We start from the raw sequence: 44,733 nt of genomic DNA, 5'->3' as shown, positions 1-44,733 counted from the left end.
TGGGGGTTTTGGGGGGGGGGGGGGGGCGCCCCCCCCCCCCGAGGATGGGACGGGTAGGGGCGGCGGGGGCGAGACAAAACCGGACGGGCTCGCAACTACTCTGCGTGCATGACCCCATTGCCGGACTGTTACTGCCCCACGGACGGCACCCGCGTCCCCGCAGGCACCCTCACCTGGCGCTGCCCCCTCTGCCAAGGCCCCCTGGACCTCGACTTCGCACCAACCCCCGCCCCCCTCAAGTCCCTCACCGGCAGAGTGAACTCCCTCTGGCGCTACGCGGAAACCCTCCCCCTCCCCACCCCCACCACAACCCTCGGTGAGGGCCGCACCCCTCTCGTCGAACTCCGCCCCGGCATCTCCGCAAAGCTCGACTTCCTGATGCCGACCCTCTCCTTCAAGGACCGCGGCGCCGTACTCCTCGCCGAACTCGCCCTTCGGCTGAACCCGCATCAGGTCATCGCCGACAGCAGCGGCAACGCGGGCACCGCGATCGCCGCGTACTGCGCCCGCGCCCGCCTCCCCTGCACGGTGTACGTCCCCGACGGCACCTCCGCGAAGAAGCTGGAGCAGATCGAGGCACACGGGGCCAGGGTCCACGTCGTCGACGGGAACCGGGACGCCGCCGCGGCAGCGGCCCGCACGGCAGCCGACGCCCCGGGCACCTTCTATGCCTCCCACGTCTACAACCCGTACTTCCTGCACGGCACGAAGACGTACGTCCACGAGCTGTGGGAGGACATGGGCGGCCGGCTCCCCGAGGTGCTCGTCGTCCCGGTCGGCAACGGCACCCTGCTGCTGGGCGCGGCCCTCGCCGTCGCCGAGCTGCACGGGGCAGGCCTCATCGACCGACGCCCCGCCCTGTACGCCGTCCAGGCCGCCGCGGTCGCCCCGCTGGCGCACGCCTGGGCCGAGGGCGCCACCGATCTGACCGGCAGCGCCCCGCCCCCGCCCTCCCCCACGCTCGCGGAGGGCATCGCGATCCCCAACCCGCCCCGCGCCCGCCAGATCCTGCGCGCGGTACGCGACTCGGGCGGCACGTTCCTCACGGTGACGGAGGATCAGATCCGGCACGCGCAAAGGGACTTGGCGTCACAGGGCCTGTACGTGGAGTCGACCGGCGTGGCCTGCTGGGCGGCGGTACGGGAGGGGGCGCTCGGGGCGCGGACGGCGGTGGTGCCGTTGTGCGGGGCGGGACTCAAGACGGGCCTGGCGCCCGCCTGATATCCGCAGATCCACCGCTCCCAGCCTCAGGCATCCCCGAACGCCGTCGCCCGCGTCCGCTTCTCCCAGCCGGCGACATCACCCCGTACGCCTTCCAGATGGTCGAGTACGGCGGTGACCGCGTCGTCGCCGAGGGGCAGGCGCAGCGGGGCGTGTTCGGCGTCGACGGCGGCGAGGATCAGGGCCGCCGCCTTCGCCGGGTCGCCCTGCTGGGCGCCGTCGTTCTCCGCGACCATGCGGCGGACCGCGCCGACCGTGGCGGTGTAGGCGCCGAGGTCCCGGCTGGTGCCCGCCCGGGCGCTGTCGAACAACTCGGTCCTGAAGACGCCCGGTTCGACGATCAGCACCTTGATCCCGAACCCGCGGACCTCCGCCGCGAGCGCCTCGGACATGCCCTCCAGCGCGAACTTCGTCCCGCTGTACGCCGCGAAGCCCGGCGTGGACACCTGCCCGCCCGCGCTGCTCATCTGCACGATCGTGCCCGAGCCCCGTTGCCGCATGTGCGGCAGCACGGCCCGTACCAGCGCTGCGGGTCCGAACACATGCAGGTCGAACAGGGCACGGAGTTCGGCGTCGGTGGTCTCCTCGAAGGCACCGACGTGTGTACGCCCCGCGTTGTTGACGAGCACGTCGATCCGTCCGTGCCAGGCGACCGTGTCCTCCACGGCGGTCCTGATCGCGGCCAGGTCGGTGACGTCCAGGCGCAGTGCCTGGACCTGTTTGGGATGGGCGGCCACAAAGCCGTCCAAGGCGCCCGTACGCCGTGCGGCACCGACGACCACATCGCCCGCGGCGACCGCCGCCTCGGCGACGGCCCGCCCGAGGCCACTGCTCGCACCGGTGATGAACCAGACCCTGCTCATGAGGTCAGCCCTCCCGTAGACCGCTGTCCGCTCACTGCCCCGACTGTTCAGAAGCTCGGGGAGCAGCCTAGAGGGAGCGCGGCTTCCGCAGGGTGGCGTACGCCTTCACAGGGCCGAATAAAGTCCCTGGTCGGCGAGGCGCCGACCAGGGTTCAGCCGCTCACCGCCCGCAGCGCGCCCGGCCTGCGGCCGTTGAGGCGGTCGAGGGCGGTCGCCGTGGCCTCGTCGGCCGGGATGTGCACCACCAGTCGCTGGCCCTCGTCGCGGAGAACGAGCGTCTCGTACGACAGACGCAGTCGACCCACCTCGGGGTGGTCCACCAGCTCGGTCCCGAACCGGGCGGGCGTGACCGGAACGGCGGTGAGCCGGTCCCTGAACGGCGCCCCTGCCGCCGCGAGTTCCTCGGCCAGGGCGGTCACATGGGGGTCGTTCAGCGAGGTCTCGTCGCGCATGTGGGCGATCTGTTCGTCGGCCTGCCGCTCCCATCCGGGGTAGACCGCGCGGGCCCGGTCGTCGGTGAACAGGTACCGCAGGACGTTGGGCGGATCCCCGTCGAGCAGGCCCAGCGGGCGGGCGTACCGCTCGTAGCCCTCGGTGTACGCCACGATGTCGCCCATCCAGTTGAGCAGGACGGCCGGCGCGGGCTCCAGCCCGTCGAGGAGCGCCCGGAGGGTGGGGCGGACCGTGCGCACCAGCGGTGCGGTGACCGACTGGCACACCGACTGGCCCTCTCCGTGTTCCTTGGCCAGGCGGTGCAGCAGCAGACGGTCCGCCGTCGGCAGCCGCAGCACCTCGCCGATCGAGGCGAGGACCTGGGGCGACGGGTTGCGGTCGCGGCCCTGTTCGAGCCGGGTGAGGTACTCGACGCTGATACCGGCGAGGGTGGCCAGCTCGGCCCGGCGCAGCCCTGGCGTACGGCGGCGGGCGCCCGGGGGCAGCCCCACCTCGGCGGGGGTGACGGCTTCGCGGCGGGTGCGCAGGAAGGTGCCCAACTCGTTGGCGCTCACGTGTCGAACGTACAGCGGGCGCCGCCACGGAGGATGGCCCTGCCACTACCACCCTTGGCCAGGCCTCCCTCTCCCGCCGCGGGGGCCACACGCTGAGGCCATGAGCAACGACAACGCCACGAACGCCACCGCCGCCACTTCCGTCAGCGATCTGCCCCTCTCCCCCGGCGACTGGGAACTCGACACCCTCCACTCGGCCGCCAACTTCACCATCCGCCATCTCGGGATCACCAAGGTGCGCGGCCGGTTCACCGGCCTGAAGGCGGCCCTGTACGTCGGCGAGACGGCCGCCGACGTGCGGGTGAGCGCCGAGATCGCCCTCGCCTCCATCGACACCGGCAACCCCGACCGCGACGCGCACACCCGCTCGGCCGACCTGCTCGACGTGGAGAAGCGCCCGACGATGACGTTCCGCTCGACCCGTGTGTCCGGGGCGGACGAGGACTGGACGATGGAGGGAGACCTGACCGTCGGGGACGTCACCCGCCCGATCACGTTCGCCGTCGAACTGGGCGGCGTGGCGGTCTTCCCCCTGGACCGGCGCAACCACGCCGGCTTCGAGGCGACGGGCGAGATCCGCCGCAGCGACTACGGCCTGGACTTCGGCACCGGGCTCCTCAGCGACGTGGTCAAGATCCACCTGGACATGCAGTTCATCGGACCGGAGAGCACGGAGGGCGCGGAGGGCGCAGACGACTGACGGTCACTGGTGCGCGGGCACTCGGAGGCGTGGCATAGCATCAACTTCCCTTTTGCACCTGGCCACTTACCCCCAAGGCTGCTCGCATGCCAGACAGAACCACGGCGGACGCCAACCCCACGGATGCCGCCGCGCCCTCATCGTTCGTGGACGAGGTGATCGAGAGTGTCCTCCCCGACGCGGCGGACACGGACCGGCGCAGACGGAACCGGAAGGTCCGCATCAGCGTGGGCTGGGTGGTCGTCAGCTCGCTCGTGCTGTTCCTGCTGACGAAGGGCGTCGACTGGCTGACCTCGGAGCACGACGCGAAGGTGGCGAGCGAGGCCGACGACAAGGTCGACCGGGAGGGGCCCGCGTTCTCCGCCAGTGTCCGGCAGGACACCGAGAACGGCGAGGCCTCGCTCTACAACGCCCCGTTCTCCGGTCAGGAGAAGCAGCAGATCCTCGGCTGGTCCCCCGACCTGCGCCCGATCAGCGAGGGCCATCACGGACGTGGCGTCTTCTACTCCGACGTCTGGAAACTCTCGACAGACTCGCAGTGGTGGGGCTACTCCGAGGCATGGCTGGCGGACCTCATCAGCGACCGGCAGGCCGCCCTCGTCGTCAACGGTATGCGGATGAAGGACGTCCGGTGCACCCCGGCCAAGGCCAACACCGTGATCATCACGCACGGTGAGGGCGAGGGCAGCTACGCCGGAATGCTCTTCGACGTGACGCGCTCCACCAGCGTCCCCGTGCTGACCGGGGAGGACGAAGAGCACTACGGCGAGCCGTACTTCGCGCACAAGAAGATCGACCTCGGCAACGGCGCCACCCCTGGAGGCCTGCGCATCCAGGTCACGTCAGGGACGAAGGACTGCACCTGGAAGGCCTTCGAGGTCACCTACGTGGACTCGGACGGAACCCACACGCAGGACATCACGAACAACGGCAAGGGCTTCACGGTGCACGGCATCGCGGCACACCCCGAGCAGGTGTACGAGTTCAACGTCACCGGCATGCTGGAGTGCACCCCGCTGGAGCTGGGGCGCTACGACTGCCCGGGATGGTGACGGGGATGCGCACGTGGCAGCGGAGCCTGACCGCGGCCGGGGTCCGGACACCGGAGCTGCGGAACGACTACGGCGACGCGCGCAGGCTGGTGGCACGGTTCCGCCGCAGCTCGTACCTGGCGGCCCGTCTGCTGCTGCCGCCGTCGGTGCTGCCGCACGTGGTGGCAGCGACGGCCGTGATGCACCACGGGGACAACCTGCTGGACACCGGCCCGAAGCCGCAGCGGATCGCGGCGTGGGCGTCCTGGGAGCAGCGGGTGCACAAGGCACTGGAGACGGGGGTGGCCGACGATCCGCTGATCCGCACGTTGCTGCACACCGTCGCCGCGTATCCACGGCTTCGGGGTGCGGTCGAGGAGTATCTGGCCACCGCCGGCGCCGAGCTGGAGTTCACCGGCTTCGACTCCGAGGCCGACTACCAGGCCTACGTGGACGCCTACTCGCTGCCCGCCTTCATGCTGGTGGCCGTGCTGCTGGGTCCCGAGGACGACGACGGCCCGTACCGGGCGATGTGCCGGACACTCATCGACGGCAGCCAACGGCTGGACTTCGTCAACGATCTCGCCGAGGACATCGCGGAAGGGCGGCCGGGCATTCCGGCCCGGACACTGGCGCGTTTCTCGGTCACACCGACGGACCTCGCGGCGGGCCATGAGCCGCCGGGGCTGCGCGAGTTGGTGGAACACGAGATCAGTGCGGCCCTGGCCGCCCTGGAGGCGGCCCGTGAACTGCCCGCCCAGGTCCCGGCCCCCGGCCGGGCACTCCTGAACGCGTTCGTCGAGATCGAACTCCTGACCGCCGACGCGGCACTGGCACGCGGAGCGGCGCTGCTCCACGGTTCAGCGAGCCCTCCGCTGCTGGGCACGCTGCGGGTCCTACGGGATGCCCGCCGCACCGCGAGAAGCGCCGGACGCATCACGGGAAACAGGAAGGGGTCGGCTCCCGGAGGAGTCGACCCCATTTGACCTGCATATTCGTCAAGAACCCGGGGGGCGGTTCAACATCAGCACGCGAACCCGCCGACGACCACGTCCGCTCCGTCCTCGCGCCGCGAATGGCGCCCGCGGCGTCAGGAGGGACCGGCGCCGGAGTGCGGGAGGAAGCACCAGGCCGTGTGACGCGGCTCACGTGAGCCGTTCGGATCTGCGCTCCGTTTAGAGCGTGACGCAGCTCAACGCGCGCCGTAACGCGGAGCATTCGGTTCACGGAAGAGTGGAGTGAGCGCATCGTCGTGTCGCACTTATCCCATTGCGTGGTGTGTTCCGCCGGAATACCGGCGGCGAGTGAATCACGGCGAACGCGGCTCTACTGCTCGAACGCCTGTCGGCAGCGGGCGTACCGGCACCGCTCAGGGACGGCGGGCGGTGACCGAACGGAGTCGGGAGGCGCGGGTGCCGGGCCCCGGGCGGGGCTGGACAGCTTCGTCGGGCGGCAGCAGGAGTCGGCGGCGCTCGCCCGGCTGGCCAGGCACCACCGGCTGATCACTCTGTTCGGTCCCGGCGGGGTCGGCAAGACCAGGATGGCGACGCAGTACGCGGCGTCCGTGGCCGTGCGCCAGGCGTTCTCCGACGGGGTGCACATGGTCGAGCTGGGCGGGATCAGCCGCTCCGACCTCGTCGCGCAGGCCGTGGCCGAGGCCGTGGGTGCGACGCAGCAGCCCGGCGGGGCTCTGGAGGACTCGCTGGCCGAGGCACTGGGCGGCAAGAACGCACTGCTGGTCCTGGACAACTGCGAACACCTCGTCGAGGCGTGCAGCGCGCTGATCGCCTCGCTCCTGCCGCGCTGTCCGAAAGTGCGCGTCATCGCCACGAGCCGGGAGACACTGCGGCTGCCCGGCGAGAAGGTGTTTCCGGTGGCCGAGCTGGCCGTGGACGACGCGATGCAGCTGTTCGCGGACCGAGCGACTGGTGTGGCGGCGGCCTTCGCCGTCACTCCCGACAACCGCGACGCCGTGCGGTCGATCTGCGAGCGGCTGGACAATCTGCCGCTCGCCGTCGAGCTGGCGGCGCGGCTGGTACGGCTGCTGCCGCTGCACGAGATCCTCAACCGGCTGCAGGACCGTTTCTCCCTGCTGACCTCCGACACGAGAAACGCCGACAGCAGACATCGCAGTCTGTACGCCGCGATCGACTGGAGCTACGGACTGCTCAGCCCCGCCGAACAGGCGCTGCTGCGGCGGTTGTCGGTGCTGCCGGGCGGATTCGGCTTCGATCTGGCGGGCGCGGTCTCGGCGGACCTCGGGGAGCCGGTCATCAAGCTGATCGCCGGACTGGAGTCCAAGTCGCTGTTGACGCCGGTGACGGCAGGGGCCGGGGCGGGCACAGAGGGCCGCGCGCGGTTCCGGCAGCTGGAGTCCGTACGGGCCTATGCCCGGGAACAGCTCCTCGCCCACGGTGAGTGGGATCTCGCCGCCGAGCAGTTGGTGGCCGCGCTCACCACCCTGGCGTCCGCGCAGGCCGAGCAGTTCACCATGGACCGCCCGACCGCCGACCGTCTCTTCGCGGAGCAGGCCAATCTGCTCTTCGCCATCGAGTACGTACGCGGCCGGGCCGACCCTCGTGAGGTGCTGCTGGCCGCCACGCTGATCCGGTGCCGCACCGCGCGGGGCATCATCTCCGACAGCCGTGAACAGCTGACCGGGGCTCTGCGGGTCGAGGGCGTGCCCGTGACGTACCGGGCTCTGGCCCTGGAGGAGTCGGCGTGGCAGGCCGCCTGGCTCGGTGACCACGAAGCCGCCCTGGTGTCCGCGCGGCAGGCTGTCGAACTGGCTCGGGACGCGCACCGGCCGTTGCGCTGCCGGGCCCTCACCGCATTGGCCTTTGCCCATCAGGTGTGCGAGAACTACGCGGAAGCGACCGCGAACTTCGCGGAGTGTCTGGAACTCCTGCGGGATTTCGGCGACCCGGCGAGCATCGCGATCTGCCGGCACAATCTGGCCTGGGCGACGATGCTGAGCGGCGACCTGGACAGGGCGGCGGCGCTGCTCGATGAAATCCTGCCGATCTACCGCGGTCGCGGCAGTGGCGAACCGACCCGGCTGGCGAACGTCCTGCACACGGCGGGCACCCTGGAGCTGCGCAGGGGCGACCTGGTCACGGCGGCCACGCACTTCGCAGCCGGGCTCCAGGCCCTGGGCGATCAACATGCGCGGCCCACCCCCTACTTGCTGGAAGGGCTGGCGATCGTCGCGCTGCGCAGCGGTCGCGCGGAGCGCGGACTGCGGCTGGCCGGCGGGGCCGAGAGTCTGCGGCAGGCCCTGGGTTCGCAGGATGACGAACCGTGGTGGCAGCAGTTGTTGACCGACGCGGTGGAGGCCGTACGCGCCCGGCAGCGCGGTGGCGACGCGGACCGCGCTCTCGCCCAGGGGCGGCGGCTGTCGCCGACCGGCGTCGTCGGCTACGCGTTGCGCCAGGGAGCCGTGCGGCCGGCCCCGGAGCCCGCGCCGTCGCCCACGGTCAGCGCCCGGGAACGAGAAGTGGCCGCGCTCGTCGCGCAAGGAAGCAGCAATGTCGAGATCGCGACCCGGTTACGGATCTCGGAACGCACCGTCGAATCCCATCTGTCCAGCGTGAGAACGAAGTTGGACCTGCGGTCGCGGGCTCATCTGGCGGCCTGGGCCGCGCGCAACCTGCCACAGACCGGTTGAGCCACTCCCTCCTGCCCACAGACCGGTCGCTGATCTTCATGGCCTTCCAGGCTCGATGTCCCGATGTGTCGATGTGTCGATGCCTCATGTCTCACTCGCACTCCGCGCCCTCGCTCGCGCCCCAGCGGTCACACCCGTCTCACGGGGCGCTGAACTGCGCAGACAGGCGGATCGCCCCGACGTTACGTAACGCCTGAGGGCAGCCCCGATGGCACGCACCCCGTCAACTGCGAATCTCTGGTCATCAGCCGATCGCGAAAGCGGTCAGGCGCCGGGAAAACCGAGTACCGGCAAAACCGAGAAAGAGGAGTACGCCATGGTCCAGCTCAAGAAGAACGCCAAGGCCGCCAAGCCCGCCGACAAGCCGAACGCCGACACGCGGATCGCCACCCGCGAACTGAGCGACGCGGACCTCAAGCGCATCGCCGGCGGCCATCGCGGCGGCGCCCTCCAGTAACCAGCAGCCCCGCCGACACGCGGGTCGCCACCCGCGAACCGAGCGACCCGGCCGGGCACCGCATCGTGCGGTGTCCGGCCCCCCTCGGGGCCACACCACCCAGGAAGGACAGGAGGAGAGTCCCGTGCAGTTCCGCCGTACCGCGCTGGCCAGATTGGACGCCCCGGAGGCCCTGGACATCCCCGTACGCCTGACTCGGCCCGGCGGGTGGCTCGTGCTGGCCGGGCTCGCTGCCGTCGTGGCGTCCGGCTGTCTCTGGGCCTTCGCCGGAACCGTGCCGCGTGATGTCACCGCCACGGGGGTCCTGGCCATCGCCCAGCCGGCCTTTCCGCTGCAGAGCACCGCGGCCGGTCAGCTCACCGAGCTGCTCGTCCAACCGGGTACGGGCTTCGCCGCCGGGGCTCCGGTGGCCACCGTCACCACCGGCGACGGCATACGGACGACCGTGCGCGCCGCCGTCGCCGGCCGGGCGACCACCGTACTGGCGAAGCCGGGGCAGTTCGTCACCAACGGGACGACGCTCGCCAACGCCTTCACCGTCGAGACGACGGACGACCCGCTGATGGCCGTGGCCTATGTGCCGGCCGAGCGCAGCACCGCGGTCGGTGTCGGAACCGAGGTGAACCTGACCGTGCGCTCCGTACCGGCCTCGGCCTTCGGCGTACTGCGCGGAACGGTTCTGTTCGTGCAGCACACCCCCGACACGAGCACGCAGATCGCCCCGCTCCTCGGCAAGGAGCTGGCAGCGGAGGTCACCCGCGACGGACCGGTGGCGAAGGTGGCGGTGGCCCTGCGCGCGTCGGACCGGACGGTCAGCGGGTACGCCTGGTCGACCTGGGCCGGTCCGCCCGACCGGCTGGTCTCCGGAAGTCTCGTCACCGCGACGATCTCCCTGCCGCCTGCCCGCCCGATCGAAATGATGTCGCCTTGAGTGCCCGTCGCCCCGACCCGCCCGCAGCGCCTCCCCGCCCCCTCGCTCCTGCCCGCACCCCCTTCCCCCTCGGCATCGGCGCAGCCACCGGCCGCCACCGGAAACGGACCGCGTGGACGCCGCCCGCGCTTCCGGCACGTCCGTGGCCACACCCGGTACGGACCAGACCCGTCCTCCAGATGGAGGCCACCGAGTGTGGAGCGGCGGCACTCGCGATCGTCCTGGCGCACCACCGTCGCCATGTCCCGCTGGCGGAACTCCGGCTGGTGTGCGGAGTGTCGCGGGACGGGTCCAACGCCGCGAACATCCTCAAAGCCGCCCGCCACTACGGCCTGGACGCCAAGGGCATACAGACCGAGGCCGACGCCCTCACCCACGCGGAGGCGCCGGCCGTCCTCTTCTGGAAGTTCGACCACTTCGTCGTCTGGGAGGGCACCGGACGCCGCTTCGGCCGCCCGGTGGCCTTCATCAACGACCCGGCCTGCGGACGGTACGTGGTGTCGCCGGAGGAGTTCGACGCCGACTTCACCGGCGTGGCGCTCACCTTCGCCCCGGGGCCGGGCTTCCGCCCGGGAGGCCGGCCGCCGAGGCTCCTCGCCGACGTGCGCACCCGCCTGCACGGCACCTCCGGGGCCCTGCTGATCGGTCTGGTCGCGAGCCTGCTCCTGGTCCTCATCGGCATCGCCACCCCGACGTTCACCATCGCCGTCGTCAACGCGATTCTGCTCGGCGCCGACACCTCGTCGCTGCGGCCGTTCTTCGGGTGGATGGCGGTCGTGGTCGTCGTCACGCTCGGCCTGACCCTGCTCCAGCAGGGCTACCTGCTGCGCATACAACTGGCCTCGTCGGCCCTCGGCCACGCCCGGTTCCTGCGCCATCTCCTGCGCCTCCCGGTCTCCTTCTTCGGCCAGCGCAGCCCGGCGGAGGTCACCAAACGGCTGGAGACCAACGGCGAGGTCGCCCAGACCGTGGCCAAGGACCTGGTCAGCGTGCTGGTCAACGGTGTGGTCATCGTGGTGTACGCCGCGCTGATGTGGGCCTACGACGTACGGCTCGCGCTGATCGGAGTGGGCCTGGCGCTGCTCAACGCCGTGGCCCTGGGGGCCGTGGTGCGCAGCCGGGAGAGCGCGGTGGCGAAACTCGTCGCGGACCAGGGGAAGTTCTACGAGGTGTCGTTCGACGGACTGCACCTGATCGAGACCATGAAGGCCACCGGTGGCGAGAGCGCGTACTTCCAGCGGTGGGCAGGCCATCAGGCGGCCACGGTGAACGCCCGGCAACGGCTGTTCACGCCGAGCGCGGTGTTCGCCACCGCGGCACCCACGCTCGCCGTCGTCGCGAGTGCGCTGGTACTGCTCGTCGGTGGCCTGCGCGCGGTGGAGGGGGCGGTCTCCATCGGCGTACTGGTCGCCTTCCAGACCCTGATCACCAGCTTTGCCCGGCCGGTCGACGAACTGACCGCGGTGGCCGCCCGGGTGCAGGACATGAACGCCGCCGTCGCGCGGCTCAAGGACGTGGAGGACTTCCCGGCCGACGAGGTCTTCGCCCGGCCGGAACCCGAACGGATCCGCCGGCTGGGCGGCCGGCTGGAGTTCGACGCGGTCACCTTCGGCTACGCGCCCCTGGCCGAGCCGCTGCTCCGCGACCTCTCCTTCACCGTCGGCCCGGGACAGCAGGTGGCGCTCGTCGGCGGCTCCGGCAGCGGCAAGTCGACGACGATCCGTCTGATCTCCGGTCTCCACACCCCCTGGTCGGGCGAGATCCGGCTGGACGGGCAGCCCCACACGACCGTCTCACGCGGCACGCTCGCCGCCTCGGTCGCCTTCGTGGACCAGGAGATCTGTCTCTTCGAGGGAACGGTGCGCGACAACGTCACGCTGTGGGATCCGTCGATCCCCGACGACGCGGTCGTCGCCGCCCTCAGGGACGCCGCCGTGTGGGACGTGGTGGCCGGCCGGCCCGGCGGCATCCACTCCCCGGTCGATGAGCACGGCCGCAATTTCTCGGGCGGCCAGCGCCAGCGCCTGGAGATCGCGCGTGCGCTGGTGCGTTCGCCCAGCGTGCTCGTCCTCGACGAGGCGACCAGCGCCCTGGACGCCGAGACCGAGCAGGTGATCGAGGGCAATCTGCGCCGACGCGGCTGCGCGTGCGTGGTCATCGCGCACCGGCTGAGCACCGTACGGAACAGCGACGAGATCATCGTCCTCGACCGGGGCCGGGTGGTCGAGCGCGGACGCCACGAGGAGCTGATACGCGCCGCCGGTCCCTACGCAGACCTGGTGAAGGGCCATTGACATGACCGAGTTGCTCTCCGGCCCCGATCCCGACACCGGACACGGATACGGACACCCCGGCGGCACCGGCACCGACGCGGTTGTCCAGGGTCCCGACCCGCTGGTTTCCGTGCAACTCGCTTACTACGGCCAGATGTTGGAACTCGCGTCGACGGACCCGTCGACGCTGTCCGGTGACGACACCCTCTGGCTGGTGACCGGCGGAGCGCTGGACCTGTTCGCGGCGGACGCCGGCGGACGGGGCCACTGGCGCTTCCTCGGCCGCGCCGAGCCGGGCGCGCTGCTGCCCTCCCTGCCGCACGGCGACCGGCATGTGCTGACGGGCAGGGCGGCGCCGGGATGCGCGCTGTACCGGGTCCGCACCGCCGAACTGATTCCGGCGCCGAACGAACGGCACGACCAACGGCACGACGAGCCGCACAGCACTTCGCAGTCCGACGCGTTCATCACGTCCACCGCGTCCTCCAGGTCTGCCCTTGCCGCCGCCCTGGACGCCGGTCTGAGCGCCCTGCTCGACGCCGTACGACAGCCACCGCCACCGCTCCCACCCGAGCGGACCGTCCGGATCACGCCCGACGCGCACACCGAACTCGGCGCCCACCAGTCCGGAGCGGCCGCTCCGTCCGCCGGAGCGGTCACCTGGATCCGGGTGGTGAGCGGACAGGCGGGCACCGACGACGGCGCGCTGCCGCCGCCCGAGGCAGGCCGGTTCACGCCCATGGGCGCACACGACCGGGTGCGCGGCGAGCCCACCGCCGTGGTGGCCGCTTGTACGACCTCGCGCCTGCTGTCGGACGGCTCGCTCTGGCGGCACCTGGACGACTTCCGGCCACACCTGATGTCCGCGCTCAGCCGACGCGTCATCGAAGAGGACCGGCAGGACGAGGCCCGGCTGACCGCCGGCCGGCGGGCGAGGGAGGCCGCTCTCGACCAGGCGGTGCACGCGCTCCGTGAGCACGTCCGGCCCTCGTCCGCCCCCGGACCGGACACGAGAAGGAACCCCGGCCCCCGCACGACAACCGCCGCCTCCGCCTCCGCTCCTGCTTCCTCCGCCCGCTCCCCCACCGCCGCGCAGGCCGAACACGCGGCGGCGGTCGTCGTCGAGATGGTCGCCGAGGCGGCCGGAATCACCGCCTCACCGACCCACCGCGCCGTGGACCACGCCCCGCACCCCGACCCCGTACACCGAATCGTCCGGATCGCACAGACCGCCCGTCTGCCCAGCCGCCCCGTGGACCTCACCGGCACCTGGTGGCACACGGACATCGGGCCCCTCGTCGGCTTCCTCCGCGAAGGCGACACGCCGGTCGCGCTCCTCCGCCGGCGCGGGCACTACGAAATGGCCGACCCGTCCGGCGGACCCCGCGTCCGCGTCACCGCGCGGACCGCCGGCCAACTGCGTACCCGTGCCGTCACGTTCTACCGGCCGCTCCCCGACGGCACGGGGAACGTCACCCGCCTGCTGTTCTCGTACGGCCTGCACGGCTGCCGTGCCGACCTGCTGCGGCTGACCGCGGCCGGCCTCGCGGCCGTCGCGCTCGGACTCCTGGTACCCATCGCGACCGGCCAGGTCCTCGGCCGGTTCGTGCCCGACGGACAGCGCCCGCTCATCATCCAGACGTGCCTCGCCGTGATCGTCGCGGGCCTCGTGGCCATGGGGTTCGGCATCGTGCGGAACCTGGCCGTGCTGCGCGTCGAAGGACGCTTCGAAACCACTGTGCAGGCCGGTGTGTGGGACCGGCTGCTGCGCCTGCCGGCCTCCTTCTTCGGCCGGTACTCCACCGGTGAACTCGCAGGCGCGGCGCTCGGCGTCAGCCGGATCGGCGAGGTCGTCTCCGGCGTGGCCATGACCGTCGTACAGGCTGTCCTGCTCGTCGCGGTCAACTTCGCGCTTCAGCTCTGGTACAGCCCACCGCTGGCCCTGCTCTCCGCCACCATGGTCGCCCTCAGCGCCGCCGTCCTCTCCGTCATCGGCGCCCGGGAACTGACCTGGCACCGCAGACTCGCGAAGCTCGACAACGCGCTTACCAACAAGGTCTTCCAGACCCTGCGCGGACTGCCCAGACTGCGCGTCGCGGCGGCGGAGAACTACGCGTACGCCCACTGGGCCAGGGACTTCATCGAAAGCCAGCGCATACGCCGACGAGTGCGGCGGCTCCAGAACGCCGTCACCGCCTTCGGCGCCGCCTATGTCCCCTTCTGTACCTTCATCCTGCTCGCGCTGCTCGCCGGACCCGCCAGAGACGCGATGCCGGTCGACGGAATCCTCACCTTCACGGTGTCCTTCACCACTCAGCTGACCGCGACCGCACAGCTCGTCACCGCCCTGACCTCCGCAGGCGCCGTCATCCCGCTGTTCGGCCGGCTCGAACCCATCCTCACCCAGCCCCCAGAGATCTCCGAGAACAGCCGCCACCCCGGAGAACTGACCGGTGCCATCGACGTACGCGGCGCCACCTTCCGCTACTCCCCCGACGGACCACCCGTCCTCGACGACGTCACCTTGCGGGTCCGCCCCGGCGAATTCGTGGCCGTCGTCGGCCCGAGCGGCTGCGGAAAGTCGACCCTGCTGCGCCTCCTCCTCGGCTTCGCCGCACCCGAGACCGGCTCGGTCCACTACGACGGCCAGGATCTGGCCGCGCTCGACCTCACCGCCGTACGCCGCCAGTGCGGCGTCGTCCTCCAGCACGCGCAGCCGTTCACCGGCACCGTCCTGTCCAACATCCGCGGCGCGGAGGCGTACTCCCTGGACGAGGTGCGGGAAGCGGCCCGGATGGCCGGCCTCGCCGACGACATCGACCGACTGCCCATGGGACTGCACACAGTCCTGTCGGACAACGGGAGCACGTTCTCGGCCGGGCAGCGACAGCGCCTGATGATCGCGCAGGCCCTGATCCGGCGGCCGCGGATCCTCTTCCTGGACGAGGCGACCAGCGCCCTGGACAACCACACGCAGCGGATCGTGACCGAGAGCACCCGCGCCCTGCGGGCGACCCGCGTGGTCATCGCCCACCGGCTGTCCACGATCATGGAGGCCGACCGGGTGATCGTCCTGTCGGAAGGCCGCATCGTCCAGTCCGGGCCGCCGGACGAACTCCTCGCCGACGCCACAGGGTTGTTCCACCACTTCGTACGCCGACAGGTGCGGTGAGCGTCGTCCTGCACGACGTCCACGCCGCGCAAGGCCGCGTTCAGCGGAAGAGCTGACCGCGGACCGCCCCGTCGGGGAACTCCGCGGTGTGGACGTTGGCGTAGAAGGCTGTGGGGTTCTTCTTCAGCTGCTGGACCGTCGCGGCGTCCGGCACCGGGACCGCGCCGGAGAGGGCGAAGATGTTCTCCGGGGCGGGGGTGGTGAAGAGCGGGACCTTCACCTCACCGTTCTTGCCCAGGACGCCCTCGTGGATGTGGCCGGCGACCGGGGCCGCGATGTTGACCCAGGCCACGGAGTAACCGACCATGCCCTGGCCCGGGTAGACGAAGGCCACGGCGTGGCCGTCCGGGTCACCCGCGGCAGCCGGGTCGTCGGCCGGGATCTCCTGGCCGCCGTCGGCGAGAGCGCGGAGTTTGCCGCCTCGGATGATGCTGAGCGGGTTGATCGCCTTGCCGAACGGCTTGAGTTGGCCGCGGACCGCTCCGCCGGGGAACTCCGCGCTGTGCAGGTTGACGTAGAAGCCGCTCGGGTCGGTGCGCAGCCGCTCGGCGAGGGCTGCGTCGGTGATCGCGGTCTGGCCGGCGGCGGAGTGGACACCGGCGGGCATGACGGTGGTGAACAGACCGGCCTTGACATCGCCGTTGGCCCCTGCCTTGCCCTCATGGATGTGGCCGAGGGTGGGGGTGTCGATGCCGTTCCAGGTCAGGGCGAAGGTGATGCGGTCGCCCTTGACCTTGATCAGGGCGACGGCCTTGCCATCCTGGTCGCCGACCGCCGGACCATTGGGCGCGGGCACTTCCTGGGCGCCGTCGAGCTGGGCGATGAGTGACATCGCCGGGGCGCCCGCCGACACGGACGTCAGCCGGGTGGGAGCCGAGGAGGAGACCGTGGCGGCGCCACTGTGGCCGGCATGGTCGTCGGCCACGGCCGGCGCGCCGGCGGCACCGACGAGCAGAACGCCGGCGACTACGGCCGCCATCGGGAAACCGCGCATTTTCTTTCCCCTTCCGAGGACACGTCGAGAACGGATTCGATTCACGACCGGTCCACGAGCGTGAGCCCGGGAAGGTTCAACGGAGATCCGGAGAAGTGCGGATCGTGGCCCAACTGAACCACTCCTGCCGCGCGCACGTGTGGGAATCCGCAACGCGATTTCGCGAGTTCCCATCCGGATTCCTGACTGAACAAGGACGGTCGACAATCATGCGCGCACGAATCACTCTGGTCGCGATTCCCCTCGCCCTGCTGAGCCTGTCCGCCTGCGGCGGAGCCGACAGTGAGAAGGAGACGGGCGGCGCCTCCTCTTCGGGGAAGGGTTCCGCCAGTACGTCGGTCGAGGTGGCCGGCTCCGGCCTCGGCGACATCCTGGTCGACCAGGACGGCCGCACGCTGTACGCCTTCACCAAGGACAAGGCGGGCGCCGGCAACTGCGACGCCGACTGCATCGCCGTATGGCCCGCGCTGACCAGCACCGCCGCGGCCACGGCAGGGCCCGGTACGGACAAGGCGCTGCTGGGCGAGGCCAAGAACGCCGGAGGCGCGGTCCAGGCGACGTACGGGGACTGGCCGCTCTACTACTACGTGGGCGACGCGGCTCCCGGCGACGTCAACGGGCAGGGGCTGGACGGGGAGTGGTTCGTGGTGAAGGCGGACGGAAAAATGGTCAAGGAGTAACGCGGTATCGAGAAATGAGAAGGGGATGGGGCGGCGCGGCACCACAGGGTGCGGGCCGCCCCTTCGGCATAACCGTCCAGAAAAGGGCCGGTCCAGAAAAGGGCGGTCCGACCGCGTGGTTTCGCTTACGCGGTCGGACCGGCCTCGCCACATTCTCAGATGCGTGCGGTCACATATTCTGTGCCCTTGTCGTTCTCCACCCGGATTTCGGCGATCTCGTCGATCGGCACGGCCGCCGATCCGTCGAGATTGGCGCCCTTCGCCTCGTCGGCGGTGAGCCAACTGCCGGCCACCTCGCGACTGCCGTCCTTGGTCACCACGATCAGCCGGCACAGTTCGCCGGCCGGGATGCCCTTGACCGCGGCGTTGATCCGGACCCAGTCGGCGGCCGGGGTGACCCGTACCGCCATGGTGCTGCCCGTCTCGGCGCTCGTGCCCGAGGCCACCTTGGTACCGGCCACGGGAGTCGACGTCGGTGAGGGCAGTGCGTCGACCTTCTCGTCACCGGAGCTCTGCCCGATCAGTACGCCGCCGCCCAGCACCGCCGCCGCCACGACCGCCGCGACCGCCGCCATGGCGCTCCATCGTCGCCGCTCCGCGCCGTCGCGCTCGCCGCGGGCCTGTCGCAGCGTGCGCTGGAGCATCAGGTCGCCGTCCTCGGGCGGACCGTCGAGGAACGCCTCCGGCGGCACCTCGCCCAGCGCGGACTCCAACTCCCGCAGCCCGTCCAGTTCGTCGCGGCACTTCTGGCACGACGCCACATGTTCGTCGACGGCCAGCACCTCCTGCTCGACGAGCGCGCCCAGGACGTAGGCGCCGAGCAGTTCGCTGTCGTGCTGCTGAATGCTCATGCCGCCACCTCCTTCAGTGCGACGAGCTTCGCCGTTCTCGGTTTGTTGTCCGCATACATCTCACGCAATGCCTTCAAGGCATAGTGTGACCGGGATTTGACCGTTCCCGGCGGTATTCCCAGGGCCTTCGCCGCCTCGGCGACGCTCCGCCCCTGGAAGTAGATCTCTCTCAGCACGTCCCGGTGGTCCGGGGAGAGCCGGTCGAGCGCTTCCATGACGAGCATCGAGTCCACCACGGCGTCCGCGTGGTCCTTCTCCACCGGCGGTCTGCCCGGAGACTCGGCGACCTCGGTGGGGCGGGCGGCCTTCGCCCGGTACCGGTCGGTGATGATGTTGCGGGCCACGGTGAGCAGCCAACCGCGCACCGAGCCCTTGCCGTTCACCAGCGAATCGGGGTTCTTCCAGGCCCGGACGAGCGTCTCCTGGACCACGTCCTCCGCGGCGCCGCGGTCGCCGGTGAGCCGCTGCGCGTAGGCGAGCAGGGCTCTGCCGTGTTCCTCGTAGAGAGCCCGGATCAGTGCCTCGTCGCTCGTTCTCTGCCGAGCACGGGACCATAAAGCCGCCATCCACTCACTCCGTCCTCTCCTGCTCTCCTGCTCTCCTGAGCTGATGCGCTGGGAACACGAGCGGCGGACGGAGACGGTTCAATTCCGGTTCACCCCCAGCCCGATATGACGCGCCTCGGCGGCGGCGAGGCTTTCGTCGGTGCACAGCGCGTTGGTCGTATCGGCATTGAACCGTGCCGGATTCCCAGCCGTTCCTGGGACGACGCGAAGCTCGAACCGAATGACGTGGAACAAAGGGAGCCGGGAGGGACCATGGCCGAAATCGACATGCCGGGAGACGAGGTGGCGCGCGTACGCGACCTCCTGGGACGGGTGATGGAACTCGTCGAGACCAAGGCCTCGGGCTTCGACGCCGCCGACGTCGGTCCGCCGCTGGAGCGCTCGGGCGACAACTTCGACAAGAAGTGGAACGACGGCCGGTTCCAGCTGAAACGGAACGGCAAGGTCCTCAGGGACGCCTGCGAGGCCATCGTGAAGGCCTTCGAGGACGCCGACCAGGACATGGGCCAACAGCTCAAAGAAGGCAACGGCCAGTAGCGGCGGCAACGAACCGGTGATGCAACCCCAAGCGGACGAAAGCGAGTTGGCCATGAGCAGTGACGCGGTGACCTTCGGGATCGCCATCCCGGACACCTGGACCGAGTACGACCTCTCCGGCGACAGCCTCGCCCCGATGCGGGCGGAACTCCTGCGCGAGACCCCCGACAAGGGCGGCCGGGACCGGATCAACGCGACCTTCCGCCAGCTGCGGCGCATCCTGGACGGCGCCCGGCGGCACGGTGCCGTCTACGCGGCCGGCACCACCCAGATGTTCGAGGACGGGCTGCTCATGGCCGGGGTCATGGTCTTCAGCCTGACCCCGCCGCCCGGCGAGAACTTCTCGGCGTACGCCCTCGCCCAGCAGTTCTCGGCGGCCGGCAAGCAGCGGAAGAAGGGCACGACACGCACCTTCACGACGGAACAGCTGCCCGCGGTGGGCCCGGTCGGGCGCCTTGTGGGCGTGGAGGAGGGCGCGCTGACCGACGGGGTCAGCTACAAGATCCTGGTCATGCACACGGTGGTGCCCGTACCGGACGAGCGGCGGGCGCTCATCATCACCTGCTTCAGCCCGAACCTGCCGCTGGCGGACCAGCTGTACGACGTCTTCGACGCGATCACGGCCACGTTCGCCTTCGGCGAGGAGGAACCGCCGGCCATGGCGGGCTGACCGCCCGCGTCCGCCGTACCGCCGTCGAGAAGGGCCCGGGTTCAAGAACCCGGGCCCTTCTCCGTGCGTCGGTTGCTGCGGGCGGGTGCCCGAAGTCCCGTTCTACAAGGCCGACTTGGTGTCCGGGACGCGGACCGTGACGAAGCGTCCGTCGCCCAGGTGGAGATGGGCCCGGCCCGGTTCCGTGTCCGCGCCGATCAGACCGTACGGGACCCGCTGGCCGACGGCCTCCCCGTCGCCGATGGAGCGCGGGGCCAGCAGCGCGCCGCACCGGTTGCGCCGTACGATCGCCTGCCAGCCCGCGACACCGCTGAGCATCGCCTCGTTGTTGCCCGCCACCACCAGGCCCCAGCCGTCACCCGCGTTACCGCGCGCGAGGGCCGCCAGGTCGCCGTCGATCTCCGAGTTGATCAGCATCTCGGCGTCGTCCACCAGGATGCCGCCCGCCTGCGAGTCGACCCGGCCGAGCGCGGCCCGGAAGTCCGCGACCGCCAGATCGGAGTCCTCGAAGACCTCGACCACCCCCGGCACCCCGGCCAGCGCGCGCATCGGGGAGTTGCGGGGCGCGATCACCACGATCTTCGTGCCGTGCGAGAGCAGCGAGCGGGCCATCGTGAGCAGCACCGTGCTCCGGCCGCTGCGCGGCGGCCCGGTCACGATGAAGGACGGGATCGCGGTCATGTCCGTACCCTTCGCGACCAGTTCGTCGCCTCCGACGCCCACCATCGCCCACAGCGGGGAGAGTTCGGCGGGGCGCTGCCTGCGCTGCCAGGCCTCGTCGAAAGTGAGCCGGTCCGGCAGCACCTCCACCCGGAACGGGTGCCGCTCCTCCGGGACTTCGGCGTCCCGTTCGCGGGTCCGCTCGGCGAGCCGGCCGAGCGCCTCCGCCTGGGCCGCGCCACCGGCGTCCGGCTCGATCAGCGCGATCTGGGCGACGCTGGCGTCCTTGACCTGGATCGTGCGGCCCGCCGGAAGATCCTCGGGCACCGAGCGGGACCTGATGCCCACCGTCGAGTAGTCGTTGCGGTCGTTGAGGCGCAGCACCAGCTTGTCCTCGGTCGAGGAGGAGTACCGGCCCTGGCCGAGCACCCGGTCGCCCGACACCACCACATGGATCCCGACCCCGGCGCCCTCGCGCAGCAGCAGCGTCATCTTGTCCATCACACTGCCCTGGTCGTACAGGCTGAAGTCGCGGTCGAACGCCTCGAACCGGTCGACCAGCAGCACCAGATGGGGCGGTCGCTCCTCCTCGGGCAGGGTCCGGCGCAGCTCGGTGAGGTCCGCCACCCCGCGCTTGCCGAGCAGCCCCCGCCGACGGCCGACCTCGGCGGTGAGCCGGGTCAGCAGCCGTACCACCCGCTCGGTCTGGCCGCGGTCCACCACCGCCCCGCAGTGCGGGAGTCGGGCGAGTGCTTGCAGGGCCCCGTTGCCGCAGTCGAGGCCGTACAGATGAACGTCCGCGCACGAGTGCGTCCCGGCGATGGCGGCGGCCAGTGTGCGCAGGGTCTGCGAACGGCCGCTGCGGGGTGAGCCGATGATGTGCAGATGGCCCGACTCGTCGAGATCGAAGGCGAGTTCGCGCTGTGTCTGCTCGTCGGGCAGGTCCACCAGACCGTACGCGACCGGGGCGAGGCGCCCTTCCACGGCGGCCGGTGCCGGGAGGTCGGCGAGGACCAGGGCGTCGGGCAGCGGCGGCAGCCAGGGGCGGCGGGCCTCGGGCACCGCGAGCTGTTCGGCGGCGCCGCGCACCGCCTCGACCAGCACGGCCAGGTCGGTCACCGCCTGGACGGCGCGCTCCTGCCGGGCGGCGCGGGGCAGCGGTTCGCCCAGCAGTTCCCAGTGCAGTTCGGTGAGGACGGGCGCCGGACGGTCCTCCTCGGCGACCGAGGTGTCGGGGCGGCGACCGCCGATCCGGCCGGTCTGGAAGGGCAGCAGGGCCGCGTGGCCGAGCCGCGCGTAGGCCCGGCCGGGGGTACGCGGGGACAGCTGGCCGGAGTCCGGTGCGTCGATGATGTCGCGGCTCTCGGAGGTGTCGGTGGTGCGCAGCGCGATCCGCAGGTTGGTGTTGGCGCGGATGTCGCCGGTGACGGCACCCGAGGGGCGCTGGGTGGCCAGCATCAGGTGGATGCCGAGGGAGCGGCCCCGCTGGGCGATGTTGACCAGACCGGAGACGAAGTCCGGTAGCTCCCGGACCATGGACGCGAACTCGTCGATGACGATGACGAGCCGTGGCAGGGCGCCGAGTTCCGGGCGGCGGTCGCGCTTGTCGGTGTAGTCGTCGATGTCCTTGGCGGCGGCGTCGGCGAGAATCCGCTCGCGCCTCCTGAGCTCGGCGCCCAGCGACACCAGGGCCCGCTCCACCAGATGCGTGTCGAGGTCGGTGACCATGCCGACGGTGTGCGGCAGGTCCTCGCACTCGGCGAAGGCGCTGCCGCCCTTGTAGTCGATGAGCACGAAGTTCAGCTCGTCCGGGCGGTTGGCGACGGCCAGCGAGGCCACCAGGGTCTGCAGCAGCTCGGACTTGCCGGAGCCGGTGGTGCCCGCGATCAGCCCGTGCGGGCCGTCGGCGGCCAGATCGACGGCGAACGGCCCGTCCACGCCCTCGCCCAGGACCGCCCGGGTGGTGCGGCCTGTGATGACCCAGCCCGCGGCGACCGTGTCCGGCTTGGGGGGTTCGAGACCGAGCACGTCCAACAGCCGCGCGGAGGTGGGCAGCAGACTCTCCTCGGCGTCGTCGCCCACGTCCCGGATCGGGGCGAGGGCCCGTGCGACGCCCACCGACCAGGACCGGCCGGGGGCGTCCATCAGTACCCCGTCGACCGGGTCGGCGCCCTCCTGCTCGACCCGCAGCAGACCGCCGGCCTCGGCCACCGCGACGGCCTGGCACTCCTCGGGCAGCAGCCGTGCCTCGTCGTCCACGCAGAGCGCGTACACGCCGACGGCCGGGCCCTCGCGCAGGATCTGGATGACGCCGGGGAGCGAGCGCAGCCGCCGGGCCCCGTCCAGCACGACCAGCATGTCCGGCTCACCCACCGCCCCGCCGCGTGCGGCCCGGTCGCCCGCGGCCCGCCTCGCGGCGATCACCGCGTTCAGCTCGGCGATCCGCCGGCCCACGGACTCGGCGCCGGTGCCGATCAGGCTGACCGTGTCCTCGCCGAGGGGCGCGCACTGCGGCAGCCAGTGCACCCAGGACCAGCGGTCGGCGCCGCCGGACCCGGACAGTACACAGATCCGCAGGTCGGAGGGGCTGTGCAGGGCGGCGGCCTGGGCGATCAGCCAGCGTACGAGAGGTTCGGCTGCGGCGCCTCCGGCGATGCCCATGACACCGGCCCGGCGCAACGGGACCGCCACCGGCACGGCATGGGTGGTCCGGGTGATCCGGCGGCGGTGCTCGGCCTCGGCGGGGTCCTCCAGCTCCAGGTACGCGGGCCGGTCGGCGACCCCCACCCGCATCAGCAGGAAGTCCTCGTCCCGCCAGCGGCGTTCCCACAGCCGCTGGCGCGGGCCGGCGGCGATGAGCAGCGTGGCCGCCGGGTCGGGGCTCGCCGCGCGGCGGGCCCGCTGCTCGGCCAGGACGGCGTCGTCCACGTCCCGTTCCAGCTCGGCTTTCTTCCTCTCGTACTCCGCCAGCTGCTCGGCGTACGTCTCCTTGCCGCGGCGCTTGTTGGCCAGCTGGCCGACGATCGCGATGATCGGGGACAGCAGACCGAAGACCAGGAACCTGAGGTTGTTGAAGATCAGGACGGAGACCGCCGCCATGAGCAGCGGGGCGAATATCAGGGTGAGTTGAAGCTTGAAGTTGGCCGGTTTGGACGGCGGGGCGGGCAGCCGGAACCGGTTCTGCACCGGCGGCGGAAGGAGCCGGGGCGGACGGTTGTAGTCGAGGCCGACGCCGTCCGGCGAGGGCTGCAGCGCGGCATCGGGGACCGAGGGCGCGGCCAGCTCCAGCAGGACCGGGCCGAGGGAGATCACCGCGCCGGCCGGGCAGCGGGTCCAGGCCGGCGCCGGGGTGTCGTCGACCTTCAGGGTCTGCTGTCTCACGGGGGTGACCGTCACGGTGCCGTCGGCGGTCACCTTGAGCCGGGCGGCCCTCTTCGCGAGGGAGTCGGCGGCGAGCCGGATCCGGCAGCCGTCCGCGGAGCCGATCTCGTAGTCGCCCGGCGGCAGCCGGAACACGGCGCCGGCGTCGGGGCCGCCGATCGCCCGCAGCTCCGCGACTCCGTCCGGCTCGCGGCCGGGCACGAGGACGGGCGCGTCCAGTGCCAGCAGGCTGCCGGAGCGCAACTCGGCGGTGCCCACCGGGAGTTCGGGCGGCAGCGGGGTGGTTCCCAGGAAGAGGGCCGGCGGCTCCTCGGGGGTGCCGCCGCGCAGCCGCTGATGCAGCTCCTCGGCGAGTTCACCGACCGGAACCGCCGGATCGGCTTCGATCATGATGTCCGCGGTCTGTCCCTGCTGCGGGTCGACTGCGGTGACGGTCAGACGCATGGTCGGCGCTCCTAAGGCACACGTGAGGCACACATGGGATGGGGACGGTGGGACCCGACGGGGCCGGGCCGGACCACTGGGGTCCGGCCCGGCCGGGTCAGGGGGGAGCGGGGACTAGCCGCGGAGGCTGGCGCCCATGTCGGTGTCGAGCTTTTGGAAGCCGTCACCGACGGACTTCACGAAGGCGGAGATACCGGTCAGGCCCTCGGTGACCTGCTTGTAGCTGGCCATGAAGTCCTCGACGAAGGGCTTGAAGTCCTTCTGGGCCGCAGGCGTGTTGTAGCCGTCTTCCGTCAGGGTGTCGAGATCGGTCTTGATCTTCTGCAGCTGGGCGATCGCGATGTCGTACTCGTTCATCGTGGTGGCGGCGGTGGCGGCGGTCTTCTCGTCGTTGACGATGTAGTCGGCCATGGGGATTCTCCCGTTTCTGTTCGGACTGCTGCTTGGATTCCTGCTCGGATTTCTTTACGTTGTCGGTCAGGCACCATGAACACGAGGCAGGTGCCGGACGGGTTCACTGGTTCGTGGGGAATTTCGTGGGGGCCGGATTGAGGTCCGTGTGCTCGTTGTTGTTGATGCCGGCGATGAACTTCGTCGGGAGAATGGCAAGAGCCACCTCGGGGGCCTTCGTCTTGAAGATGTAGTCGTTCTCCAGCTTCTTGTTGGCCAGTGAATTGCCCACACCGAGACCGGTCTTGATGCCGGCGTTCTCCAGCGCGGTCTGCTGGTCGGTGCCGCCCGCGATCTGGAAGCCCGCGGTGGCGAGGTTGCCGATGGCGCCCTTGATGGCGCTGGTGACCGCCTCGTAGCCGTAGACGTTGAGATCGGTCACCGAGTCGGGGCCGCCGGTGTTGGCGTAGTAGTCGTGGACGGGCGAGTGGTTCTGCTGGAAACCGCCGGAGGCGTCCAGCTCGGTGGTCTGGCCGCCACCGTCCTTCACCTTGATGGCGCCGCTCTCGCCCGCGTCGACGTTGAACGTGCTCTGGTTCCCCCCGCCGTCGGTGGTGGTGACGGTGCCTGAGACGCCGTCGTTGGCGATGTCGAGGTTGGTCGTCTGGTTGCCGCCGCCCTGAGCGGGCACGTTGGACTGGAAGTTGGCGGTGCCGTCGGGGTTCTGCGTGATGACCGTGCCGGCCCCGTTGGTGGTGGTGGCCGTGCCGTTGTTGAAGGCGGCCGTCGGTCCTTCCGTGCCCTGCGGGCTGGTCACGAAGGGGTTCGCGCCGCCGGTGACGGTGGTGCCGTTGCTCAGGGGCGCCGACGGCAACTGCACCGGGCCGTTGCCGACCGGTGGCGGCGGAGTGGTGACATTCGGTCCGGTCAGGGTGCCGTCAGGGCCGATGGTGACCGTGTCGGCCGGGTCGGTGCTGCCGGGCACCGACACCTCGAAGGTGCCGTCCCCGGTGGACTTCACGTCGAACGAGTCGCCGCCGCCGTGCACGGTGGAGCCGCCGCCCTGGACCGGGATCTCGACGCTCGGGCCGTTGCCCCCGTTGCCGCCCACGGTGAAGGTCTCCGGGCCGTTGGCCGGGGCCGGGTCGATCGGGTTGAGCGGGCCGTCGACCACACCGGACTTCTGGCCGGCGGTGAGGGGGTTCTCCTGCGTACCGGGGGACTTGGAGATGGTGACCGTGCCCGTGTCCACGGTGGACTTGCCGTTGAACCCGCCCTCGTGCTTGATCGAGCCGCCGCCGTCGAAGGCCGGTACGTCGATGGAGCCCTGCCCGTTGCCCGTCGCGGTGCCGATCTGGGTGTCGCCCGGGTTGGTGCCGACCGGATTGCCTGCCGTGTCGGTGGTCGCGCCGGGTGCGGGGCCGAGGCCCGTGACACCGCCCGGGGCGAACTTGCCCTGGGCGGGCCCGTAGGTGACGGAGAACTCGCCGTCCGGGCCGTTCGCGTTGGGGCCGTGGACGACGGTGGTGCCCGGCTCGGCGACCGGGGTGGCGCCGTGGGTGGTGATGGTCGGGCCGTTCGGCCCGTTGGACAGGGTGTTCTCGCCACCGGTGAACTTCGGGCCGCCGAGGAAGCCCGTGTTCGCCGGCGTGTTCACCGTCACCTGGGTGTTGTCGGCGGCGATGTCGGCCTTGCTGGGCGAGTTCAGTACGGTCGTCTGGCCCGCCGGGTCGACCTGGTGACCGACGCCGGACTTGTCGCTGACGGTGGTGACCGTGCCGTTGTTCCCGTCGAACTTCGTGGTGAAGCCGTTCTGGGACAGGGTGATGTCGGTGCCGTCAGTGGCGATGGTGGAGCCGTTGCCGTTGGTGATGGTGTTGGCGGCGGGCGGGACTGCTCCCGGGGCGCCCTGCGGCGGGCCCGCCGGCCGGTTCGGCACCTGGACGGTGGTGTTGTCGGGGCCGTTGGTCGTGAGTGACCCGTCGGGCGACGAGGTGGTCGTCGTGATCGGTGCGCCGGGCGCGGGCTGGTTGGTGAAGGTGACGTTGCCGCCGGCGTCGATGGTGGTGGTGATGCCCTGGGAGTCGATCCCGCCGTTGGTGAGCGTGGCCTGCGTACCGGTGCCGGTGTTGGTGATGTCGGCGGTCGGGGTGTTGCCGGCGCCGGTGGTGCCAGGGGCGATGGTGACCGGGCCGTCGGTCACCGTCTTGTTGTTGCCGACACCGAAGTTGTTGGTGTTGTTGGTGTTGTCGGTGGCGACGGTGGTGCCGTCCGGGTTGCTGACGACTGTCGTACTGCCGCCCGCGGGGGCCTGGGTGGTGGGGGCACCGGCGTTGTCCGTGGCCGCGGAGGCGACGGGGGTGGTGCCCACGTCGGTCTGGGCGCCGTTCCCGGTCAGGGTGGAGGTGGAGCCGTCGGTGGTGGTGACCGTCGTCGGGTTGCCGTCGCCGGCCGGGGTCACGGTGACACCGGGCTGGGTGCCGGGGCCGGTGACGGTGGTGGGGAGTCCGGTTCCGTTGTTGGTGCCGGTGCTGACGGTGGTGTTGCCGTGGCCGGCGGTGAAGGTGGTGCCGCCGTTGGTGACGGTGGAGCTGAACTGGACCGGGGTGAAGCCGGTGGTGTTCGTCGCCGTGATGCCGTTCGGGGTGGTGGTCACCTGGAACGAGCCCGACTTGACGGTGGTGTTGCCGTTGTTCACCGACACCGTGGTGTCGTTGTCGCCCTTGAAGGTGATGGTGGACCCGCCGGTGCCGTCGACACCGATGGTCGCGTCGCCCAGGGTCACCGGACTGCCGACCGCGGGCTGCGGGAGCGGGGGCGGAGGCGTCGGCGGGCGATCGGCCCCACCCGCCGTGCTGGTGCCGGGGTCGCCCGCGGTGCTGGTGCCGGGGTCGCCCGCCGTGCTGGTGCCGGGGGTGCCTGTCGTACCGGCACCGGTGTCGATCGGGGCGATCGTGCCGTCCTTGCCGATGGTGAACTGCTGGCCGTCGGTGGTCAGTACGGCGGATCCGTCGGGGTTCACCACGGTCGTGCTGGTGGGCGTGGTGATCGTGCCGGTCGGCGACTGCGAGATGTTGCCGACGTCGAAGGCGCCGTTCGTCCCCACGTCGAACGAGGTGTCGTTCGTGGTGAAGGTGGCCTTGTCCGGGGTGAAGGCGATCGACTTGCCCGCCGCCTCGATGGTGCCGCCCCCGTTCGGGTTGGTCGTGATGCCGCCCACCTGCACGCCGCCGTCCGGGCTCACGGTGATCGGCTGACCGGTACCCGGCGTCACGTCGAGCGTTCCGGCGGGGCCGTTGAACTGGACGGTGCTGGGGTTGGGCGCCCCCGTGTTCACCGTGAAGCCGGTGTTGTCGAGGGTGGTCGTGATGTTTCCGGCCCCGTTCGGGGTCGTGATGGTGGCGCCGCCGCCCGGCGGGAGACTGGTGGTGACGTTGCCGTCGACCACGGTCACCGGCGCGGCACTGTTCGCCGGGGGCACGGTGACGGTCTGGTTGCCGCCCTGGTTGTTGGTGACGGTGATGTTGCCCGCGTTGTCGATGTCGACCGGGCTGCCGCCGTTCACGGTGACCGAGCCGTTGCCGATTCCCGTGTTGGCGTTGATCGCGGTGTTGTTGCCCAGATCGATGTCGACGACGCCGGTCGCCGGGTCGTGCGTGATCACGGGCGCGACGCCGTTCGCGGGGTTCGGGTTGTTGAACACCGAGGTGGTGTTGTTCCCGTTCCCGATCGAGAAGCCGTCGCCCGAGACGGTGGTGAAGGCGCCCTGGTCGTTGACGGTGATACCGCTGGGCGTGGTGATCCCGTTGCCGTCGATGGTGAAGTTCGGCGGTATCACGACCGCCGGGTCCGCGCCGGGAACGGTGGGCGGGTTGATCACCGTCGGACCGCCGTTGCCCACGGTGGAGATGTCGCCGAACGAGCCGGAGGTCGTGAAGCCGCCGCCCGGCGTCAACTCGGTGTTGATCGTGGGCTTGTCCTTGAAGCCCGGGGCGAAGGGGGCGAAGGCGACGTCGCTCGTCTTCTGGACGATGCCCGGCCCGGCGAGCGGTGTCGTGATCGTGGTCTGTGTGCCGTTCGAGGTGATGATGTCCCCGACCGGGCTCTTGATGGTGTTCGTTCCGCCCGTGGTCTCGGAGGTGAAACCGTCGGGCGTGGTGGTCTTGGTCGAGGCGACCGGGGCCGGCGGCTCGAAGAAGGGCAGCCCGTCACCGACCAGGTCCGGCTTCTGCGCCGCCGGAGTGAGCTTGGCCTCGGTCTTCGTGCCGTCCGGCGTGGAGACCTTCGTCTTGAGCGCCCCGGTCCCCGCGTCCACCGTCGTACTGCTGTTGATGCCGTTGAAGCCGATCTTCTGGGGCAGCTCCAGGCCGTTGACGAACAGGATGTCGCCGGGCTTGAACGTGCCGTTGGTGATGCCCAGGCTCGCCGGCGAGAACGCCTTGTCGATGTTGCTCTTGAACTTGCCCTTGATGGTGAAGGCGTTCTTGATGCTGTTGGCGAACTTCGTGCCGCCGAAGGCGCCCAGCACACCGCCGGTGGCCGCGCCGATCAGCCCGCCGAGGGCGGCACCCCCGATGTCGAACTTCTTGTTGTCGACCTTTGCCGTGATGCCCGCGGCAATCAGCCCGAGCCCGAAGTCGGTGGCGACGTCGATGCCCACCTTGCCGGCCAGCGCGAGCCCCGGTGTGATCTTGAGACCGGTCCCGGCGAGCCCCTTGCTCAACGGGTTGATGATCTTCCGGATGAAGGTCGATCCCTGGACGATCTTCGTCAGGCCCGCCGAGATCGTTCCGGCCCCCTTGCCCAGTTTGGCGAAGAACGGAGCGAATTTCGCCACCTTGGCTCCCGTGAGACCCAGCTTGCCGAGACCGCCGAGGAGGACTCCGCCGGGCACCAGGGTCAGCAGGCCGATCACGATCTCACCCACGTCGAACTTGCCCTGGGAGGCCATCCTGATGATCGTGAAGGCAAACACGATCGCGCCCAGGATGACGCCCACGAACGGCAGGAAGACCGAGATGATCCCGACCAGGATGCCCGCGATGATCTCCAGGAACGGGTTGTCCGCGAGGAAGTCCCCGAGCTTCTTGAGGGCCCCCCGCTCCGGGATGGACTTCGACGCCGCGTCGTCCAGGACGACCGACGCCCGGCGGGACCCGTCCTCCCGCAGCCGCTCCGCGTCCCGCCCCAGCGACTGCGCCGCCGAGAGCTGCTGCTTCGCCCCGTTGATCCGGTTGACCTCGCCCTCGCGGGCCTCGACCTGCTCCGGGGTGGCTTCCGGCGGAGCCTGTGCCGGAGGCTCCGCGTTCGCGGTGGCCGCCACCTCCTGGCCCTGATCGATCGCCCGGTCCAGCATCGACTGCGCCTCGGTGAGCGTGTTGGCGTAGTCGTCGTACGCGGTGGCGGCACGCTGGAACGAGTCCCGGGTGTCCTCCAGCATCCCCGGCAGCTCCTTGATCCGCTCCTTCAGAGCGTCCATGGCCTGCCCCTTGCCCTGTCTGATCCGCCCGTCGTCGCGCAGCAGGCCGAGCGCCTCACCTGCGCCGTCCCCGAGTTCGCGATAGTTCCTCGACAGGTTTCGGATCGCTTCCGGATCGCCCGGGGTGGGGTCCTCGGAGAACCCCAGAACCTCCCACCCGGTCGGGTGTCGTCGCGCCATTTCCGTCCTCCCCGCTCATCAATCGACTCAGCGGTGCCAGAAACGGGTGTCGGAGCCGCCTGGTTCAAACGGAATCGCTCAGGCGTTGAACCGACTCGGGTCCTTCGGCCGTGTGCTCGCCGACGCGCCGGGAGTGCGCGTCCGCGGAACTGCTGGAGGAGGACGAGAAAGATGCGAGACGCCCCAACCCCCCCGAACCCGGGGACGATGCCCCGGACACAGCCGTCACCGGCCATGCCCGACGCACGCCGCCGACGCGACTCGACGCGGCTGGCCATGGTGTGCGGGTTCGCGCTGGCCGCCTCGATGGCGCTGCCCGCCACGGCGTACGCGCTCTCGCCGACGGGACTGTCGGTACCGTCGGCGTCGGCACGGTCGGCCGAGCTGTCGCAGGCACGGCCGCTCACGCTGTCGGCGGCGCTGCCGGCCGTACGGGCCGCCGGCGGACGGCCCGGCGCCGTGCTGCGGGTCGCCGATGAGGTGACCAAGTTCTACGTCGTGAAGACTCCGGCCGAGAACGGCGGCGAACCCGACATCCTGTTCAACATCGCCGCCAGGACGCTCGGCGACGGCAACCGGTTCGACGAGATCCTGGTCCTCAACACCGGGCGTGTCCTGCCCAACGGCGAGATCTTCGCGAGCCCCGACCAGACCACGCCGGGGTTCGCACTGCTGCTGCCCGCCGACGCCGAGGGCCCGGACGTCCAGTTCGGCGTACTTCCTGAGGAACCGGTGGCGGGAGATACGGCCGGCGCCCCGGCGCAGAACCCGTCGGCGGCACCCTCGCCCGCGCAGTCCGCGCCGGCCACCGCCGTGAACAACTCCCGGTCGGCCAACCCCTTCGCGTCCATCGGCGACCGGGTGTCCCTGCCGGTGCTCATCGGCGGAGTCGCCGGAGTCGCCGGGCTGACCGTGATGATCGTCGCCCGTCGGCCGCTCGGCCGGGCCGCGCGAAGGACGGGATCCGGAATCGCCCGGGGCGCTCGGGTGCTGCGCCCCCGGCTGCCCCGCGGCATGGCCCTGGCGCTGCGCCGCCGCAGGCGTGGGGTACTGGCCCGGCGGCTGGCGGCGGACAGCCGCACCCCGGTGATGGTGCGTCAGGCGCTGCGCGAGCTCGTACGATCCGACGGGCCGGCCACGTCAGGACCGGTGCGGGTCTACAGCGTGCAGGCCGAACCGGCGAGGCTGCTGGCCTCGGTGTCCGGCGCGGCCGAGGCACCGGCGCCGTGGACCGCCGTCGCGCCCACCAGCTGGGAGCGCGCCGGGCTGCCGACGGTCATCGAGGCCGACAGCCCGGACGACGCACCGGACCTCCCGCTGCTCGCCCGGGTCGGCATCAACGACCGCGGCGCCCAGGTCATGGTCGACCTCGGCCAGATCAATGGTTCGCTGAGCGTGCGCGGCGACCTCGGCGTGGCCCAGGACACGGTGGCGACGCTCGTACGCGGACTGCTGGAACTGCCCCGCCAGGGCACCGTGGTGGTGGCGGTGGACCCGAACGCGACCGTGCTGCCGGGCGTGCACGGTCTGGTCCGGGTCCCTTCCGTGGCGGAGATCAAGGGCCGGGCCCCGGCCGAAGTGCTCAGCGCCGCCGAGGAGTTGGGCGTCGGCCTGGTGCGCGGCGCGGGCCGTACGGGCGAGGCGACCGGGCTGATCATGCTGCTTCAGCCCTCGACGGGCGACGAGGCGCGGGCGCTCGCGGAACTGGCGACGCCGGACGGCGGTGGCTGGATCGTCCTCACGGTGGGCGATGTACCCGGGGCGCACTGGCGCTGGTACGCCGAGCCGGACGGCACGGTGGATCTGGGCGTTCTCGGCCTGCGGGTGACGGTCCCGACACAGGCCCTGGCCGGTGCCGGCTCCGGCCGCGTGTGACCCGTAAAAAATCTTCGAAACAAACATCCTGGAACTGAACCCCCTTCCCGTGGGGGCCGTGTTGATGGCAGCAGCGGATACAGCGGAAAAGAGCGGCGGAGGGAAAAAGTCCCGGAGGAAAGCCCCGGAAGGAATTCCGTGACCGGATAACCGCCGGTCCGCGAAGAACTCCGTCCCGGCGGTTGTCTGGTCCTCCTCCACGGCCGCCGGGGCGGTGCCCCGCTCATTGAGTCACCTCGTTCACACCCATTCATCGAAAACGTGGGCGCGGCGAAACGCGCCCCAATTCGGAAACGGAAGAGGAAAAGTCATGCGAAAGTGGCAGAGCATTTCGATCGCGGTCACGGCGGCGGCGATCATGCTGACGTCAGCCTGCGGGGGGTCGCAGGACGAGGCGGCGCCCGCGGGCGCCGCGGTGAGCGTGGCCCCGAGCGGGGTGGCGGCCACACCGGCGGGCGCGGGTGCCGGCACCGGCACCGGCACCGGCACCGGTGTGGGAGACGTGGCGAACGTGGCGCCGGCGGCGGCGGGCAAGCTCAGCATCTGGGAGAGCGCCGAGCTGGGGCCGGTCGTCACCGACAGCGCGGGTTTCACGCTCTACCGCTTCGACAAGGACACCGCCCAGCCCTCGCGGTCCAACTGTGCCGGGGAGTGCGCCACGACCTGGCCGCCCGTCCTGGCCGACGGCGCCTCGGCTGCGGACGGCATGGACGCCTCGCTGCTCGGCAAGGTGGCCCGCGCCGACGGTACCGAACAGCTCACCCTCGCCGGCTGGCCGCTGTACCGCTTCACCAAGGACACACAGCCGCGCCAGACCAACGGCCAGGGCGTGGGCGGCACCTGGTTCGCGGCAGCCCCCGACGGCACCAAGGCCAAGGCCGACACGGCTACCGGCTCGGGCTACGGTGCCGATGCCGGGCAGACCGAAGAACTCCCGCCGCTCTCCACCGTCGACAACGCCGACCTCGGCGAGATCGTCCGCGACGGCGAGGGCCGCACCCTGTACCGCTTCACCAAGGACACCGACTGGCCGATGAAGTCCAACTGCGTCGACGCCTGCCTGGAGAAGTGGAAGCCCGCCAAGCCGGTCGACGCAGGCGCCGTCGAGGGCATCGACTCCAAGCTCCTCTCCACCTACAAGCGCTCCGACGGCACCGAGCAACTCGCCCTCGACTGCTGGCCGCTCTACTGGTTCACCGGTGACCAGACCCCGGGCGACACCAACGGCCAGGGCGTCGGCGGCACCTGGTTCGCGGTGAAAGCGGACGGCAGCCTCGCCGAATAGCACCGGGCCGCTCCCGGCTGTGCCACGTTGCTGCGGCAGATGGTTCAGCGACTACAGGAGTCGGTGCGGTCGTCGCCGTCCGGACGGGGATGCTCCAGGGTCGTCAAGGCGAACCGTATGGCTGAGTGGGCAATACGCCCGGACACTGAACACGGAACACGATGTGACAGGGCACGAGGCTTGCCTCTGCCGCAACCTGCGCAGTCGCGAGTTCCGGGTGGTTCCGGCATGTCGGCGGACACAGCCGCGAGACCCCCTCAGCGTGTGTACGAATCGGCCAGCGGCAGCGGCGTCCGAGCCGGAAAGGCGGGGCCGGCGGTGCAGAAGCGGGCACGGGTACGGCCCACCGGTGTCAGGACGCCTGCCGCTGCCAGGTCCCGCAGGTCGCGTTGGGCCCGCCGCAGGCCCAGCCCCTCCGCCCGTTCGTAGCGTGTCCGACGCACCCGCCCGGACGTCGCCACGTCATGCAGAGCGGAAACCACCCTCTCCTCCAGCCCCCGGACCTCCGCGAACTCACCGAGCAGAAGCCACACCCGACTCGAACGGTCCAGGCGACTGCGCACGGTCTGCGCCTGCTGGTGGTACGCGGTGAGGTTGAAACGGACCCAGTCGGAGACGTCCTGGTCGGGGCGGTAGGTGGTGCCCCGGCGCTGTAGCTCGCGGTAGTACTCCCAGGTGTTGCCGGGGAGCCCCAGTCAAGGCTCGACGGCGTCGAGCCCGCACGGGAACGACGGAGGGGCCGAGTCCACGAAGAGAACTCGGCCCGAATCCACACGTCGAACCCATCGCATTAACGTTCAGTAATGCTTTGGTCACACATTGAAGCGGAACTCCACAACGTCCCCGTCCTGCATCACATACTCCTTGCCCTCCATACGGGCCTTGCCCTTGGCGCGGGCCTCGGCGACCGAACCCGTTTCCACCAGGTCCCCGAAGGAGATGACCTCCGCCTTGATGAAGCCCTTCTGGAAGTCCGTGTGGATGACTCCCGCGGCCTCGGGGGCCGTCGCGCCCTTCTTGATCGTCCAGGCGCGGGATTCCTTGGGGCCGGCCGTCAGGTAGGTCTGCAGGCCCAGGGTGTCGAAGCCGACGCGGGCGAGGGTCGCCATGCCGGGTTCCTCGACGCCGACCGACTCCAGGAGCTCCATCGCTTCCTCCTCGTCGAGCTCGGCGAGGTCCGCCTCCAGCTTCGCGTTGAGGAAGATCGCCTCGGCGGGGGCGACGAGAGCGCGCTGCTCGTTCTTGAAGACCTCGTCGACCAGTTCGTCCTCGTCGACGTTGAAGACGTAGAGGAACGGCTTGGTGGTGAGCAGGTGCAGGTCGTGGAGGAGTTCCTCGTTGCCGGAGCCCTGGACGATGCCCGCGGAGAACAGGGTGTCGCCCTTCTCCAGGATCTCCTTCGCCGCCTCGACCGCGGCGACCTTCGGTCCGATGTCCTTCTTGATACGCGACTCGCGCTGGAGGCGCGGCAGGACCTTCTCGATCGTCTGGAGGTCCGCGAGGATCAGCTCGGTGTTGATCGTCTCGATGTCGTCCTTCGGCGAGACCTTGCCGTCGACATGGACGACGTTCTCGTCCTGGAAGGCGCGGATGACCTGGCAGATCGCGTCGGACTCGCGGATGTTCGCGAGGAACTTGTTGCCCAGGCCCTCACCCTCCGAGGCGCCCTTCACGATGCCCGCGATGTCGACGAAGTCGACGGTCGCGGGGAGGATCTTCTGCGAACCGAAGATCTCGGCCAACTTCGCGAGACGCGCGTCCGGGACGCCGACCACGCCGACGTTCGGCTCGATCGTGGCGAACGGGTAGTTGGCCGCCAGCACGTCGTTCTTGGTCAGGGCGTTGAACATGGTCGACTTGCCGACATTCGGCAGACCGACGATTCCGATCGTGAGCGACACGTTGCGACTTCCCGTACGAGAGGAGGGTGAGGAGGGTGGAGACGATCCCTCAGTCTACGGGCGTTTCTTCGGCGTGTCTGAAGGGCCGGTCCCCGCACAGGCCGACCTAGGTTGGTCCAGTGGAGCAACACAGGATCCGACACCGTCCCCCGCACTCCGGCCCGGCCCGGCCCGTACACGGCGCCCGGGGAGGCACCGGGAAAGCGGCGGCCGGATCCCGGCGCCCCACGGCCCCCGCACGGCGACCCGCTCCCCCGGTCGTGCAGGCCCTGCGTCGGATGCCGAACCCCCGGCTCACCGGACTCGGCGGCGGGCTGTTCTGTGCCGCGCTGATGTTCGCGCTCGGCTCTCTCGACCAGCTGCTGTTCGGGGCGTCCCTGACGGCGTACGGCGTGCTGTTCCTGCCGGTGTGCGTGCTGACCGCGGCCTGGGTGCGGGGCGCGGACCTGGTGACCGCGCCCGTCGTCGTACCCATCGCCTTCACCGTGGGCCTGCTGCCCGTGGCCGACGGCGACGGGGTCTTCGGCCGCCTGATGGGCATCGTCACCGCACTCGCCACCCAGGCCGGGTGGCTGTACGGGGGGACGCTCGTCACGGGCGTCATCGTGACCGTGCGGAAGGTGCGCCTGATGAACCGGCGGCCGGGGCGGGGGCGAGCCGGCAGGACCGCGTAGGCCCCTTGGTCGCTCCCGGCCAGCAGGACCGCGAGGCCTTTGGCGGCTCCCGACCGCCCCCCTTACGCCTCTTACGCCTCCTTGGCCGCCCGCATCGCCGCGCCCACGATCCCCGCGTTGTTCTGGAGCTCCGCCGGGACGATCTCCGCCTTGATGCCCTCGATCAGCGGCAGGAACTTGGCGGACTTGCGGCTGACTCCGCCGCCGATGATGAACAGATCCGGGGAGAACAACATCTCCACGTGCGCCAGATACTTCTGCACGCGGTGGGCCCAGTGCTCCCACGTCAGTTCGTTGTCGTCCTTGGCCTTCGTCGACGCGCGGGTCTCCGCGTCGTGGCCGTGCAGTTCCAGGTGGCCCAGTTCCGTGTTCGGGACCAGGACGCCCTCGCAGAAGAGGGCGCTGCCGATGCCCGTACCGAAGGTGAGGAGGATGACGGTGCCTCTGCGGTCGCGGCCCGCGCCGAACTGCATCTCGGCGACGCCCGCCGCGTCCGCGTCGTTCAGCACCGTCACCGGGAGGCCGCCCAGGCGGTCGCTCAGCAACGCGCGCGCGTCCGTGTCGATCCAGTTCTTGTCGACGTTCGCCGCCGTACGGATCGTCGAGCCGCCCGTGACGACGCCCGGGAAGGTGATCCCGACCGGGCCCGTCCAGCCGAAGTGGCCGACGACCTCCTTCACGCCGTCCGCCACCGCGTCGGGCGTGGCCGGGTGCGGGGTCAGCACCTTGAAGCGCTCCTCCGCAAGGTCGCCCCTGTCCAGGTCCACAGGGGCGCCCTTGATCCCTGACCCGCCGATGTCCACGCCAAAGATGTGCATGGCTCTACGTTACGGCGTACGACTGACAGTCACTCGCCCGAGGGGGGTGTAGTGGTGGTGCCGGTCGGGGTGGCTGGGGCTGATCCCGTGCGCCGGCCCACCAGTTCCGCCGCCTCCGCGCGGAGGTCGCGGCGGAGTTCCTTCGGGAGCGAGAAGGTGATGGACTCCTCCGCCGCCTTGACCAGCTCCACGTCCTCGAAGCCGCGCTGCGACAGGTACTCCAGGACCTGCTCCACCAGGATCTCGGGGACCGACGCGCCCGAGGTGACGCCGACCGTCGACACACCGTCCAACCAGGCCTCGTCGATCTCGTCGGCATAGTCCACGAGGTACGCCTCGCGGGAGCCGGCGAGCTTCGCTACCTCGACCAGGCGGACCGAGTTCGAGGAGTTCTTGGAGCCGACGACGATCACCAGCTCCGCCTCCTCGCCCATCTGCTTCACGGCGAGCTGACGGTTCTGTGTGGCGTAGCAGATGTCGTCGCTGGGCGGGGAGATCAGCTGCGGGAACTTCTCCTTGAGGGCGTCGACGGTCTCCATCGTCTCGTCCACGGAGAGGGTGGTCTGGGACAGCCAGACGACCCTCGACGGGTCGCGGACCTCGACCTTCGAGACGTCCTTGGGGCCGTCCACGAGGGTGATGTGGTCGGGGGCCTCGCCGGAGGTGCCGATGACCTCCTCGTGGCCCTCGTGACCGATGAGGAGGATGTCGTAGTCCTCCTTGGCGAAGCGGACGGCTTCCTTGTGGACCTTGGTGACGAGGGGGCAGGTCGCGTCGATGGTCGCGAGCTTGCCTGCGGCGGCCTCGTCGTGGACGACGGGGGCGACGCCGTGCGCGGAGAACATGACGATCGATCCCTCGGGGACCTCCGCGGTCCGCTCGACGAAGATCGCGCCCTTCTTTTCGAGGGTCTGTACGACGTACTTGTTGTGCACGATCTCGTGCCGGACGTAGATGGGGGCCCCGTACTGTTCGAGGGCCTTCTCGACGGCGATCACGGCGCGGTCCACGCCCGCGCAGTAGCCTCGGGGGGCGGCGAGCAGGACACGGCGGCCAGGCGAAGCGGTCATGTTCACCATCGTACGTGCGCGGTCGGCGGGGTGGCGATTGTGGGGTTTTCGCCCCCACCGCCCCTACCCGTCCCGTCCCTGTGGGCTGCGCCCCCAGACCCCCCTTTCGGCCTGAACGGCCTCGTCCTCAAACGCCGGACGGGCTGGAGGGTGCCCGGTGTTGTCAGTGGGCGCCGATAGTCTCGACGTATGGGTCTCAATACGTCCGCTGATGCTCCGCTGCCTGTCGGGGAGGTGTCGCGGCTCATCGGGGGGTGGATCGATCGGCTCGGTGCCGTGTGGGTCGAGGGGCAGATCACCCAGTTGTCGCGGCGGCCGGGTGCCGGTGTCGTGTTTCTGACGTTGCGTGATCCCTCTCACGACATCTCCGTCGCCGTCACCTGCTATCGGCAGGTCTTCGATGCCGTCGCCGATGTGGTCAGTGAAGGGGCTCGGGTCGTCCTGCTCGCGAAGCCCGAGTGGTACGCGCCCCGGGGGCAGTTGTCGCTGCGGGCCACCGAGATACGGCCAGTCGGGATCGGGGAACTGCTCGCCCGGCTGGAGCAGTTGAAGAAGGCTCTCGGCAACGAGGGGCTGTTCGCCGCCGAGCGGAAGAAGGCGCTGCCCTTTCTGCCCCAGCTCATCGGGCTCGTGTGCGGGCGGGCCTCCGCCGCCGAGCGGGACGTTCTCGAGAACGCCCGTCGTCGGTGGCCCGCTGTCAGGTTCGAGGTGCGTAACGTCGCTGTGCAAGGTGTGCACGCCGTTTCGCAGGTCGTCCAGGCCGTGAAGGAGCTGGACGACCTGGATGACGTCGATGTGATCGTCGTGGCGCGGGGTGGGGGGAGCGTCGAGGATCTGCTGCCCTTCTCCGACGAGCAGCTCGTCCGGGCGGTCGCCGCCTGTCGTACGCCCGTCGTCTCCGCCATCGGCCACGAACCCGACCATCCGCTGCTCGACTACGTCGCGGACCTGCGGGCCTCCACCCCCACCGACGCCGCCAAGAAGGTCGTACCGGACGTGGGCGAGGAGTACGAGCGCGTGCGGCTGCTGCTCGACCGGGCCCGGCGGTCCGTGCACGCCTTCGTGGACCGGGAGGAGCGCGGGCTCGCGCACGCCCTCGCGCGGCCCGTCGTAGAGGATCCGCATCGGATGATCGACGAGCGGGCCGACCATGTCGCCGCCCTCGTCGAACGGTCACGGCGGACTCTCGGCCACCTTCTCGACCGTGCCGACTCCGAGGTGTCCCACACCCACGCGCGCGTGGTGGGCCTCTCCCCCGCCGCGACCCTGCGGCGCGGGTACGCGGTGCTGCAACAGGCCGACGGGCACGTGGTCCGGGATCCGGGTGACGTCGCGGCCGGTGAGGTGCTGCGGGCGCGGGTCGCCGAGGGCGAGTTCACTGTCCGAGCCGATGTTGTCGATGGTGTCGATGTTTAGGGTGGGCGCATGACCAGCAGCAACGTGAGTGAGGCGCTCGGCTACGAGCAGGCGCGGGACGAACTGATCGACGTCGTACGGCGGCTGGAGACCGGCGGTACGACCCTGGAGGAGTCCCTCGCCCTCTGGGAGCGCGGCGAGGAGCTGGCCAAGGTGTGCCGGCAGTGGCTGGAGGGTGCGCGCAAGCGGCTCAACGCGGCCTTGGCCGAGGAACACGAGCAGCCCGACGCCGAGGGCGCGGAGGGTCAGGAGGGCCGGTCCGGCTCCGGGGGTGAGTGACCTCTCCGGCGGCCGGCCCGCCTCGCCCGCGTTCGCTTACGTCGTCTTCAGGGCCTGGGCCATCTTCGTCAGGCGGTCGAACGGCGCCGTGCCCGTCACCACCGTCGTGGAGCCCTTCTCGCGCAGCACCAGCGCGTCGTACTTGTCGCCCTCGTAGCGCGTCCACGTCGCGTCCCCTATGCGCTGGGTGACCTTCGTCTCCTGGGCGCTCTGGGTCTTCTCGTCGATGAAGACGGACGGCTTCTGAGCGGACTGCTCCACCGCCACGTATTCACCCTCGGAGTCATGGAAGCCGAGATGCCACGCGTCGAAGTTCTCGCCCGAGAAGCGCACCGAGGTCGCCTTCCAGTCGGCCGACAGGCCCTGGGGCGCGGCCACCGGATAGCTCGCGGCGCGGCGAGCGGTCAGCAACTCGACGCGGTAGTCGACCCTTTTGAGGTCGGGAGCGGAGTCGTCGTGCGGGATGAAGAGGTAGATCACTCCCGCCGCGAGACTGATGAGGCCCAGGGACAAGATCATGTCCCGGGCCGTCTTCTGCTTGCCGGTCCTGCCGGTCGCGCTGTTCGAGCCTGCCACGCCCCTATCGTCGCAGGTGCACCTGCCCGCTCATCCGTGGGGCCCCCTGCTCATTTTGTCTGCCTAACGATAGAGTCGGGGCCAACACCCTCATCCGGCCGTCGTCGTATCAGAAAGGTGCGTCTCGATGACCGAGCATCATCATCTGCCGTCCGAACTCGAAGTGCCCTCCGAAGCTCCCGACCGCAACCTGGCCCTGGAACTCGTCCGGGTGACCGAGGCCGCCGCGATGGCGGCGGGCCGCTGGGTCGGCCGCGGTGACAAGAACGGTGCCGATGGTGCCGCCGTCCGCGCCATGCGGACCCTCGTCTCGACCGTCTCGATGAACGGCGTCGTCGTCATCGGTGAGGGTGAGAAGGACGAGGCGCCCATGCTCTTCAACGGGGAGCGCGTCGGCGACGGCACCGGGCCCGAGTGCGACATCGCCGTCGACCCGATCGACGGTACGACCCTCACCGCCAAGGGCATGACGAACGCCATCGCGGTTCTCGCGGCCGCCGACCGCGGCTCGATGTTCGACCCGTCCGCCGTCTTCTACATGGACAAGCTGGTCACCGGGCCGGACGCCGCCGACTTCGTCGACATCAACGCGCCCGTCTCCGTGAACATCCGCCGGGTCGCCAAGGCCAAGCGGGTCACGCCGGAGGACGTCACCGTCGTCATCCTCGACCGGCCTCGCCACGAGGGCATCATCAAGGAGATCCGGGAGACCGGCGCGCGGATGAAGCTGATCTCCGACGGCGATGTCGCCGGGTCGATCCTCGCGCTGCGCGAGGGCACCGGCGTCGATCTGCTGCTCGGTATCGGTGGCACGCCCGAGGGCATCATCTCGGCCTGTGCCGTGAAGTGCCTCGGGGGCACCATCCAGGGCAAGTTGTGGCCGAAGGACGAGGATGAGCGGCAGCGGGCGGTGGATGCGGGGCACGATCTCGATCGTGTGCTGTTGACCGACGACCTGGTGTCCGGGGAGAACGTGTTCTTCGTCGCTACCGGAATCACCGATGGGGAGTTGTTGCGCGGGGTTCGTTATCGGTCGGAGACGGCTACGACGGAGTCGATCGTGATGCGGTCGAAGTCGGGGACGGTTCGGCAGATTTCGTCCGAGCATCGGCTCAGCAAGCTGAGGGCTTACAGCGCGATCGACTTCGACCGGGCCAAGTAGGTCCGTCGGTTCGGTTCGGTCTGGTTTGGGGACTTCAGGTTGTGGGTCGCTGCGGGGCTGTGGGGGCTGGTCGCGCAGTTCCCCGCGCCCCTAAAAGCAGCCCGGCTAACGCCTGATTCTCGTACCGAACACGCGGAAGTAGAGGGCGTCCCCTGTGCGGAGGGGCGCCCTCTACCGTGACCAGCTGGGTCAGCCCGCTGCCGCTATCGTGCCGCGGGCGGTCTTCTTGAGTTCCATTTCGCGGCGGCGGCGCCTGGCGAGGACCACTCGGCGTTCGGCGGCGGTGAGGCCGCCCCAGACTCCGTACGGCTCGGGTTGCAGCAGGGCGTGTTCGCGGCACTCGACCATGACGGGACAGCCTCCGCAGACCCGCTTGGCCGCCTCCTCCCGGGAGAGCCTGGCCGCGGTCGGTTCCTTGGAGGGGGCGAAGAAGAGACCGGCCTCGTCGCGCCGGCACACCGCCTCGGTGTGCCACGGGGCGTCCTGGTCCCTCTCTCGCACTGGCACCCGCTGGGGCGGAACGGCAGCGACCTGCAGGGACGAATGCGGCGGTTGCAGCACGGTCTACTCCTGACGACGGCTTCGCGAGCTGGAGGGAGACGTGGGGCCCACGTGGACCGGGGCGACGGGTCCGGGGCGTCCGGGGCGTGCGATCGCAAGGCGCGCGCGTGCCGGGCGTACCGGGTTCCGCGTGAAGCCCACGGCACCCTCCAAGAGACGATGCAGCAAGCCCTACCCGCTGTGCGCGCGCCTATGCACTGAGTTCCCAACCGCTGAGGTTCCAGGGCATTGTCGAGGCGTCGTGACCTGACCGAATCGCTTCAGGATCTCTTCGGGTGCGACCGAATTCACAACCGTCAACGGTCCAGGTGTTTGCGCAAACTCCGGTCGACCTTGCGGGAGACGCGGTCGAGGATGTCCTCGATCATCCTGCCCCGCTTGGGTTTCGCCTCGACATTGCCGAGTATGGCCAGTCCGTCCACATAGACCACGGGTGCGTCGGGTTCGCCCGAATCCAGCGTGCTCACCTCGAAGTTGCCCAGCACACCGCCGCCGGTGCCGCGCAACGAGATGTTCTCCGGGACGCGGATCTCGACGTTGCCGAAGACCGAGATCGCCTTGATCACGACCTGCTGGTACTCGAATATCGCCTCACTGAGGTCGATCTCGACGCTGCCGAAGACCGCGTACGCGTGCATACGGCGGCCCGCGCGCCAGCGGCCCTTGCGGACGGCGCTGCTGAAGACCGCCACCACGTTCTCGTCGGGGTCCATCGGGATCGCGCCCGGGGTGGGGCGGTTGGGCGCGGGGGTGTATCCCCGGGTCGCGTGGGGGCGGTAGGACTGGTGGCCGGCGGGCAGGTCCCGGACGAAGACCTCCAGTTCGCCGACCGTCTTGGCGCTGAGCACGCCCTCGACGCGCTCGGCGTGCTCGTCGGGCGTGAGGCGGCCCTCGGCCAGCGCCTCGCGCAGGAGGTCGGCGACGCGGTCACGGTCGGCGTCCGAGGCGCGGAGTTCCGAGGCCCCGACTTCGGGGGCGCGCGGTTCGGTGTGCTTCTGAAGGTCCACGAAAGCAGCGTACCCAAACGCGATAGATCGCGACTAGGGGTGTGGACGAGCAGAACTCGCCGCCTCGTCCGAGCCGGTCCCCTCTCAACTGAGTCCTACCTAACAAGCTCCGCGCTTCCGGCAAGTCATACGCTGGTGGGCGCCCGCCAATGAAGGCAGGCCGCTGTCTTCGTCGAGTGAGGAATGGGCGAGATGCCTGAGTTCGCGTACACCGATCTGCTCCCCATGGGAGAGGACACCACCCCGTACCGGCTGGTGACCTCCGAGGGTGTCTCCACCTTCGAGGCCGACGGGCGCACGTTCCTCAAGGTCGAGCCGGAGGCGCTGCGCAAGCTCGCCGCCGAGGCCATCCACGACATCCAGCACTATCTGCGGCCTGCCCACCTGGCACAGCTGCGGCGGATCATCGACGACCCCGAGGCGTCGAACAACGACAAGTTCGTGGCGCTGGACCTGCTGAAGAACGCCAACATCGCGGCGGCCGGTGTGCTGCCCATGTGCCAGGACACCGGTACGGCGATCGTCATGGGCAAACGCGGGCAGAACGTGCTGACGTCCGGTGGTGACGAGGCGGCGCTGTCGAAGGGCATCTACGACGCCTACCTGAACCTCAACCTGCGCTACTCGCAGATGGCTCCGCTCACCATGTGGGAGGAGAAGAACACCGGGTCCAACCTGCCGGCCCAGATCGAGCTGTACGCCACGGACGGCGGCGCCTACAAGTTCCTTTTCATGGCGAAGGGCGGCGGCTCGGCCAACAAGTCCTTCCTCTACCAGGAGACGAAGGCGGTCCTCAACGAGGGCTCCATGATGAAGTTCCTGGAGGAGAAGATCCGGTCGCTGGGCACGGCGGCCTGTCCGCCGTACCACCTGGCGATCGTGGTGGGTGGCACGAGTGCCGAGTACGCGCTGAAGACCGCGAAGTACGCCTCCGCGCACTACCTCGACGAGATTCCGGCCGAGGGTTCGCCGCTCGGGCACGGGTTCCGGGACAAGGAGCTGGAGGAGAAGGTCTTCGAGCTGACGCAGAAGATCGGTATCGGGGCGCAGTTCGGCGGCAAGTACTTCTGCCATGACGTACGGGTGGTGCGCCTCCCCCGCCACGGCGCGTCCTGCCCCGTCGCCATCGCCGTGTCCTGCTCGGCCGACCGTCAGGCCGTCGCGAAGATCACCGCCGAGGGTGTCTTCCTGGAGCAGTTGGAGACGGACCCGGCGCGCTTCCTGCCGGAGACGACCGACGAGCACCTCGACGAGTCCGCCGACGTCGTCCGCATCGACCTGAACCAGCCGATGGACGACATCCTCGCCGAGCTGACCAAGTACCCGGTGAAGACGCGGCTGTCGCTGTCGGGGCCGCTGGTCGTGGCCCGTGACATCGCGCACGCCAAGATCAAGGAGCGTCTTGACGCGGGTGAGGAGATGCCGCAGTACCTGAAGGACCACCCGGTGTACTACGCGGGCCCCGCGAAGACGCCCGAGGGCTACGCGTCCGGCTCCTTCGGCCCGACCACGGCCGGCCGCATGGACTCCTACGTCGAGCAGTTCCAGGCGGCTGGTGGGTCCAAGGTGATGCTGGCGAAGGGGAATCGGTCGGCGCAGGTCACGAACGCGTGTGACGCGCACGGCGGCTTTTATCTGGGCTCGATCGGCGGCCCGGCCGCGCGCCTCGCCCAGGACTGCATCAAGAAGGTCGAGGTCGTCGAGTACGAGGAGCTGGGGATGGAGGCGGTGTGGAAGATCGAGGTCGAGGACTTCCCGGCGTTCATCGTGGTCGACGACAAGGGCAACGACTTCTTCAAGGACCCGGCACCGGCGCCTACGTTCACGAGCATTCCGGTGCGGGGGCCGGGGCTGGCGTAGCGGGTTCGGGGCGGCGCGGACCTGTCTCGCCCCCGCCGCCCCTACCCGTCCCATCCCTGGGGGCTCCGCCCCCAGACCCCCCTTTCGGCCTGAAC

General features: G+C 70.3%; 34 protein-coding genes. 19 read left to right on the top strand and 15 right to left on the bottom strand.

What is annotated here, in order from left to right; translation table 11 throughout:
- Positions 1 to 108 precede the first annotated feature (108 nt).
- Positions 109 to 1,221 (top strand): pyridoxal-phosphate dependent enzyme, encoded by a 1,113-nt coding sequence (locus ACWCRB_RS29405; RefSeq protein ID WP_450998919.1) that lies wholly within the window; start codon positions 109 to 111, stop codon positions 1,219 to 1,221.
- 26 nt (positions 1,222 to 1,247) lie between these two features.
- On the opposite strand, the gene ACWCRB_RS29400 is transcribed toward ACWCRB_RS29405, so the two are convergent.
- Positions 1,248 to 2,084, bottom strand: a complete 837-nt coding sequence (locus ACWCRB_RS29400) for an oxidoreductase (RefSeq protein ID WP_450998918.1) — start codon at positions 2,082 to 2,084, stop codon at positions 1,248 to 1,250.
- Between the two features lie 152 nt (positions 2,085 to 2,236).
- Complete coding sequence (locus ACWCRB_RS29395) at positions 2,237 to 3,091, bottom strand: helix-turn-helix domain-containing protein (RefSeq protein WP_450998917.1); 855 nt, start codon at positions 3,089 to 3,091, stop codon at positions 2,237 to 2,239.
- A gap of 100 nt (positions 3,092 to 3,191) precedes the next feature.
- Between ACWCRB_RS29395 and ACWCRB_RS29390 the strand changes: the two genes are divergently transcribed.
- From ACWCRB_RS29390 to ACWCRB_RS29355, 8 genes are all read left to right on the top strand, one after another.
- Positions 3,192 to 3,791, top strand: a complete 600-nt coding sequence (locus ACWCRB_RS29390; RefSeq protein WP_450998916.1) for a YceI family protein — start codon at positions 3,192 to 3,194, stop codon at positions 3,789 to 3,791.
- A gap of 86 nt (positions 3,792 to 3,877) precedes the next feature.
- On the top strand, positions 3,878 to 4,843 hold the full coding sequence (locus ACWCRB_RS29385) for a hypothetical protein (RefSeq protein ID WP_450998915.1): 966 nt from the start codon (positions 3,878 to 3,880) through the stop codon (positions 4,841 to 4,843).
- 5 nt (positions 4,844 to 4,848) lie between these two features.
- A complete protein-coding gene (locus ACWCRB_RS29380) occupies positions 4,849 to 5,808 on the top strand; it encodes a squalene/phytoene synthase family protein (RefSeq protein ID WP_450998914.1) in 960 nt (319 codons plus the stop codon).
- Positions 5,809 to 6,098: 290 nt separating this feature from the next.
- Positions 6,099 to 8,489, top strand: coding sequence for an ATP-binding protein (locus ACWCRB_RS29375; RefSeq protein ID WP_450998913.1), 2,391 nt, complete (start codon positions 6,099 to 6,101; stop codon positions 8,487 to 8,489).
- A 316-nt stretch (positions 8,490 to 8,805) separates the two neighbouring features.
- Complete coding sequence (locus ACWCRB_RS29370; protein ID WP_450998912.1) at positions 8,806 to 8,946, top strand: hypothetical protein; 141 nt, start codon at positions 8,806 to 8,808, stop codon at positions 8,944 to 8,946.
- Positions 8,947 to 9,070: 124 nt separating this feature from the next.
- A complete protein-coding gene (locus ACWCRB_RS29365) occupies positions 9,071 to 9,877 on the top strand; it encodes an HlyD family efflux transporter periplasmic adaptor subunit (RefSeq protein ID WP_450998911.1) in 807 nt (268 codons plus the stop codon).
- A gap of 179 nt (positions 9,878 to 10,056) precedes the next feature.
- A complete protein-coding gene (locus ACWCRB_RS29360; RefSeq protein WP_450998910.1) occupies positions 10,057 to 12,171 on the top strand; it encodes an NHLP family bacteriocin export ABC transporter peptidase/permease/ATPase subunit in 2,115 nt (704 codons plus the stop codon).
- 1 nt (position 12,172) lies between these two features.
- Positions 12,173 to 15,322, top strand: coding sequence for an NHLP bacteriocin export ABC transporter permease/ATPase subunit (locus ACWCRB_RS29355; protein WP_450998909.1), 3,150 nt, complete (start codon positions 12,173 to 12,175; stop codon positions 15,320 to 15,322).
- A gap of 40 nt (positions 15,323 to 15,362) precedes the next feature.
- Here the strand turns inward: ACWCRB_RS29355 and ACWCRB_RS29350 are convergent, their stop codons facing one another.
- Positions 15,363 to 16,316, bottom strand: coding sequence for a CHRD domain-containing protein (locus ACWCRB_RS29350; protein ID WP_450998908.1), 954 nt, complete (start codon positions 16,314 to 16,316; stop codon positions 15,363 to 15,365).
- A gap of 209 nt (positions 16,317 to 16,525) precedes the next feature.
- Between ACWCRB_RS29350 and ACWCRB_RS29345 the strand changes: the two genes are divergently transcribed.
- The gene (locus ACWCRB_RS29345) at positions 16,526 to 16,996 is read left to right on the top strand and encodes a COG4315 family predicted lipoprotein (RefSeq protein WP_450998907.1); all 471 of its coding nucleotides are present in this window, start codon (positions 16,526 to 16,528) and stop codon (positions 16,994 to 16,996) included.
- 155 nt (positions 16,997 to 17,151) lie between these two features.
- Here the strand turns inward: ACWCRB_RS29345 and ACWCRB_RS29340 are convergent, their stop codons facing one another.
- Positions 17,152 to 17,847, bottom strand: a complete 696-nt coding sequence (locus tag ACWCRB_RS29340; protein WP_450998906.1) for an anti-sigma factor family protein — start codon at positions 17,845 to 17,847, stop codon at positions 17,152 to 17,154.
- Positions 17,844 to 18,413 carry a sigma-70 family RNA polymerase sigma factor gene (locus tag ACWCRB_RS29335; RefSeq protein ID WP_450998905.1) on the bottom strand — a complete coding sequence of 190 codons (570 nt, stop codon included), beginning with the start codon at positions 18,411 to 18,413 and terminating at the stop codon, positions 17,844 to 17,846. The genes ACWCRB_RS29340 and ACWCRB_RS29335 overlap by 4 nt, the downstream gene beginning before the upstream one ends.
- Positions 18,414 to 18,665: 252 nt before the next feature.
- Between ACWCRB_RS29335 and ACWCRB_RS29330 the strand changes: the two genes are divergently transcribed.
- Complete coding sequence (locus ACWCRB_RS29330) at positions 18,666 to 18,950, top strand: hypothetical protein (RefSeq protein WP_450998904.1); 285 nt, start codon at positions 18,666 to 18,668, stop codon at positions 18,948 to 18,950.
- 52 nt (positions 18,951 to 19,002) lie between these two features.
- Positions 19,003 to 19,620, top strand: coding sequence for a hypothetical protein (locus tag ACWCRB_RS29325; protein WP_450998903.1), 618 nt, complete (start codon positions 19,003 to 19,005; stop codon positions 19,618 to 19,620).
- 102 nt (positions 19,621 to 19,722) lie between these two features.
- Here ACWCRB_RS29325 and ACWCRB_RS29320 read toward each other — a convergent pair whose 3' ends face one another.
- From ACWCRB_RS29320 to ACWCRB_RS29310, 3 genes are all read right to left on the bottom strand, one after another.
- Positions 19,723 to 24,105 (bottom strand): FtsK/SpoIIIE domain-containing protein, encoded by a 4,383-nt coding sequence (locus ACWCRB_RS29320; protein WP_450998902.1) that lies wholly within the window; start codon positions 24,103 to 24,105, stop codon positions 19,723 to 19,725.
- A gap of 114 nt (positions 24,106 to 24,219) precedes the next feature.
- Complete coding sequence (locus ACWCRB_RS29315) at positions 24,220 to 24,516, bottom strand: hypothetical protein (RefSeq protein ID WP_450998901.1); 297 nt, start codon at positions 24,514 to 24,516, stop codon at positions 24,220 to 24,222.
- Positions 24,517 to 24,619: 103 nt separating this feature from the next.
- Positions 24,620 to 30,154, bottom strand: a complete 5,535-nt coding sequence (locus tag ACWCRB_RS29310) for a hypothetical protein (protein ID WP_450998900.1) — start codon at positions 30,152 to 30,154, stop codon at positions 24,620 to 24,622.
- Between the two features lie 234 nt (positions 30,155 to 30,388).
- Here ACWCRB_RS29310 and ACWCRB_RS29305 point away from each other — a divergent pair, with 234 nt between their 5' ends.
- Complete coding sequence (locus ACWCRB_RS29305) at positions 30,389 to 32,029, top strand: hypothetical protein (RefSeq protein ID WP_450998899.1); 1,641 nt, start codon at positions 30,389 to 30,391, stop codon at positions 32,027 to 32,029.
- A 310-nt stretch (positions 32,030 to 32,339) separates the two neighbouring features.
- On the top strand, positions 32,340 to 33,314 hold the full coding sequence (locus ACWCRB_RS29300; protein ID WP_450998898.1) for an SCO0930 family lipoprotein: 975 nt from the start codon (positions 32,340 to 32,342) through the stop codon (positions 33,312 to 33,314).
- Positions 33,315 to 33,571: 257 nt separating this feature from the next.
- Here the strand turns inward: ACWCRB_RS29300 and ACWCRB_RS29295 are convergent, their stop codons facing one another.
- Together ACWCRB_RS29295 and ychF are read right to left on the bottom strand one after the other, a co-directional pair.
- The gene (locus ACWCRB_RS29295) at positions 33,572 to 33,877 is read right to left on the bottom strand and encodes a hypothetical protein (RefSeq protein WP_450998897.1); all 306 of its coding nucleotides are present in this window, start codon (positions 33,875 to 33,877) and stop codon (positions 33,572 to 33,574) included.
- Positions 33,878 to 34,126: 249 nt separating this feature from the next.
- Positions 34,127 to 35,215 (bottom strand): redox-regulated ATPase YchF, encoded by a 1,089-nt coding sequence (gene ychF, locus ACWCRB_RS29290; RefSeq protein ID WP_450998896.1) that lies wholly within the window; start codon positions 35,213 to 35,215, stop codon positions 34,127 to 34,129.
- A 278-nt stretch (positions 35,216 to 35,493) separates the two neighbouring features.
- Here ychF and ACWCRB_RS29285 point away from each other — a divergent pair, with 278 nt between their 5' ends.
- Positions 35,494 to 35,889, top strand: a complete 396-nt coding sequence (locus tag ACWCRB_RS29285; RefSeq protein ID WP_450998895.1) for a DUF6542 domain-containing protein — start codon at positions 35,494 to 35,496, stop codon at positions 35,887 to 35,889.
- Between the two features lie 71 nt (positions 35,890 to 35,960).
- On the opposite strand, the gene ppgK is transcribed toward ACWCRB_RS29285, so the two are convergent.
- Both ppgK and ACWCRB_RS29275 read right to left on the bottom strand, forming a co-directional pair.
- Positions 35,961 to 36,707 carry a polyphosphate--glucose phosphotransferase gene (gene ppgK / locus ACWCRB_RS29280; RefSeq protein ID WP_369036652.1) on the bottom strand — a complete coding sequence of 249 codons (747 nt, stop codon included), beginning with the start codon at positions 36,705 to 36,707 and terminating at the stop codon, positions 35,961 to 35,963.
- A gap of 29 nt (positions 36,708 to 36,736) precedes the next feature.
- Positions 36,737 to 37,786 (bottom strand): 4-hydroxy-3-methylbut-2-enyl diphosphate reductase, encoded by a 1,050-nt coding sequence (locus ACWCRB_RS29275; protein ID WP_450998894.1) that lies wholly within the window; start codon positions 37,784 to 37,786, stop codon positions 36,737 to 36,739.
- 180 nt (positions 37,787 to 37,966) lie between these two features.
- Between ACWCRB_RS29275 and xseA the strand changes: the two genes are divergently transcribed.
- Positions 37,967 to 39,193, top strand: coding sequence for an exodeoxyribonuclease VII large subunit (xseA, locus tag ACWCRB_RS29270; protein ID WP_450998893.1), 1,227 nt, complete (start codon positions 37,967 to 37,969; stop codon positions 39,191 to 39,193).
- Between the two features lie 9 nt (positions 39,194 to 39,202).
- The gene (locus ACWCRB_RS29265) at positions 39,203 to 39,472 is read left to right on the top strand and encodes an exodeoxyribonuclease VII small subunit (RefSeq protein ID WP_450998892.1); all 270 of its coding nucleotides are present in this window, start codon (positions 39,203 to 39,205) and stop codon (positions 39,470 to 39,472) included.
- 36 nt (positions 39,473 to 39,508) lie between these two features.
- Here the strand turns inward: ACWCRB_RS29265 and ACWCRB_RS29260 are convergent, their stop codons facing one another.
- Positions 39,509 to 40,048 carry a DUF4245 domain-containing protein gene (locus ACWCRB_RS29260; RefSeq protein ID WP_369037903.1) on the bottom strand — a complete coding sequence of 180 codons (540 nt, stop codon included), beginning with the start codon at positions 40,046 to 40,048 and terminating at the stop codon, positions 39,509 to 39,511.
- A gap of 127 nt (positions 40,049 to 40,175) precedes the next feature.
- Between ACWCRB_RS29260 and glpX the strand changes: the two genes are divergently transcribed.
- Positions 40,176 to 41,210, top strand: a complete 1,035-nt coding sequence (gene glpX / locus ACWCRB_RS29255; protein ID WP_369037902.1) for a class II fructose-bisphosphatase — start codon at positions 40,176 to 40,178, stop codon at positions 41,208 to 41,210.
- 189 nt (positions 41,211 to 41,399) lie between these two features.
- Here the strand turns inward: glpX and ACWCRB_RS29250 are convergent, their stop codons facing one another.
- The gene (locus ACWCRB_RS29250; RefSeq protein WP_235475122.1) at positions 41,400 to 41,771 is read right to left on the bottom strand and encodes a WhiB family transcriptional regulator; all 372 of its coding nucleotides are present in this window, start codon (positions 41,769 to 41,771) and stop codon (positions 41,400 to 41,402) included.
- A 296-nt stretch (positions 41,772 to 42,067) separates the two neighbouring features.
- The gene (locus ACWCRB_RS29245) at positions 42,068 to 42,778 is read right to left on the bottom strand and encodes a DUF1707 SHOCT-like domain-containing protein (RefSeq protein WP_450998891.1); all 711 of its coding nucleotides are present in this window, start codon (positions 42,776 to 42,778) and stop codon (positions 42,068 to 42,070) included.
- Positions 42,779 to 42,970: 192 nt separating this feature from the next.
- Here ACWCRB_RS29245 and ACWCRB_RS29240 point away from each other — a divergent pair, with 192 nt between their 5' ends.
- A complete protein-coding gene (locus ACWCRB_RS29240; RefSeq protein WP_450998890.1) occupies positions 42,971 to 44,638 on the top strand; it encodes a fumarate hydratase in 1,668 nt (555 codons plus the stop codon).
- Positions 44,639 to 44,733 lie beyond the last annotated feature (95 nt).

This window comes from Streptomyces sp. NPDC002156, from assembly GCF_053593675.1.
Note: the sequence above shows the minus strand (reverse complement) of the source record. Positions and strands in the feature narration are given on the sequence as shown.

What these genes read in the sequence shown, in the direction of transcription:
- ACWCRB_RS29405 (WP_450998919.1), top strand. Translation starts at nt 109, where the DNA reads ATGACCCCATTGCCGGACTGTTACTGCCCCACGGACGGCACCCGCGTC.
- ACWCRB_RS29400 (WP_450998918.1), bottom strand. Translation starts at nt 2,084, where the DNA reads ATGAGCAGGGTCTGGTTCATCACCGGTGCGAGCAGTGGCCTCGGGCGG.
- ACWCRB_RS29390 (WP_450998916.1), top strand. Translation starts at nt 3,192, where the DNA reads ATGAGCAACGACAACGCCACGAACGCCACCGCCGCCACTTCCGTCAGC.
- ACWCRB_RS29385 (WP_450998915.1), top strand. Translation starts at nt 3,878, where the DNA reads ATGCCAGACAGAACCACGGCGGACGCCAACCCCACGGATGCCGCCGCG.
- ACWCRB_RS29380 (WP_450998914.1), top strand. Translation starts at nt 4,849, where the DNA reads ATGCGCACGTGGCAGCGGAGCCTGACCGCGGCCGGGGTCCGGACACCG.
- ACWCRB_RS29370 (WP_450998912.1), top strand. Translation starts at nt 8,806, where the DNA reads ATGGTCCAGCTCAAGAAGAACGCCAAGGCCGCCAAGCCCGCCGACAAG.
- ACWCRB_RS29360 (WP_450998910.1), top strand. Translation starts at nt 10,057, where the DNA reads ATGGAGGCCACCGAGTGTGGAGCGGCGGCACTCGCGATCGTCCTGGCG.
- ACWCRB_RS29355 (WP_450998909.1), top strand. Translation starts at nt 12,173, where the DNA reads ATGACCGAGTTGCTCTCCGGCCCCGATCCCGACACCGGACACGGATAC.
- ACWCRB_RS29350 (WP_450998908.1), bottom strand. Translation starts at nt 16,316, where the DNA reads ATGCGCGGTTTCCCGATGGCGGCCGTAGTCGCCGGCGTTCTGCTCGTC.
- ACWCRB_RS29345 (WP_450998907.1), top strand. Translation starts at nt 16,526, where the DNA reads ATGCGCGCACGAATCACTCTGGTCGCGATTCCCCTCGCCCTGCTGAGC.
- ACWCRB_RS29340 (WP_450998906.1), bottom strand. Translation starts at nt 17,847, where the DNA reads ATGAGCATTCAGCAGCACGACAGCGAACTGCTCGGCGCCTACGTCCTG.
- ACWCRB_RS29335 (WP_450998905.1), bottom strand. Translation starts at nt 18,413, where the DNA reads ATGGCGGCTTTATGGTCCCGTGCTCGGCAGAGAACGAGCGACGAGGCA.
- ACWCRB_RS29330 (WP_450998904.1), top strand. Translation starts at nt 18,666, where the DNA reads ATGGCCGAAATCGACATGCCGGGAGACGAGGTGGCGCGCGTACGCGAC.
- ACWCRB_RS29325 (WP_450998903.1), top strand. Translation starts at nt 19,003, where the DNA reads ATGAGCAGTGACGCGGTGACCTTCGGGATCGCCATCCCGGACACCTGG.
- ACWCRB_RS29320 (WP_450998902.1), bottom strand. Translation starts at nt 24,105, where the DNA reads ATGCGTCTGACCGTCACCGCAGTCGACCCGCAGCAGGGACAGACCGCG.
- ACWCRB_RS29315 (WP_450998901.1), bottom strand. Translation starts at nt 24,516, where the DNA reads ATGGCCGACTACATCGTCAACGACGAGAAGACCGCCGCCACCGCCGCC.
- ACWCRB_RS29310 (WP_450998900.1), bottom strand. Translation starts at nt 30,154, where the DNA reads ATGGCGCGACGACACCCGACCGGGTGGGAGGTTCTGGGGTTCTCCGAG.
- ACWCRB_RS29305 (WP_450998899.1), top strand. Translation starts at nt 30,389, where the DNA reads ATGCCCGACGCACGCCGCCGACGCGACTCGACGCGGCTGGCCATGGTG.
- ACWCRB_RS29300 (WP_450998898.1), top strand. Translation starts at nt 32,340, where the DNA reads ATGCGAAAGTGGCAGAGCATTTCGATCGCGGTCACGGCGGCGGCGATC.
- ACWCRB_RS29285 (WP_450998895.1), top strand. Translation starts at nt 35,494, where the DNA reads ATGCCGAACCCCCGGCTCACCGGACTCGGCGGCGGGCTGTTCTGTGCC.
- ppgK (WP_369036652.1), bottom strand. Translation starts at nt 36,707, where the DNA reads ATGCACATCTTTGGCGTGGACATCGGCGGGTCAGGGATCAAGGGCGCC.
- ACWCRB_RS29275 (WP_450998894.1), bottom strand. Translation starts at nt 37,786, where the DNA reads ATGGTGAACATGACCGCTTCGCCTGGCCGCCGTGTCCTGCTCGCCGCC.
- xseA (WP_450998893.1), top strand. Translation starts at nt 37,967, where the DNA reads ATGGGTCTCAATACGTCCGCTGATGCTCCGCTGCCTGTCGGGGAGGTG.
- ACWCRB_RS29265 (WP_450998892.1), top strand. Translation starts at nt 39,203, where the DNA reads ATGACCAGCAGCAACGTGAGTGAGGCGCTCGGCTACGAGCAGGCGCGG.
- glpX (WP_369037902.1), top strand. Translation starts at nt 40,176, where the DNA reads ATGACCGAGCATCATCATCTGCCGTCCGAACTCGAAGTGCCCTCCGAA.
- ACWCRB_RS29240 (WP_450998890.1), top strand. Translation starts at nt 42,971, where the DNA reads ATGCCTGAGTTCGCGTACACCGATCTGCTCCCCATGGGAGAGGACACC.